Below are 56452 nucleotides of genomic sequence, written 5' to 3'. Positions count from 1 at the left end.
GAGGATGGCGAACGTCAGTTTGTGATCTGCTCGGGCGGCGGGCCGTCGATCATGGAGGCGGCGAACAAGGGAGCGCATGACGCGGGAGCCGAATCCGTCGCGCTCAATATCGTGCTGGAGCACGAGCAGCTGCCGAACCAGTACGTGACGCCGGCGCTTTCGTTCCAGTTCCACTATTTCGCGCTCCGGAAGATGCACTTCCTGATGCGCGCGAAGGCGGTGGCGGCGTTCCCGGGCGGCTTCGGTACGTTCGACGAGCTGTTCGAGACGCTGACGCTCATCCAGACGCGCAAGATCAAGCCGATGCCGGTGCTGCTTTTTGGCCGCGAGTTCTGGGAACGGATCATCAACTTCGAGGCGCTTGCCGAAGAAGGTACGATTTCGCGCGATGACCTTTCGCTGTTCCATTTCGTGGAAACGGCCGAAGAGGCTTGGGAAATCGTGGCCGGATTCTACGAAATTTCTGCTATGGGTGGCCCCTGCTAGGGCGACTGTAGGAAAACGCGCCCGAACCGGGGAGGCGGATGGGCGAAGCGCGGGACGGCGCGTCACGCATCGAAGCGCTGGATATCCTGCGCGGCATCGCCATTCTCGGCATCATGCTGCTCAACATCTGGGCCATGGGCAGCGTTCCCGGCATTGCTTCCGATCCGCGTATCTCGGGGTGGGTGCTCTCCGACCGCATCGTCTGGTGGGCGCAGCAGCTTTTCGTCGAAGGCACGATGCGTGGGCTGCTTTCACTGCTGTTCGGCGCGGGTTTCGTGATTCTCGCTTCCCGTCCGCAGGCGGGGCGCTCGGCGCTTTCGATCTACTATCGTCGCATGATCGCACTCATCGTGTTTGGTCTTATCCACGGCTATCTGCTGATGTGGCCGGGCGACATCTTGCTCATCTACGGCATCGCCGGGCTGTTCCTGTTTCCGTTCCGTGATCTTCCGGCGCGTGCGCTCATCGGCCTCGGTCTCGGCGGGATGGCGGTCATCACTGCAATCGGTACAGCGGCAGTCGTCGAAGGCATGAATACGCGCGAACACGCCGAAGCCGCCATCGCGTTCGGCGCGAGCGAAGACGACGAGCGCATCCTCGCCTGGCAGGACTATCTCGACGCCATCCAGCCCGACCTGGAAGCGGACGCGCATTCTCGGGCCGCGCGGCAGAGAGGCCTGGCCGACAATCTCGCTTACAAGGTGACGATCGCTATCAAATGGAACGATCTTCCCGGGCTCAGCTGGTGGTCACTCGACGCGCTGGCCATGATGCTGCTCGGCGCCGGGCTGTTCAAGACAGGTTTCCTCGGCGGGAGCCTGCCGCGGGACATCTATCTCAAGGCAGCGCTTGCGGGCTACGCGATCGGCGTTCCGATCAATCTCATTGAGACCGAGCAGTTGGTCGCTGCCGGTTTCATGGTCCCCATCCCGATTTCGGAGGTCACCTACCAGATCGGGCGCCTCGCGACCACGATCGCGCACGCGGGGCTGGTGCTGGCGACCCTGCAAACCGCACGCGGGCGGCACATGCTCAGAACATTCGCGGCGCCGGGGCGTATGGCGCTCACGACCTACATCGGCGAGACGCTGATCGCACAGTGGCTATTGTTTCCGGGCTTTGCGTTCGGGCTGCACGGCGGCATCTCTGTTGGTCAGAGCTGGCTGATCGCGCTTGGCATCGCGGTCGTTTTGACCGCGTTCAGTACATGGTGGCTGCAGCGATTCAGCATGGGCCCGCTCGAATGGCTGTGGCGCTGGCTCACATACGGCCAGCGCCCAGCATTCGTTCGGTCTTAGCGCGTCGCTTCCGCAGGCGCTTCCACCGGAGTGGCGGCAGCCTGTTCACCTGCAGCGGGCGCTGCGTCGGTGGCTGCGGCGTCAGCCGGAGCCTCGGCGGCAGGCGCTTCGGCAACCGCCGGTACGGCCGGCAGCGGCAGCGGGCTGTCGCTCTGCGAATTGAGGTAGACGAGCAGGTCGGCGCGATCCTGCGGCTTCGAGATGCCCGCGAAGCTCATCTTGTTGCCCGGAATGTACTTGCGGGGCGATTCGACCCAGTGGCTGAGCTCGTCCCAGCCCCAGTTGCCGCCATGGTTCTTCACGGCGTCCGAGTATGCGAAGCCCGCGAGGTGCGCGACCTTGGCGCCGAGAATGCCGTAGAGGTTCGGGCCCTGGCCGTTGGCGCCGCCCTTGTTGACGGTGTGGCAGGCGGCGCACTTCTTGAACTGCGCTTCGCCCTTCGCCGGGTTGGCGGTGGCGAGGAACGCGGCGATCGGCTGCACGGCTTCGGCCGCACCGGCGCCGGCTTCAGCCTCGACCTCGACGCCTTCGACGACGTAGCCCTTCGTTTCAGAGTGGCCGGGCGCGTAGACGAATCCCGTGAGGATCGACAGGCCAAGCACCGCAATCGCGGCCGCGAGCACCCAGCCGATAATCTTGTTCCATTCGTAACTGTCCACTGCGCCCTCCGAAGAGCGGGGCTTTTCGTCGAGCCCCCCGGTTCAAAATCGCGCGGAACATAGTTTCAGGAGTCGGGCTTGCCAAGCACCAGATCGCCGCAGGCTGCGCTTGACGTAGTAAGCCCCCGCGCCGCAAAGAGCGCGGCGATGCAGAACTATCCCGAATCCGCCGCGCGGCTCGTCGATGAGCTTGCGCAAGCCGCTGAAAAAACGCCGGAAACGGCGGTCGCGTTTCAGGGGGCGCCCGGCGCCTATTCGCATCAGGCCGCGCGCGAGATGGCGGCGGGGGCGCCGACGCTGCCGTGCCTGTCCTTCTCCGACGCGATCGATGCGGTGCGCGAGGGGCGTGCGGGGCGTGCAATCATCCCGATCGAGAACTCGCTGCATGGGCGCGTTGCGGACATTCACTTCCTGCTACCGGAGTCGGGGCTGTGGATCGTCGCCGAGCACTTCGTGCGCGTGCGCCACTCGTTGCTGGCAGTGCCCGGAGCGGTGCTTTCGGACGTGAAGGTCGCGATCAGCCACCCGCAGGCGCTCGGCCAGTGCCGGAAGCGGCTTCGCGAATGGGGCATCAGCCCGGTCGCGTCGTTCGATACGGCTGCCTCGGCTGCGAAGGTCGCGGACGATGGCGACAAGACCGTTGCAGCGGTTGCCTCGCAGCTTGCCGGTCAGCTCTACGGTCTTACGCCACTCGCCGAGGGAATCGAGGACGAGGCACACAACACCACGCGCTTCGTGTCGCTTGCGCGTGAACCGTCGATGCCGAAGGCGGGGCTTCCCGCCATGACCTCGCTGCTGTTCGAGGTGCGCTCGGTGCCCGCCGCACTCTACAAGGCGCTCGGTGGCTTCGCCACCAACGGTGTCAACCTCACCAAGCTCGAAAGCTACATGCGCGATGGCCAGTTTCAGGCGGCCGAGTTCTATGTGGACATCGAGGGGCGCCCGGACGACCCCAACGTCGAGCGCGCGCTCGACGAGCTGAAGTACCACACAAAGTGGGTGCGGATGCTCGGCACCTATGCGCAGGCGCGTTCACGCTAAATCTGCGGCGAGCGCCTTTCCGAGATCTTCGGGCAGCGGGTAGGCCTGCTGCGGCATGTACTGCGTCATCAGCACGACGCTGAGCTTCTGCGCAGGCAGCGCCGAGGCGAGCGTTCCTGCCGCACCGCCCCAGCCGTAGCTGCCGGGGATGAGGCCCGGCCCCGGCGCGATCACAACGCGTCCGCCCGCGCCGTATCCCTGATTGCCTTCATAGAAGACGCCCTTGGGGAGCAGGTTCGAAACCACCAGCTTCGCGGCTTCGGGCGAGATGATCTGCGTGCCGCTGTGCTGCCCGCCGTTCGCGACCATCCGCATGAAGCGCATGTAATCGTTCGCCGTGGACACGAGTCCGCCTCCGCCTGCCGGGTAGCTTGCGGGCACGGCATACTCGGTCTTCGGCGGGGCATCGACGGGTACGAGGTTGTTGCTGTGCAGCAGATAGTTGGTGGCCAGCCGGTTCATCGACGCAGCAGGCACGGAGAAGCCCGTGTCATGCATGGCGAGCGGCGTGAACAACCGTTCCTGAAGCACCGTTTCAAACGGCTTCCGCGCGACCTTCTCGATAACGGCGCCGAGCACATCGAGCGAAATGCTGTAGTTCCACGCCGTGCCGGGGTCGGCGACGAGCGGAAGTTCGGCGACGGCATTCGCGAAGGCCAGCAGGCTGCTCGGCGATTCGCCGTCGCCCGGCTCGCGCCCGACCGTGCGCATTCCCGGCATCAGTCCGAAGCGGCGATAGGCCTTGCCGATGGCGTTGGGCATGAAATGGTAGGTGAACCCGGCCGTGTGCGTCAGCAGGTGGCGCACCGTGATCGGTCCGCTTGCCGCGCGGCCTTCAAGGCTGGTTGCCGGATCGATCGCGACCTTCATCGCCTTGAACGCGGGGAGGATGTCGGCGATCGGCTGATCGAGGCCGAGTGTGCCTTCGCTGATCATCTGCGCGGCGAGCACGCCCGTCACCGGCTTCGTCATCGAATAAATGCGCCAGATGCTCTTCGCATCGACCGGCGTTTCGCGCTGCAAGCCGAGCGTTCCCGCGCCGGTATAGAAGGCGGGGGCGTCGCCGTTGCCCACGCCGATGATCATGCCCGCCACCTTGCGATCCGCCACATAGCGCTCGGCAAGCGCCTTCAGCGCCGTCCAGTTGCGGACAGGTGCGGCGGCAGGGGCAGCGCTTCGGGAGGTCGCGGCGCAGGCCGGAAGCAGGGCAAGACCGCCGAAAGCGGCGATTCCGCCAAGGAGGCTGCGACGGTCGAACCCGGATTGCAATGTCATCGGCGACGATTCCCCTGTTGGCTACGTGGCTTATAAATGCCACATGAGTGCCATGGAAAAACAGGACGTCAACGGCGGAGCGGCATGAAAGTCATCGCAGTCTTCAGCCTGAAGGGCGGCGTCGGCAAGACGTCCGTGGCTGTCAATCTCGCACACCTCCTTGCAACCCAGGCCAAGCGGCGCACGCTGCTGTGGGATCTCGACGCGCAGGGCGCGGCATCGGACCTGCTGCAGGTCGAACCGAGCAAGAAGGCCCGCAAGCTGTTCGCCGGAAGCGGCGGCGGCGATATCGAGGCCTATATCGTGCCGAGCAAGTGGCCCGGCCTCGATGTGCTCGCGGCGGACGAATCGCTCCGCAAGCTCGATGTCCAGCTCGTCGAATCGCAGCGCGCGAAGCTGCTGGCGAAGCGGCTCGCGGCTGTGGCAGGTGAGTACGACCGCGTCGTGCTCGATTGCCCGCCGGGTTTCGGCCTGCTCGCTGACCAGATTTTCCGGGCAGCGGACCTGATCGTCGAGCCGATGACGATGTCGCCGCTCTCGGCGCGCACGAACGAGCAGCTCGCCGAGCATCTGAGTCGGCACCACAAGGGCGAGCCGCCGGTGATTCCGGTGTTCACGATGGTCGACAAGCGCCGCGCGCTGCATCGCGAGACGCTGGAGGCCTGCCCGGACGTCCATGCGATCCCGTATTCGAGCAAGGTCGAGGAAATGGCGGTCTATTGCCTGCCGCTCGCTGAGATTGCGCCCGATGCCGTGGAAACCAAGGAGTTTTCGAAGCTGGTGACGGCGATCGAACGCAAGCTCACCCGCCCGGCGCGGCCGCGAAAGGCCTGACCGCCGCGCGATGCCGACCATTGAGATTGCCGAAGGGCCGCTGAAGGGCTGGCAGCGCTGGCGCCAGCGTGACGAGGGGCGTTTCTCCGACCTGATCGGGCATATCTATTTCCGCCGCCGCACCGACGGCGTGACCGAGTTCCGCTCCGAAACCGCGCGTGCGCACAGCAATATGCAGGACCGGCTGCACGGCGGCTACATCATGGCGTTCATCGATCAGGCGCTGTTCGCCATCGCAGCGCCCCACCTCGTCACGCACCGCGGCGTCACGCTCACCTGCAACACCGAGTTCCTGGGCGCAGGCCTTCCCGGCGAAGACATCTTCGGCCACGGCGAGGTCACGCGCGAGACAGGCAAGCTGCTGTTCCTGCGCGGCATGGTCGAGCAGAACGGCCCCGTCGCCTCCTTTTCCGGCGTGCTGAGGAAGGTCGCGCCGCGTTGAGCGTTGTCGAAGCGTACCGCGCACTGATCGCGGCGAATGAACTGAAGGCCGATCCCGATCAGGCCGCTGCCGCAGCGCGGCTCGGCAAGCTCGAAGCCGAGCTTCGCGAGGGTCCGCCGAAGAACGGCCTGTTTTCCCGCCTGTTCGGCAAGGCGGAGAGCCCCGCGCCGCGCGGCATTTACATGTGGGGCGCGGTCGGGCGCGGCAAATCGATGCTGATGGACCTCTTCTACGAGGCCGCACCCGCCATCCCCAAGCGCCGCGTGCATTTTCACGCCTTCATGCTGGAGGTCCACGCCGCGCTGCACAAATGGCGGGAACAGAACGTCGACGACCCGATTCTCCGGGTCGCCGACGATATCGCGAAGGACGTGCGTCTGCTCGCGTTCGACGAGCTTCAAGTCACGAATGTCGCCGACGCGATGATCCTCTCGCGCCTGTTCACAGCGATCATGGCGCACGGCGTTACCGTGGTCGCGACCTCGAACCGCCCGCCGCGCGACCTCTATAAGAACGGGCTCAGCCGCGAGCTTTTCGTGCCTTTCATCGATCTCATCGAGCGCGAGCTCGACGTCGTCAGCCTCAACGGCCCGACCGACTACCGGCTCGATCGGCTCGCCGGGATGCCGACCTACTACGTGCCGAACGGCCCCGAAGCGACCGCCGCACTCTCCGAAGCCTTCTTCCGCCTCACCGATTATCCGCCGGAGGACCGCGCTCACGTCCCCACCGAGACGATCGACGTGGGCGGCGGGCGCACGCTCCATGTGCCCAAGTCGCTGAAGGGCGTCGCGGTCTTCTCGTTCAAGCGGCTGTGCGGGGAGGCGCGGGGGGCGGCGGATTATCTTGCGGTCGCGCAGCGCTATCACACGGTCATCATCGTCGGTGTGCCGAAGATGGGGCCGGAGAAGCGCAACGAGGCGACGCGCTTCGTGGCGCTGATCGATGCGCTTTACGAATACCGGGTCAAGCTACTGATGGCGGCGGACGCGCTGCCCGCCGAACTTTATCCGGCCGGTGATTATGCCTTCGAGTTCGAGCGCACTGTCTCACGCCTGATGGAGATGCAGTCCGCCGACTATATGGCCGAAGGGCACGGCGTAAGGACCGCCTGAAGCCCGGCTTATTTGCTGCGTTGCACACAGGGACAAGAATTTTGCGCGGCGCGGATTTTTACGAACGGTTGCAGCGCCGCGAATCAAGGGCTATCGGGATCGCGTTTTCGCCGGTCGTCCGGTCGGCGTTCCACGCATCGCCTTCAGTGAGAGAGACCCATGGCACGCAATAAAATTGCTTTGATCGGCGCCGGGATGATCGGCGGCACGCTCGCACATCTCGTCGGAATGAAGGAACTGGGCGACGTCGTCCTGTTCGACATCGCGGAAGGGATGCCCAAGGGCAAGGCGCTCGATCTCGCGCAGTCCGCCCCGGTCGAGGGCTTCGACGCGCGCCTGAAGGGCACCAGCGACTATGCCGACATCGCAGGCGCGGACGTCTGCATCGTCACCGCCGGCGTGCCGCGCAAGCCCGGCATGAGCCGCGACGACCTGCTCGGCATCAACCTGAAGGTCATGAAGGCGGTGGGCGAAGGCATCAAGGCGCACGCGCCGAACGCTTTCGTGATCTGCATCACCAACCCGCTCGATGCGATGGTCTGGGCGCTACGCGAATTCTCGGGCCTTCCCGCGAACAAGGTCGTCGGTATGGCCGGCGTGCTCGATTCGGCGCGCTTCCGCCACTTCCTCGCCGAAGAGTTCAACGTCTCGGTCGAGGACGTCACCGCCTTCGTGCTCGGCGGCCACGGTGACACGATGGTGCCGGTCGTTGAATATTCGACCGTCGCGGGCATCCCGGTGCCGGACCTCATCAAGATGGGCTGGTCGACCCAGGAGAAGATCGACGCGATCGTGGCGCGCACCCGTTCGGGCGGCGGAGAGATCGTCGGGCTGCTCGGCAACGGCTCGGCCTACTATGCGCCCGCTTCCTCGGCGATCGCGATGGCCGACTCCTACCTCAAGGACAAGCGCCGGCTGCTGCCGTGCGCGGCGTTCCTCTCGGGTGAATACGGCATCAAGGACATGTACGTCGGCGTTCCGATCATCATCGGCGAGAACGGTGTCGAGAAGGTCGTCGAGATCGAACTGAAGGGTGAGGCCAAGGCCAACTTCGACGTTTCGGTGAACGCGGTGAAGGAACTGATGGACGCCTGCCGCAACCTCGATAGCTCGCTGAAATAAGGATCGCTGATGAACATCCACGAGTATCAAGCCAAGCAGCTGCTGGCGAAGTTCGGCGCGCCGATATCGGCCGGTTTCCCGGCGTTCACCGCTGATGAGGCCGAGGCGGCGGCGAAGCAGCTTCCCGGACCCGTCTATGTCGTGAAGTCGCAGATTCATGCCGGCGGGCGCGGCAAGGGCCGCTTCAATGGCCTCGGCGCGGACGCCAAGGGCGGCGTGCGCGTCGTCAAGTCGGTCGAAGAGGTGAAGTCGAACGCCGCCGAGATGCTGGGCCGCGTGCTCGTGACGCATCAGACAGGCGATGCCGGCAAGCAGGTGAACCGCCTCTACATCGAAGCGGGTGCGCCGATCGCCAAGGAATATTACCTCTCGCTGCTCGTGGACCGCGCCGTCGGCCGTGTCGCTTTCGTGGTTTCCACCGAAGGCGGCATGGATATCGAGGAGGTCGCCGAGCACACGCCCGAGAAGATCCACACCATCCGCATCGACCCGGCCTCGGGCTTCATGCCCCACCACGGCCGGGGCGTCGCAGCGGCGCTGAAGCTCGAAGGCGACCTTGCCAAGCAGGCCGCCAAGATCGCGCAGCAGCTCTATACGGCGTTCAAGACGACCGACGCCGCGCTGCTCGAAGTGAACCCGCTCGTCGAAACGACGGACGGCAAGCTCATCGTCCTCGACGCCAAGATGGGCTTCGACGGCAATGCGCTGTTCCGTCACCCGGACATCATGGAACTGCGCGACCTCACCGAAGAGGACGCGATGGAGATCGAGGCGTCGAAGTACGACCTCGCCTACGTGAAGCTCGACGGCAACATCGGCTGCATGGTGAACGGCGCGGGCCTCGCCATGGCGACGATGGACATCATCAAGCTGAACGGCGCCGAGCCCGCCAACTTCCTCGATGTCGGCGGCGGCGCCACCAAGGAGAAGGTGACGGCGGCGTTCAAGATCATCCTCAATGATCCGGCTGTCGAGGGCATCCTCGTCAACATCTTCGGCGGCATCATGCGCTGCGACATCATCGCGGAAGGCATTGTGGCGGCGGCGCGCGAGGTGAACCTCTCGGTTCCACTCGTCGTTCGTCTTGAGGGTACGAACGTCGAACTCGGCAAGCAGATCCTCGCCGACAGCGGCCTGCCGATCGTCAGCGCCGACAACCTCGGCGACGCGGCGAAGAAGATCGTGGCGCAAGTGAAGAAGGCGGCCTGACCCAATGAGCATTCTCATCAACAAGAACACCAAGGTTCTCTGTCAGGGCCTGACCGGCGCGACCGCCACGTTCCACACCGAAGCCGCCATCGCCTATGGCACCAAGATGGTCGGCGGCGTGGTTCCGGGCAAGGGCGGCCAGGAGCATCTCGGCCTGCCCGTGTTCGGCACGATGCGCGAGGCGATGGACGCCACAAAGGCCGACGCCAGCGTCGTCTACGTGCCGCCGGCGTTCGCGGCGGATTCGATCCTCGAGGCCATCGAGGCGGAAGTGCCGCTGATCATCTGCATCACCGAGGGCATTCCTGTGCTCGACATGGTGCCGGTGAAGCGCGCGCTCTCGGGCTCCAAATCGCGGCTCATTGGCCCGAACTGCCCCGGCGTGCTGACGCCGGACGAGTGCAAGATCGGCATCATGCCGGGCTCCATCTTCAAGAAGGGCTCTGTCGGCGTCGTATCGCGCTCCGGAACGCTCACCTATGAAGCTGTGCACCAGACGACGGCGGTTGGCCTCGGCCAGACGAGCGCGGTCGGCATCGGCGGCGATCCGGTGAACGGCACCAACTTCATCGACGTGCTCGACTTGTTCCTGAACGACCCCGACACCAAATCGATCATCATGATCGGTGAAATCGGCGGCTCGGCCGAGGAAGACGCGGCCGAGTTCCTGAAATCGCACCCGATCAAGAAGCCGATGGTGGGCTTCATCGCGGGCCGTACCGCCCCGAAGGGTCGCACCATGGGCCACGCCGGCGCCATCGTTTCGGGCGGCAAGGGCGGCGCCGAGGACAAGATCAAGGCGATGGAAGCGGCGGGCATTGTCGTTTCGCCGAGCCCATCCGAACTCGGTACAACGCTCGCGAAGGTGCTCGGCAACTAAACGTGGCAGAATTGTCAAGTTTTTAGGTGCTTTTTAGGAAGGTCCTGCGTAGGGAGGCGCGCAGGACCCTCCGCACGCCAGGAATGACAGGAACCATGGGTTTCGAAGGACAGCCTCCCTCCGCTCTCGAAGGCGTCAGCGCCTCGTTCGTTGAATCCCTCTATCGCCAGTATTCGGCCAACCCGGCATCGGTCGATCCGGAGTGGCAGCGCCACTTTGCGGGCCTGGAAAGCGTGGCTTCCGGGCCTTCGTGGCAGCGCAAGGGCTGGCCGGATACCGCGACCGACGATCTGACGGCGGCGCTCGATCCGCTACAGATGACGCCGGAAGCGAAAGCGCCCGGGAAAAAAGCCGGGGCGGCAGCAGCACCCTCGGCCGAAGCGATCCGGCAGGCGGCGGACGATGCGATCCGCGCCATGACGCTGATCCGCACGTACCGCGTGCGCGGGCACCTCGCGGCGCAACTCGATCCGCTCGGCCTCGCCGAGCGCCCGTTCCCCGAGGAACTGACCCCCGAGTATCACGGCTTCGTGGGCGATGCGCAGAACCGCACCGTCTATCTCGGCGGCGTTATGGGCTTTGAGGAAACAACGATCTCCGCACTCGTCGCGGTCCTGAAGCACAATTACTGCGAGCATGTCGGCGTCGAGTACATGCACATCAACGATCTGGAGGAGCGCCGCTTCATTCAGGAGCGGATCGAAGGCCGCAACGCCGAGATTCACTTCACGCCGCAGGGCAAGAAGGCGATCCTCAACAAGATCGTCGAAGCCGAGCAGTTCGAAAGCTTCCTTGGCCGCAAATACGTCGGCACCAAGCGCTTCGGCCTCGACGGCGGCGAGGCGATGGCGCCTGCGCTCGAAAGCGTCATCAAGTACGCGGGCGCCGGCGGCGTGCAGGAAATCGTCATCGGCATGGCGCACCGCGGCCGTCTGAACGTGCTCGCGAACGTGATGCAGAAGCCGTTTCAGGCGATCTTCCACGAATTCGCGGGCGGTTCCTCGAACCCCGATGATGTCGGTGGATCGGGCGACGTGAAGTACCATCTCGGCACCTCCACGGACCGCGATTTCGACGGCAACCCCGTCCATCTGTCGCTCACCCCGAACCCTTCGCACCTCGAAGCGGTCAATCCGGTCGTTCTCGGCAAGGTGCGCGCGGCCCAGCAGCTGCGCGGCGACATCGAGCGCGACGAGGTGCTGCCGCTGCTGCTGCACGGCGACGCAGCGTTCGCGGGGCAGGGCATCATCGCCGAATGTCTCGGCTTCTCGGGCCTTGACGGTTACAACACCGGCGGCACCGTTCATTTCATCATCAACAACCAGATCGGCTTTACCACGAGCCCGCAGTTCGCGCGCTCCTCGCCCTATCCGTCGGACGTGGCGCGGACGGTGCAGGCGCCGATCTTCCACGTGAACGGCGACGATCCCGAAGCCGTCACCTTCGCCACCAAGGTCGCCACCGAATTCCGCCAGAAGTTCAACCGCGACGTCGTGATCGACATGTGGTGTTACCGCCGCTTCGGTCACAACGAGGGCGACGAACCGAGTTTCACGCAGCCGCTGATGTACAAGGTCATCAAGACCAAGCCGAAAGTCAGTGAGGTCTACGCCGAGCGCCTGATCGCCGAGGGCGTGATCGACGCCGCGTGGGTGGAGACCGCGATCAACACTTATATCGACCGGCTCGAAAAGGATTTCGAGGCCGCGCCCGGCTACAAGCCCAACAAAGCGGATTGGTTTGAGGGACGCTGGGAAGGCCTCGGCCGCCCCGCCGATCCCGAAACCGCGCGCCGCGCGGCCGATACCGGCGTTTCGCAGGAGCGTATCGAAGCGGTCACGAAGGTGCTGACCACCGTTCCCCAAGGCTTCTCGATCCATCCAACGCTGAAGCGCGTCATCGCCGCGCGCGGCGAGGCCATCGCGGCCGGAGAGGGTATCGATTGGGCAACCGCCGAGGCGCTCGCCTTCGGCACGCTGCTTGAGGACGGCTTCGGTGTGCGGCTTTCGGGGCAGGACTCCGGCCGCGGCACGTTCAGCCAGCGCCATGCCGTCTGGGTCGATCAGAAGACCGGCGGAAAATATATTCCGCTGCATGACATGAACCCGCGTTTCAAGGTGCTCGACTCGCCGCTCAGCGAGTTCGGCGTGCTCGGCTTCGAATACGGCTACGCGCTCACCGATCCCAAGACGCTGGTGCTGTGGGAAGCGCAGTTCGGCGACTTCGCGAACGGCGCGCAGGTCATCATCGACCAGTTCATCGCGAGCGGCGAGATCAAGTGGCTGCGCGCCAACGGTCTCGTCATGCTGCTGCCGCACGGCTATGAAGGGCAGGGGCCGGAGCATAGCTCGGCCCGTCTGGAGCGCTACCTCCAGCTCTGCGCTGAAGACAATATGCAGGTCTGCAACATCACGACGCCGGCGAACTACTATCATGTGCTGCGCCGCCAGATGCTGCGCCCGTTCCGCAAGCCGCTCATCATCATGACGCCCAAGTCGCTGCTCCGGCACAAGTCGGCGGTGTCGCGGATCGAGGAGTTCACCGGCGATTCGCACTTCATGCGCATCAAGTCCGACACGAACCCGCCGGCAGACGACAAGATCGAGCGGCTCGTGCTCTGCTCGGGCAAGGTCTACTACGACCTCGCCGATGCGCGCGACGCGGCTGGCGACAAGGCCACCTCGATCGTCCGCATTGAGCAGATTTATCCGTTCCCGCTCGAAGCGCTTGTGGTTCGCCTGAAGCGGATGAAAAAGCTGAAGACGCTCGTGTGGGCGCAGGAAGAGCCGAAGAACGCGGGCAGCTGGAGCTTCGTGCGTTCCTATCTCGAATGCGCGCTCAAGGAAGCCGGTGTGAAGACCGAGCCGGTCTATGCGGGTCGCGCGGCCGCCGCCGCCACCGCGACCGGTCTTGCCAAGCGGCACGCCGCCGAACAGAAAAAGCTCGTGGCGCAGGCGCTCGGCCACGATATCGAAGGTTGAGGAGAGATCATGGCTATCGACGTCGTTATCCCTGCGCTTGGTGAATCGATCACCGAAGCCACTGTCGGCGAATGGCTGAAGAAGCCCGGCGACGCCGTGAAGGTGGATGAGCCGATCGTCAGCCTCGAGACGGACAAGGTCGCGGTCGAAGTGCCTGCGCCTTCCGCCGGCGTGCTCTCGGAACAGCTTGCCGCGGTGGGCGACACGGTGAACGTCGGCGCGGTGATCGCGCGCCTCGAAGCGGGCGCCGCCGCTGCCGCGCCGAAGAAGGATGCAAAGGCTGCCGAGCCCGCCAAGGCTGCTGCGCCCGCGAAGGCTGATGCCAAGCAATCACCTGCCGTGACTGTCGCGCTCGCCGAGACCGGCGTCGATGCCGCGAGCGTGCAGGGCACCGGCAAGGACGGGCGCCTCACCAAGGGCGACGTGCGCACCGCCGCTGCCACGCCTGTCGCCGCTCCGGCTGCGTCCGCGGCGCCTGCCGCCGGCGGGCGTCAGGAAGAGCGCGTGCGCATGACGCGCCTGCGCCAGACCATCGCGCGCCGTCTCAAGGAAGCGCAGAACACCGCCGCGATGCTCACCACGTTCAACGACGTCGACATGACGGCGGTGATGGAGGCGCGCGACCGCTACAAGGTCATGTTCGAAAAGAAGCACGGCGTCCGCCTCGGCTTCATGAGCTTTTTCACCAAGGCCTGCTGCCTTGCGCTGAAGGACGTGCCCTCGGTCAATGCCACGATCGAAGGCGACGAGATCGTCTATCGCAACTACGCCGACATCGGCGTCGCGGTGAGCTCGCCGGGCGGGCTCGTCGTGCCGATCCTGCGCAATGCCGACACGCTCTCCTTCGCGGAGACAGAAAAGGCGATCGGCGACTTCGGCCGCCGCGCGCGTGACGGCCAGCTGAAGATCGAGGAACTGCAGGGCGGCACGTTCACCATCTCGAACGGCGGCGTGTTCGGCTCGCTGCTCTCGACGCCGATCCTCAACCCGCCGCAGTCGGGCGTGCTCGGTATGCACCGCATCGAGGAGCGTCCCGTAGTGCGGGATGGCCAGATCGTCGTGCGCCCGATGATGTACCTCGCGCTCAGCTACGATCACCGCCTGATCGATGGCCGCGAAGCGGTGACCTTCCTTGTCCGTGTCAAGGAAGCGCTGGAAGATCCCACCCGGCTGGTGCTCGACCTCTAGGGTCTAAAAGGTCTCGTCCACGTCGATATCGAAGCCCGGCGGCGCGCCTGCCGGGCTCTGGTCCCAGCTGCCGCGCAGGCGCGCGAGCGGGCGCATCAGCCACGGCAAGTTGCGCCAAATGAAGCCGGGACGGTGCGTCCAGTAGCGCGAGCGCTCGAGCCACGGGCTGTGGAAGTTCATGGCGATCGAAACGCGTTCGCCTTCGCCTTCCTGGGGCTCGACACGGTGCGAAACCCACGAGGGCCACATCAGCATCTCGCCGTCGGAAGGCGCGTGGCGGAAGCTGCGCCGCGATGCGGACTCCAGGGTCTGCACGCCGCTCCACAGGTCTTCGAAGACGATCGCGCCGCCCTTGTCCGTCGTGGATGGCGATCCCGACACATAGTAGCAGGCCGACCAGTTCCAGTTGAGCATGACGTGATCGTGCGCGCGGTTATAGGCGCCGGGCGGATTGACATTGGCCCAGCCATCCATGCGCCATTGCTGCGGCGCCGGTTGCTGTTCGCCCTGCCGCCACTGCGCGGTCGCGTCCGTGGCGCGAGCCGCTGCCCAGCGTGTCAGCATCTGTGTCGCACGGTCCTGCCAGCCGGGCAGGTCGCGCTTCGAGTGCCAGCCACCAATATTGGTGCGCTTCATGCCCTTCGATGTGCGTCGGCGCTTCTCGATCGCGGCAAGAATCTCCGCCTGCCAGTATTCCGCCTCTTCCCAACGGAAAATCAGCAGCGGCGCCGCGAAAAGGTTGACCTGGCTCGCGACGTTCGAGGCCGAACTGCGATTGATGAACTCGATACGTGTCACGCCAGCTGAACACCCCCGTTACGAATCGACGAAATTCGTTTCGTATCCATTATCATTTCATGTTCACTTCTAAATCGCCACCCACTGCGTTAAGAGCGGCCTGAATCCGTGATTCCCATATAGAACAGGCAAGGTTGACGATGGCTGAAGAGTTCGACGTGATCGTGATCGGTGCAGGCCCCGGCGGTTATGTCGCCGCCATTCGGGCCGCGCAGCACGGGCTCAAGGTGGCCTGTGTCGAAAGCCGCGAAACGCTGGGTGGCACCTGCCTCAATGTCGGCTGCATTCCTTCGAAGGCGCTTCTCCATGCCTCCGAACTCTATGCGCACGCGGCGGACGGCAGCCTTGCGAAGTTCGGTGTCGAAACCGCGGGCGTGAAGCTGAATCTGAATGCCATGCTGGACGAGAAGCTCGCCGCAGTGAAGGGTCTGACGGACGGCATCGCCTTCCTGTTCAAGAAGAACAAGGTGACGTGGCTGAAGGGCCGCGCGCGCTTCACGGACAAGTCGACCGTCGATGTGGGCGGCACCGCCTATACGGCGAAGTCGATCGTGATCGCGACGGGCTCGTCTGTAACCCCGCTGCCGGGTGTCGAGATCGATCAGAAGGTCGTCGTCGATTCCACCGGCGCGCTGTCGCTGCCGAAGGTGCCGAAGCACCTTGTCGTCATCGGCGGCGGTGTGATCGGCCTCGAGCTTGGCTCGGTCTGGATGCGCCTTGGCGCGAAGGTCACGGTCGTCGAGTATCTCGACCAGATTCTTCCCGGCATGGATGGGGACGTGCGCAAGGACATGGCGCGCCTGCTGAAGAAGCAGGGCATGGAGTTCCGCACCAGCACCAAGGTGACGGGCGTGAAGGTCGCCAAGGGCACGGCTGCCGTAACGGTGGAGCCCGCCGCAGGCGGAGCCGCCGAAACGCTGGAAGCAGATGCTGTGCTCGTTTCGATCGGCCGCCGCCCCAACACCGAAGGGCTCGATCTCGACAAAGCGGGCGTGGTGCTGAATGCGCGCGGCCAGATCGAGGTCGGCCACAAGTTCGAAACGGCTGTGGACGGCATTTACGCGATCGGCGACGTGACGCCGGGGCCGATGCTCGCGCACAAGGCCGAGGATGAGGGCCTTGCGGTGGCGGATTTCCTCGCGGGCCGCGTTGGCTATGTGAACCACGATGTGATCCCGGCGGTCGTCTACACGATGCCGGAGGCGGCGAGCGTCGGGAAAACCGAGGACGAGTTGAAAGCGGCGGGCGTCGCAGTCAATGTCGGCAAGTTCCCGTTCGCGGGCAACAGCCGCGCCAAGACCAACCGCGACACTGACGGTTTCGTGAAGGTGATCGCCGACGCGGCCACCGACCGCGTGCTCGGTGTTCACATCGTCGGGAGCTTGGCCGGCACGATGATCGCGCAGGCCGCGCAGGCGATGGAGTTTGGCGCCTCAAGCGAGGATATCGCGCTCACCTGCCACGCGCACCCGACGCATTCCGAAGCGCTGAAGGAAGCGGCGATGGCCGTGGAAGGCAAAGCCATCCACGTCTGATCCGGGCGGATTGACGGCGACTCGCTTTAGCGTAACGAAAGCGTCGATTGTTTGCGATCTTCGCGCCGCGTTTTGGCGACGTTGCGCCAAGCGTCCTTACGACCCTCGGCGAGGCAGATCGAATGCTCGACGCTACCCTGCCGTTCATTACGGCAGCTTTGCTTGACGCGTTCATCAATCCGGGTGTGCACGTTCGGGTCGGCGAGATGCGCCGTTTTGTTTTCAGCGGCTTTGGCCGGGAAGCCGGTAAGCAGGAAAGCTGCAACCACTGGCACCAGCAGCACCGCGCCAACGGTTATGCGTAGAGACTGGCTCACGTCCTCTGTCCTCGTCCATTCTTCCCCAGCCCCTCGCGGCACCATCACCGCATGTGCGGCCTCATACGCCAGACCCGCTCCGTAATATTGTACGGATTCGACAAACATCTTCCTAACGTCGATGAAAATGTCACACTGTGGCGCGGAGCATACAGCGGTCAGCGGATGCGACCGGGTGCGGCCTATGGTGACCGATCAGCGAAGCAGCCACTTGAGCCACGCGGGCGGCGGCGTTTTTGCCACTGCCGAGGTCGGGCGCAGTCCCGTGCAGGCGATGCAGCGGGCCTGCATCGAGGGGCCAGAGGCGATTGCGCTGGTTTCCGCGAGCATCGACAGGCTTCTGAACTGCTGCACGCGCGCGAGGCGTGTGAGCGCATCGGGCGGTGCGGCTTCGCCCTCGTCGGCGGAAAACAGGCTGTTCAGCACTTGCAGCGGGATGGGCGGTGCGACCTCAACGTCCACGGTGCGGACCCTGCCTGACTTGAGCCCGGCGCGCTTCGCAGCAGCATCGACCGCGGCGTCGAGGCCGCCGAAATGGTCGACGAGCTTCAGTTGCCGCGCCGTGCCGCCGTCCCACACGCGGCCCCGGCCGATGGCGTTGACGCGTTCGATGGGGAGTTTCCGCGCCGCGCCGACGATCCGCATGAAGCGCGCGTACATGTCCTCCACAGAGGCCTGCAGCAGCGCGCCGACTTCGGGCGTGATGCCGTCGAGCACGTCGGGCGCGCCGGAGAAGGGCGTGCTCTTCACGCCGTCGGCATTGATCCCGAATTCTTCCAGGGTGCGCTGGAAGGTCGGAATGATCGCGAACACGCCGATCGAGCCGGTGATCGTGGAGGGCTGCGCATAGATCTCGTCGGCGGCCGTCGCGATCCAATAGCCGCCACTCGCTGCGACCGGGCCGAACGAAGCGACAACGGGCAGGCCCTGCGACTTCGCGGTCATCAGCGCCTCGCGAATCTGCTCCGACGCCGTGACCGAACCGCCGGGGGAGTCGATCCGTACGACAAGCGCCTTGATGCTGTCGTCGGTAAGCGCCTCGTCGATAAGGCCTGCGATGGTCTGTCCGCCAGCCGTGCCTGACGGCGCCTCACCATCAACGATCTCCCCTGAGACATAGACGATACCGACAGCGTCGCCGCCCATCGGGCCGGCACCGCTGTGGGCATAGTGATAATCAGCAAGGGCGATGCCGTTGAAGCCTCCCGGCGCGCCATCGTCTCCGCTTCCCACGACCTTCGCGAGCATCTCGCCGAACGCGACGCGCGTGCCGATGTGATCGACCATGCCGCCCTTGAGCGCGGCCTGCGCGAAGCCGCCACCCGACGCTGAGAGCAGGCGGGGGAGGGACTGCATGTAGGTGCGGACATCGGCGCTTTTGCGGCGCGTCGAGACGTCCGCCATCCAGGTTTCCCAGAGGCTGTCGACGAGCGCCTGATCGGCGGCCTTCGCCTCGGGCGAGCCTTCGGTGCGCGTGAAGGGCTCGACCGCCGACTTGAAGGTGCCCACGCGGAACACGTTGACGTCGACTTTCAGCTTGTCGAGCGCATCCTTGAAATAGAGGCCCGACCCGCCGGGGCCGGTGAGCAGCACCGCGCCGAGGGGAGCGAGCCATACCTCGTCGGCGTGGGCGGCGAGGTAGTAGCCGTCGTCAAGGTAAGCGGAGGAGAAGGCGTAGACCTTCTTGCCGCTGGTTTTGAACGCGGTGAGCGCGGAGCCGATAGACTGCAGGTTCGCAAGGCCGCCGCCCCAGAAGCCGTCTAGATCGAGCACGAGGGTCTTGACGCGCTTGTCCTTCGCGGCTGCGTTGATCGCATGGATCACGTCAGCAGCCTCGGTCTCGCCGGGGAGGCGTTGCCCGCCCGTCAACATCGAGAGCGGATCGGGGTCCGTCGCCTGGTCGACGACATAGCCGTCGATGTTGAGCACCAGCGCGCCGCCTTCCGGCACGCTGATCGGAGCTGAGCCTTGCCTGACCGCGAGGATCGCGAAAAGCAGCAGCAACAGGAAAAGGAGCGCCAGCGCGTCCTTAACGCCGACCAGAAATCGCCAGAAACCGCGCAGGATCGCCATGGTGCTTCCTTAAATGGGCTGAGCCGGTGTAGCGGCAAGGGACTTGAAGGCCAAGGATAGGCCCCAGGGCGTTACAAAAAAATTCACATGGCCACCGTTGACACCCCGGGGGGTGGGGCACATATCCCACCGCGTTGGCACTCACTGTGTGTGAGTGCTAATATCCGAATTCGAAACTTGAACGAGAGGGTGACACGAATGGGCTTCCGTCCTCTGCACGATCGCGTGCTGGTCCGCCGCATCGAGGCTGACGAAAAGACCGCCGGGGGTATTATCATCCCGGATACCGCCAAGGAAAAGCCGCAGGAAGGCGAAGTTGTCGCCGCCGGCGCTGGCGCCAAGAACGAAGAGGGCAAGGTTTCCCCGCTCGACGTGAAGGCTGGCGACCGCATTCTGTTCGGCAAGTGGTCGGGCACTGAGGTCAAGGTCAACGGCGAAGACCTGCTCATCATGAAGGAAAGCGACATTCTCGGCATCGTTGGCTGAGAACGCGCTTTTTTCATTTCAGATCCCAGGAAAGGGTAGTCAAACATGGCAGCCAAAGACGTAAAATTCGGCCGCGACGCGCGTGAGCGTATTCTTCGCGGCGTGGATATCCTCGCCGATGCGGTGAAGGTCACGCTGGGGCCGAAGGGCCGCAACGTCGTGATCGACAAGAGCTTCGGCGCGCCGCGCATCACCAAGGACGGTGTGACGGTCGCGAAGGAAATCGAGCTCAAGGACAAGTTCGAGAACATGGGCGCGCAGATGCTGCGCGAAGTGGCCTCGAAGACCAACGACATCGCCGGCGACGGCACGACCACCGCCACGGTGCTCGCCCAGTCGATCGTCCGCGAGGGCATGAAGTCGGTCGCGGCCGGCATGAACCCGATGGACCTGAAGCGCGGCATCGATCTTGCCGTCACCAAGGTCATCGAGAACCTCGCAGCCCGTTCGAAGGCAGTTGCCGGTTCGGACGAGATCGCCCAGGTCGGCACCATCTCGGCCAACGGTGACGTGGAAGTCGGCAAGATGATCGCCGAGGCGATGGACAAGGTCGGCAAGGAAGGCGTCATCACCGTCGAGGAAGCCAAGGGCCTCACCAGCGAGCTGGAGACGGTCGAGGGCATGCAGTTCGACCGTGGCTATCTGTCTCCGTACTTCATCACGAACCCGGAGAAGATGCAGGTCGAGCTCGATAACCCGCACATCCTGATCCACGAGAAGAAGCTCTCGAACCTGCAGGCGATGCTGCCGATTCTCGAAGCCGTGGTGCAGAGCGGTCGTCCGCTCCTCATCATCGCCGAGGATATCGAGGGCGAGGCTCTGGCCACGCTCGTCGTCAACAAGCTGCGCGGCGGCCTCAAGGTTGCGGCCGTGAAGGCGCCGGGCTTCGGTGATCGCCGCAAGGCGATGCTGGAGGACATCGCGATCCTGACCAACGGTCAGATGATCAGCGAAGACCTCGGCATCAAGCTCGAGAACGTCACGCTCGGTATGCTTGGCCAGGCCAAGAAGGTCACGATCGACAAGGATAACACCACGATCGTCGACGGCGCCGGTGACAGCGAGCAGATCAAGGGCCGTGTCGAGCAGATCCGCGCCCAGATCGACACGACGACCAGCGATTACGACCGCGAGAAGCTCCAGGAGCGTCTCGCCAAGCTCGCCGGCGGCGTTGCCGTGATCAAGGTCGGCGGTGCCACCGAGGTCGAAGTCAAGGAGAAGAAGGACCGCGTCGACGACGCGCTGCACGCCACGCGCGCGGCCGTTGAAGAAGGTATCGTCCCCGGCGGCGGCACGGCGCTCCTCTACGCCACCAAGGCGCTTGAGGGCCTCACGGGTGCCAACGAGGACCAGACCCGCGGTATCGACATCATCCGCCGTGCTCTGCAGGCGCCTGTGCGTCAGATCGCCCAGAACGCCGGCCACGATGGTGCTGTCATCGCCGGCAAGCTGATGGACGCCAAGGACGAGAAGCTGGGCTTCAACGCCCAGACCGACGCCTACGAGGACCTGGTGAAGGCCGGCGTCGTCGACCCGACCAAGGTCGTCCGCACCGCGCTGCAGGACGCCGCGTCGGTCGCGGGTCTGCTCATCACCACCGAGGCGACGATCGCCGAGCTGCCGGACGACAAGCCTGCGCCGGGCGGTATGCCGGGTGGCATGGGCGGCATGGGTGGCATGGACTTCTAAGTCCAGCCAGCGGCAGTCAAAGAAAAGGCCGTCGGGTGATCCCGGCGGCCTTTTTCTTGCCCATTATCAATCGAGACCGATCGTGGGCAAAAAGAAACGGGCCGCATCCGAAGATGCGGCCCGTTCTTTTTTCGAACTGTCAGTAAAGCTTACTGAGCAGCTTCTTCCGCCGTAGCAGCGGCGTCCGCAGCAGCGTCGGCAGCGCCAGCGGCTGCGTCGGCAGCACCGGCAGCGGCGTCAGCAGCGGCGTCAGCCGTCGCATCAACAGTCGCGTCCATCGCGGCGTCCGTCTCGGCGACGGCGGCATCGGCAGCAGCAGCAGCATCTTCAGCCGCGGCATCCGCGGTTGCGTCGGCGGCTTCTTCGGTCTTCTCGCTGCAAGCAGCGAGGCCGAGGCCGGCGACGAGCGCGAGAGCTGCGAAACCCTTGGTAACATTGCGCATCGACTTGTTCCCCTAGAACAGTTTGTATTGACCCTGCGCCCAATAATGGGAGCGGCGCGGATTGTCACGGAAAACCTTGTCTGTGGGAAGAGGTTTGATGCTTCCGCGTAAAATAATTTTGTGAAGAACTCTCGCAATCCGCCGCCTGCTTCGCAGCTGCCGACTTAATGTCTTGTAAAACAATAGATATTCTTCGCGGTTGAAATCCGCACCGCGCATGGCCTGTTCGCGCTGGCACACGGCTAGCCCCTGCGAAATGCCGCAGGTATCGGATTTGGCAGGATAAATTCCGTCTGCGGAGACCATCTGATGCGATTCGCAGTCGGTGCCCGCAACCCCTTTTACGGAGCGACGGCTTCGGCCTTGGGCTCGTCCGTGTCCGATGTGGACGCAGGCGCGTCTTCCGTCGCGGGCAGTGGTGTGTCCACGGGTTCGGCTGCCGCGGAGGGTAGCGGCTCGTCGTCGAATGTTGGCGTGAAATCGTCTTCGGGTGGATCGCCGTCGTAAATGTCGCTGAGGCGCTGCTGGAGATAGGCTGCGCGGACGGTCGCGTATTCGTCGAGCGCCGTGGCAAGCAGCGGATCGGCCGTATCGATGAGACGCGAACGAAGATCGATGGCCTCGCCGGCGGTGACGCCGATCCGCTCGGTGCCGTTGAGGCCCGCGACATGTTTCTGGAACTTGGGCCACGGATCCGTCACCGAATCGACACCGAAGCCGACTGTGTCGCGAAGCGTCGAGGGTCCGAGCAGCGGCAGCATGATATAAGGCCCGGAGCCGACGCCCCACGCTGCGAGCGTCTGGCCGAAATCTTCTTCCTGCTTGTGCAGGCCCATTTCGGTCGCATGGTCGAAGAGGCCGGCAACGCCGAATGTCGAGTTGATCATGAAGCGGTCGACAGCACGGAAGGCGGCCTTGAACTTGCCCTGCAGTACCGCGTTGATGAACGACAGCGGCTCGTCGATATTGTCGAGGGCGTTCGAGACGCCGCGCCGCGCGATGCCGGGGACGACAGCGCGGTAGCCTTGAGTTACAGGTTTGAGGACCGCTGTGTCGACGCCCTTATTGAACGCGTAGATTGCCCGGTTGGTCTTTTCGAAGCGGTCGAGCTCGGCCTCTGAAACGCCGCCCGGTGTTGTGACGCAGCCGGCGAGGAGTGGGGCGGCGAGAAGGGCGACGAGTGAGACGGTGCGTGCGGTCATGGGGCTTCCCGGATAACGCTGGGCGACAAGGCGCGGAACCTAGAGTTCCACGATGGGCTGTGACAACGTATTTCGTTCATTGACCGCATATAAAGATATCTTTATATCCCCTTTTATGCAGCCCGCACTCGACCTTTTCCGCGCTCTCGCCGATCCGTCAAGGCTTCGGATCATGGCGCTCGTGCGATCGATGGAGCTGTCGATCGGCGAACTCGCCGAAGTGCTGGGGCAATCGCAGCCGCGCGTTTCGCGGCATGTGCGTATCCTGGCCGAGGCGGGACTTCTTGTGCGGCACAAGGAAGGGGCTTGGGTTTTCCTGCGGATCGAAGGCGCGGGGCTCGCGGGCGAGGTCGGCGGGCTTCTGGATCGTATGCTGGACGGCAGCCCCGCCGTCGCGGCGGACACGCGGCGGCTCGACGAGATTCGCGCACGCCGGGTCGCCGAGATGCGCAGCTATTTCGATGCCCATGCCGAAGGTTGGGACGGTATCCGTTCGATGCACGTTTCCGACGGCGAGGTGGAAGCTGCGATCCTGCGCGCGCTCGCGGCGCGGCCGGTCGGCTATCTGCTGGATATCGGTACGGGAACGGGGCGGATGCTCGAACTGCTCGCGCCAGGTTCGCGCGGTGCGACCGGGGTGGACCGCAGCGCGGACATGCTTCGCGTCGCGCGCGGCAAGCTGGAGGCGGCGCAGCTCGGACATTGCGAGGTGCGGCAGGCCGATATGTATGCCCTCCCGCAGGCGGACGGCAGCGTCGATACCGTCCTGCTGCACCAGGTTCTGCACTATGCGGACAATCCTTCGGGCGCGATCGCCGAAGCCGCACGCGTACTCGCGCCGGGCGGGCGGCTTCTCGTGGTCGATTTCGCGCCGCACACGCTTGAGGAACTCCGCGCAAACCACGCGCACACGCGTCTCGGGTTCGCCGATGACGCCGTGCTTGGCTGGATGCGCGAAAGCGGCCTTGAAGGCCGTGTTATGGATCATCTGAAAGGGGGCACGTTGACCGTCAGCATCTGGCTTGGGGAAAAGACCCCGCTCGCGAAAAGGAAAGCGGCATGATCCTGACACTCGATCAGATGACGGAAGCGCAGAACGCTGTCCGTCAGCCCCTGTTCGCGGATTTGCGCGGCGACATCGGCGTATCATTCGAATTCTTCCCGCCCAAGACGGAGAAGATGGAGGAAACGCTGTGGGAGTCGATCAAGACGCTTGAGCCGCTGCATCCGCGTTTCGTCTCCGTCACCTACGGCGCGGGCGGGTCGACGCGTGAGCGTACGCACGCCACGGTTTCTCGCCTCGTGCGCGAAACGACGCTGACGCCCGCGGCGCACCTCACCTGCGTCGATGCCTCGCGTGGCGAGATTGATGACGTCGCGCGTGCCTATTGGGATGCGGGTGTGCGGCATATCGTGGCGCTGCGCGGTGATCCGCCGCGCGCGGGCGAGCGCTTCGTGCCGCGCGCAGATGGATATGAGAACGCCGCCGCGCTCGTCGCGGGGCTTCGTCGCGTCGCGGACTTCGAGATCAGCGTCGCAGCCTACCCGGAAATGCACCCCGAAGCCGCGAGCATCACGCAGGATCTCGACAATCTGAAACGCAAGCTCGATGCGGGCGCACACCGCGCGATCACGCAATTCTTCTTCGAGCCGGAAACCTATTTCCGCTTCCGCGACAATGCGGCTGCGGCTGGCCTCGATGCAGAGATCGTGCCCGGCATCCTGCCGGTCAGCAATTTCGCGCAGACAAAGCGCATGGCCGAGATGTGCGGCACGGCGATTCCGGGCTGGATGGGGCGGCTGTTCGAAGGGCTTGAGGAGCGGCCCGCCGCGCGCGGTCTCGTCGCCGCGACCGTCGCCGCCGAATTTTGCCGGCGTCTTTATGCGGGCGGGGTTCGCGAATTCCATTTCTACACATTGAACCGCGCCGACCTCAGCTACGCGATCTGCCACATGCTCGGGAAGCGCGCGAACGGAGAGCAGGCATGACGAACGCAGCGGAGCGTCTGCGCGCGGAGGCCGCGAAGCGCATCCTCATCAACGACGGTGCGTTCGGTACGGCGATCCAGACCTATGGGCTGGATGAAGCAGCCTATCGCGGCAATTATGATCTCGGCCACGATCAGAAGGGCAACAACGACCTTCTGGTCCTTACCCGTCCCGACATCGTGCGCGCGATCACGCGGGGCTATGCCGATGCTGGCGCGGATATCCTTGCCACCAACACCTTCAACGCCAACCGGATTAGCCAGGCGGATTACGGCGCGGAGCATCTGGTCGCGGAGATGAACCACGCCGCTGCCCGCATCGCCCGGGAGGAGGGGGATGCCGCGACGGCGCGCGACGGGAAGCCCCGCTTTGTCGCGGGCGCGATCGGGCCAACGAACAAGACTCTGTCGCTGTCGCCCGATGTCAACGATCCCGGCTTCCGCGCCGTGACGTTCGACGAGGTGAAGGATGTTTACAAGGAACAGGCCGAAGCGCTGCTCGATGCGGGATCGGATTTCATCCTCATTGAAACGATCTTCGACACGCTGAACGCCAAGGCCGCGATCATGGGGCTTATCGAACTTGGCGAGACGCGCGGCGCGCGCATCCCGATGATGATCTCCATGACGATCACGGACATGTCGGGCCGTAATCTTTCGGGCCATTCGGTCGAGGCGTTCTGGTATGCGGTGCGCCACGCAGAGCCCGTGACGATCGGGCTCAACTGCTCGTTCGGCGCGAAGGAACTGCGTCCGCACGTGCAGGCATTGTCGCGCATCGCCGATACGCTGGTGATGGTCTATCCGAACGCCGGGCTTCCGAACGAACTCGGCCAGTATGACGAGGCGCCCGATACCACCGGCGGCATGATCCACGAATGGGCGGAGACGGGCCTCATCAACATCGTCGGCGGCTGCTGCGGCACGACCGCCGCGCACATCGCCGCGATGGCGAAAGCCGTGGAGGGCCTGCCGCCCCGCGCCATTCCGCACCCCGAACCGGCGATGCATCTTGCCGGTCTCGACGCCTTCACACTCGCCTGAACTGAACATCATGACACAGAACACCGCGCGTTTCGTCAATATCGGCGAGCGCACCAACGTTACCGGATCGGCGAAGTTCAAGAAGCTGATCATGGCGGGCGATTACACCACCGCCATCGAAGTCGCGCGCGATCAGGTGGAAAACGGCGCGCAGATCATCGACGTCAACATGGACGAAGGCCTGCTCGACGCCGAACACGCCATGGAGACGTATCTGAAGCTGATCGCGGCGGAGCCCGATATCAGCCGCGTGCCGGTGATGATCGACAGTTCGAAATGGAGCGTGATCGAAGCGGGTCTGAAGTGTGTGACCGGCAAGCCGATCGTGAATTCGATCAGCATGAAGGAAGGCGAGGAAGCCTTTCTGGAGGCCGCGCGGAAGGTGCGCGCCTATGGTGCCGCAGCCGTCGTGATGGCGTTCGACGAGAAGGGGCAGGCGGATACCGCGGCGCGCAAGATCGAGATTTGCGAGCGCGCCTACAAGCTGCTCACCGCGAACGGCTTCCCGCCCGAAGACATCATCTTCGATCCCAATATCTTCGCGGTGGCGACGGGGATCGAGGAGCACAACAACTATGGCGTCGATTTCATCGAGGCGACGCGCGAGATTCGGAAACGCTGTCCGTACGTGCATATTTCGGGCGGGCTTTCCAACCTCTCCTTCAGTTTCCGGGGCAACGAGCCGGTGCGCCGGGCGATGCACAGCGTGTTCCTGTATCACGCCATTCCGGCGGGCATGGACATGGCGATCGTCAACGCGGGTCAGCTCGACGTTTACGACACGATCGATCCCGAACTGCGCGACGCGTGCGAGGACGTGGTGCTCAATCGTCGCCCTGATTCGACCGAGCGGCTGCTGGAGATCGCGGAGCGCTTTCGCGGCGATGGCCAGGTTGCCGAAAAGGCGACCGAGGAATGGCGGATGCTGCCCGTGCACAAGCGCCTGGAACATGCGCTGGTGAAGGGCCTCGACGCGTATGTCGTCGAGGACACCGAAGAGGCGCGGCAGCAGTTCGCGCGGCCGATCGAGGTGATCGAAGGCCCGCTGATGGCGGGCATGTCGGTCGTCGGCGACCTGTTCGGTTCGGGCAAGATGTTCCTGCCGCAGGTGGTGAAATCGGCGCGCGTAATGAAGAAGGCGGTCGCGCACCTCATCCCGTTCATTGAGGCGCAGAAGGACGAAGGCTCGCGGGCCAAGGGCCGTATCGTGATGGCGACCGTGAAGGGCGACGTTCACGATATCGGCAAGAACATCGTGGGCGTCGTGCTTCAGTGCAACAACTTCGAGGTCATCGACCTTGGCGTGATGGTGCCCTTTCAGACGATCCTGAAGACCGCGCGCGAACAGAACGCCGACATGATCGGGCTTTCCGGCCTCATCACACCATCGCTCGACGAAATGGTGACGGTCGCGGCCGAGATGGAGCGCGAGGGGTTCACCATGCCGCTCCTCATCGGCGGCGCGACGACGAGCCGCGTGCACACCGCGCTCAAGATCGAGCCCGTTTATTCGGGGCCGACGCTCCACGTTCTCGACGCGAGCCGCGCGGTTGGCGTGGCGAGCGCGCTCACCTCCGACAACATGAAGGGCAAGCTGGTCGAGGACACGCGCGCCGAGTACGCGATGATCCGCGAAGAGCGCGCGAGCCGGGGCGAGAGCAAGCTCGCGAGCCTTGCCGACGCGCGCGCCAACGGTTTTCCGGCGGATTTCGCGGCGCATCCGCCGGTGAAGCCCGCGACGTCGGGCGTCCGCGTGATCGACGACGTGACCGTGGACACGCTGATTCCGTACATAGACTGGACGCCGTTCTTCCGCGCGTGGGAACTCGCGGGCAACTACCCCGCCATCCTCAACGACGCGGTGGTGGGCGAAAGCGCGCGGTCGCTGTTTGCGGATGCGCAGAAGATGCTGGAGCAGATCGCCGGCGAACGCTGGCTGAGCGCGCGCGGCGTCGTCGGCTTCTGGCCGGTACGGCGCGAGGGCGACGATATCGTCGTGTACGCGGACGAAAGCCGCACGAACGCGATCGGCCGCTTCGCCATGCTGCGCCAGCAGATCGAGAAGCGCGCGGGCCGTCCCAACATGTGCCTTGCCGATTTCATCTCGCCCGAGGCCGACTGGATCGGCGGCTTCGCGGTAACGGGCGGGGAGGGAATCGACCTTCATTCCGAACGCTTCCGCCGCGCGCACGACGATTATTCGGACATCATGCTGAAAGCGCTCGCAGACCGGCTGGCCGAAGCTTTCGCCGAGTATCTGCACGAGCGGGTGCGTCGCGAGCTTTGGGGCTATGCGCCCGATGAGCGGCTGACGAACGAGGAACTGATCAAGGAGCGCTACGAAGGCATCCGCCCCGCGCCCGGCTATCCGGCGTGCCCGGATCACACGCTGAAGCCGGAACTGTTCCGCCTGCTCGGCGCCACGGCGGCGACCGGAATCGTGCTGACGGAAGGTCTGGCGATGCTCCCCACGGCGAGTGTTTCAGGTTTTTATTTCGCGCATCCCCAATCTTCGTATTTCGGCGTCGCGCGCATCGGCCGCGATCAGCTTGAGGACTATGCCGCGCGCCGCAGCATATCGGTTGAGGAAGCGGAACGCTGGCTGCGGCCCAATCTTTGAAACGGAAAACGCCGGCGGATCATTTGATCCGCCGGCGCATCCGGGATTGAGGACGGGAATCCGCCGAACCAGGTTCGGGCTTTATTGAGCGTCGGGCTTGCCGTCGCCATCAGCGTCGACCGCATCGGGTTTGCCGTCGCCGTTCGTATCCCACGCATCGGCCTTGCCGTCACCGTTCGTGTCCCATGCATCGGGCTTGCCGTCACTGTTGGTGTCGATCGTGGGCGGCGCATCCGCGCTTTGGGCGAACGCTGCCGCAGGCATACCGGCAACCATCACGGCGCCGAGCGCCACCCCAAGGAGCTTTTCGATTTTCATTCCAAATCACCTTTTGTCTGTCCGGTTCGCCCCCCGGCAGAGCAAAGGTTGGCCGGGTTCCCGGTTCAGACAACCGCCGCGGCGATGAACCGCCCCTTCGCGCGGACGGTTATGCGGTTCCCTTCGGCCTGCCGCATTTTCGGCACATTTCGTTCAGGCGAAGGTTTCGGACGCCTCCACGGACTTCCAGCCGCGCGTCGTGAGTCGCTCGATCGGGCGGAAGCGGGTCTTGTAGTTCATCCGCTCGCAGCCCTCGATCCAGTAGCCGAGATAGACGAAATCGAGCCCGGCGGCGGCGGCTTGCCGGATGTGGTCCATGATGATGAAGGTGCCGAGGCCCGAGCGCGTGGGGTGGGCGGGATCGAAGAAGCTGTAGACCATCGAGAGCCCGTCCGCCTGTCGATCCGTGAGACAGCAGCCGATGAGACGCCCCTGCCGGCCATCGATCCTCGGCTCGCGATACTCGATGACGAGGGTGTTGACGGGCGTCTGCTCGACCATCTCCGCATAGTCGTAGGCATCCATGCGCGTCATGCCGCCTTCGGGATGGCGCTGGCCGAGGTAGGCGCGCAGCAGATCGAACTGCTCGGGCGTCGTCCACGGTTCGCAGATGCTGACCTCGATATCGTCGTTGCGGCGCATGATGCGGCGCTGCGTCTGGCTCGGCGCAAAGCGCGGCGCGAGGACGCGCACGGAAACGCAGGCGTTGCAGCCCTCGCAGCTCGGTCGGTAGACGACGTTCTGGCTGCGCCGAAAGCCGATGCGCGACAGCGCTTCGTTCAGCTCGACGGCGTCCTCGCCGCGCAGTTCGGTGAAGACCTTGCGCTCCAGCTTGCCCGGCAGATAGGGGCAGGGGCTGGGGGCCGTCACGAAAAATCGCGGGAATCGGAACGTTTGGTCTGTCACGGCTGCGAATTATGGTGCGATGTTGCCGGTTTGGGAAGGCATTGCCTGCACGGCCCGTCGCGCGGCGCGCGGGGCGAGGGCGGGCGGTTCGTCGAGCAGGATGATCGTGATGCGCCGGTTCTCCGGCCGGGCGGGGGCATCGGGCAGCAGCGGCTGGCTCGCGGCGCGGCCCGTCACGGCGGCGAAGCGGTCCGCAGTGATGCCGCCGGCCGCGAGGATATCGCGCACGGCGACCGCGCGGCGTGCGGAAAGCTGCCAGTCGTCGCCTTCTCCGGTGCTGTCCGTGTGCCCCTCGACGGCAATGCGGTTCGGAAGGCTGCCGATCCGCGCGGCGACGGCGCGGAACGCGCGGGGGGCGAGCGGCACGGCGCTGCCTTCAGCGAACATCGGGCGCAGGGCGGTATCGGTGAGCTGGATGTGGATACCCTCCGCGGTGGGTTCGAGGAGGACATTGTCGGCAAGCGGCGCGAGATCGGGATCCGCGGCAAAGGCCGTGCGGATATCGCGGAGCAGGGCATCGGCCCGGGCGCGGGTCTTGTCGCTCGGCGCGAGCGAAATCGGCTCCGGGCCGCCGCTTGCAAACGCGACATCACCCTCGGCCGCCGCCCCGGCTGGCGGCGCTGCGACCGAGGGCGTGAAATAATCGGCGATGCCCTGGAGCGAGACCTTTTCCGAACTCGATATGAGCCAGAGCAGCATGAAGAAGGCCATCATTGCGGTGGCGAAGTCGGCGTAGGCGACCTTCCACTGCACGTTCACGGGCCGGACGCCGCGCGGCGCCTGGCGTGCACGCCGCCGGATGACGGGGCGCGTGTTCGCTGCGGTACGGAAAGGACGGCTGGCCATGGTGGGCCGAGTTTAGCGGGTGGAGGTTAAGCGGGCGCTAAGCGTGTCTGCGAAGAGTTTTCCGCCGTCCGGGGCGTATGACAGGAACAGCGAGGGCTCGATCAGCTCAAGCTCCATCAGCCGCAATGCGCCATCGGCGCCGCGTACCATGTCGATGCGGGCGTAGAGCGCTTCGCCGGGCGCGGCGCGGAGGGCCTTTTCGGCGACCGCGCGGGCCTCTTCGGGAGCCTCGACGGTGATTTCGCGCCCGCCGAACTGCTCCTGCACGCGAAAGTCGCCGGCGGACGGCACCTTGAGGATCGCATGGCTGAACGCGCCGCCGAAGTAGAACAGCGAGTATTCACCCTCCGTCGCGATCGCCGCCATCATCGGCTGGATCAGCATGGGCCTGCCCGCGACGTCCGCAGGTATGGGATCGCCGGGCGCCAAACGGTAGGTTCCATCGGCGCCACCTGACACCGGGGGCTTCACGATGACGGTGTCGCCGAAGCGGGTGCGGGCATCGCTGATGTCCGATTCCGAAAGCGCCGGTGCGAAGACTGTGGGAATCACCGGCACGCCCTTCGCTTCCAGATCGAAGAGATAGCGCTTGTCGGTGTTCCAGCGCATCAGCGGCACCGGGTTCGCTATCGGGATGCCTGCTGCCTCCCACGCGTCGAGCGCTGCGGACCATTCGCTGCCGCGCGACTGGTAGCCCCAGGCAAGGAGCGGCAGGACAAGCCCGTAGTCCGCAAGGAGCGGAGCCGTCCAAGGCTGAAAATGAACCGCGTCGCCAAGCCGTGCGCGCAGCTCTTCGGCAGCGCGCGACACGAACTCTTCGAACCGGCCGTCCGACGTGAGAACGCAGATCGATGCCATGGCGCGCCTCAGGCGATCTCGACCGAAGACACCTCGTAGCCGCTTTCCTTAAGCGTCTCGATCAAGCGATCGAGATGGTCGCGGTCGCGGGTCTCGCACTCGATGTCCGCATAGATGCCCTTCGCCGACAGGTTCGTGAACACGCGCTGGTGATACACTTCGACGATGTTGACCTGCATGTCGTCGAAGATGCGCGCCACGCCGAAAAGCTGCCCGGGCCGGTCGTTGAGCCGGATGCGCAGCCGTGCGAGACGCCCCGCGCGGGCGAGATCGCGCAGCAGCACGTTCGCAAGCAAGCGCGTATCGATGTTGCCGCCGGTGAGCGGCAGGCCGACAACGCGGCCCTTGAAGCGCTCCGGATAAGCGAGGAGGGCGGCGAGGCCCGCCGCACCCGCGCCTTCCACGACGGTCTTTTCGATATTGAGCAGCATCGCCGTCGCCTGTTCGAGCTTGGACTCGTCAACGAGCAGGATGTCTTTCACCAGCTGGCGAACGATGCCCTGCGTGATGGTTCCCGGTTCCTTGACCGAGATGCCTTCGGCGATGCTGTCGCCGCCGCAGGGCAGGGTTTCGCCCTTCATCTTCGCGGCCATCGAGGGGTAGAGCGCTGCCTGCACCCCGATAACCTCCACATCAGGGCGCATCGCGCGCGCCGCGATCGACATGCCCGAAATCAATCCACCGCCGCCGATCGGGACGACCAGCGTGTCGATCTTCGGCGCGTCGGTGAGCATTTCGACCGCAACGGTGCCTTGTCCCGCGATCACGAGCGGATTGTCGAAGGGATGCACGAAGGTGAGGCCGCGCTCGGTCTCAAGCTCGCGGGCGCGGGCATAGGCTTCGTCGAAGTTGTCGCCGTGGAGCACGATCGTCGCGCCGTGGCTTTCGGTCTGCTGCACCTTCACCACGGGCGTGTAGCGCGGCATCACGATCGTCGTGGGGATGCCGAGGCGGGTGCCGTGGTACGCAATGCCCTGCGCGTGATTGCCCGCTGACGCGGCGATCACGCCCTTCTTGCGCTGCGCATCGGTGAGCGAAAGGAGCGTATTGAGCGCGCCACGTTCCTTGTAGGCGGCAGTGAACTGAAGATTTTCGAACTTCAGCCACACTTCGGCGCCTAGGATATCGGAAAGCGTGCGCGATTTCAGGCAGGGCGTGTGGATGATGTGCGGCATGATCGCCATGTGCGCTGCCTCGATATCGGCAAACGTCACCGGCAAAGCCGTCACACCCTGAGAATCGCCCATCTGGTCATCCTGACATACGAAATTTGCACGGGCGCCATAGCCGATCTGGAAGCCGAGGCAAACAGCGGCTACCAAGCCGCGCGAACGGATTGAACAGGAGTCTGCCGATGGCGCGGGTCGCATTTCTCGGAATGGGTGTGATGGGCGGGCCGATGGCGCGGCATCTGAAGACGGCGGGCCACGACGTGACGGTCTACAATCGTACACGCGCGAAGGCGGAAAGCTGGGTTGCCGCAAATGGCGGGGCGCTCGCGGCAACGCCTGCCGAAGCTGCACAGGGCGCCGAGGTCGTGCTGACGTGTGTGGGTAACGACGACGATCTGCGCGCCGTGACGCTGGGGCCGGACGGCGCGTTCGCGGCGATGGCACCGGGCAGCCTCTACATCGATCACACAACGGTCTCCGCAGCCATCGCGCGCGAGCTTGCCGAGGCGGGCGCGGCGCGGGACATCGGCGTGCTTGATGCCCCGGTTTCGGGCGGTCAGGCAGGCGCGGAGAACGGCCGCCTGACGATCATGGTCGGCGGCGACGCGGAGAGCTTCGCACGCGGCGAGCCGGTGATGCAGGCCTATGCGCAGCGCATCGGGCTGATGGGGCCGGCGGGGGCGGGGCAGCTCACCAAGATGGTCAATCAGATATGCATCGCGGGCGTTTTACAGGGCCTCTCCGAGGCGATGAATTTCGCGATGGAAGCGGGGCTCGATGCCAATGCCGTCGTCGACGTGATCTCGAAGGGTGCGGCGCAGAGCTGGCAGATGGACGTCCGCGCGCCGACCATGATCAAGGGCGAATACGACTTTGGCTTCGCGGTGGATTGGATGCGCAAGGATTTGTCGCTCGTGCTCGGCGAAGCGCGCAACCTCGGCCTTTCGCTTCCGCTCACCGCGCTGGTTGACCAGTTCTACGCCGATGTCCAGAACATGGGCGGCGGACGGCAGGACACGTCATCATTGCTCCGGCGGTTCAGGGGATGAAGACCATGCGGATCGCGCTTGCGCTTGCAGCTCTCCTCTCGGCAGGCGCGGCGGACGCGCGCACCGTGATCGTCAATGCGAACGGCTACACGCTCGACGATATCGGTAGATTGCAGAAATTCGCCGGGGTCATCGTCGGCGACGACGGCCGCGTCGAGCGCCTGTTGAAACCCGGCGAGACGGCGGACGGTGAGGTGATCGACGCGGAGGGCAGGACGCTGCTGCCCGGCCTCATCGATGCGCACGGCCATGTCATGGGCCTCGGCTTCATGGCACTTCAGACCGACCTTTCGGACACAACGAGCATCGATCAGGCGCTCGCGAAGATCGCATCCGCTGCCGCAGCGGCGCCGGAGCGGAATTGGATCGTCGGCGGGGGCTGGAATCAGGTGAGCTGGGGGCTCGATCGTTTCCCCACCGCCGAAGACCTCGACATTGCCGTGGCGGACCGTCCAGTTTGGCTGACCCGTGTCGACGGCCACGCGGGCTGGGCGAATTCGGCGGCGTTGAAGGCAAGCGGCATCACTGCGAAGACGCTCGACCCCGCAGGCGGCCGCATCGAACGCGATGCGGACGGCGAGCCGACCGGCGTTCTCGTCGATACGGCGATGGCGCTCGTCGAGAAGAAGCTGCCGCCGCCGACCGCAGCGGAAAACGCCGCCGCGCTTGAAACGGCACTCCAGATCATGGCGTCCGTCGGGCTTACTGGGGTTCACGACGCGGGCATCGATCCGGCGACTTGGACGCTTTACGAGCAGTTCGCGAAAGACGGCAAGCTGACCGCGCGCATCTCTGCCATGGCAGGCGGCGCCGATGCGCTGCGCGCGATCGCGCCGAAAGGGGCGACCGGCTGGCTTTATGAAGATCGCCTCGCGCTGAACACGGTCAAGCTGGTCGCGGACGGTGCGCTCGGCTCGCGCGGCGCGGCGCTGCTCGAACCCTACAGCGACGATCCCGAGAACAGCGGGCTGACGATGATTGAAGGCGCCAAGCTACGCAACGTGATCGCATCCGCCTCGATGCGCGGCTTTCAGGTGAACGTCCACGCCATCGGCGACAAGGCGAACCGCGAAGTGTTGAACGCGTTCGCGGACGTTCAGAAGATGGGCCAGCCGCTGGTGCGCCCCAGCATCGAGCACGCGCAGATCATCGCGCCGGATGACCTCGCCCGTTTCGGCAAGCTCGGCGTCATCGCCTCGATCCAGCCGACGCACGCCACGTCCGACAAGGCTATGGCGGAAGACCGCGTCGGGCCGGAGCGGATCAAGGGCGGCTACGCCTGGAAATCGCTCGTGAACAGCGGCGCGCGTATCGCGGGCGGATCGGACTTCCCGGTGGAACCCGCGAATCCCTTCTACGGCCTCCACGCCGCCGTCACGCGGCAGGATCGGGGCGGAGAGCCGCCGAAAGGCTGGTATGCGAACGAGGCGCTCACCCGCCAGCAGGCGTTCGCAGCCTTCACGACCGGGGCTGCCTACGCCGGGCAGCACGAGCGCGCCGTCGGCACGCTGACTCCGGGCAAGTGGGCCGATTTCATCCTCGTCGACGGCGACATTTTCAAGATGCCCGCGGGCGACATCTGGAAGGTGAATGTGCTGGAAACGTGGCTTGCCGGCAAACGCGTCTACGTCCGGGATTGACCCAGTCTACTGTTGCTTCAGCACCGGGATGATGCTCGCGAAATCGTCGGTCCACGGTTCGAGGCCCGGCCTTTCGCGCAGCAGCGCCCAGCCCGCCGGCCCAGCGCCGCCGCCGTACATCAAATCCTGCATCCGCGTTTCTGTAGGGGTCAGCGCCACCCAGATCGAGCGCGAGTAATCGATGCCGGGAAGATCGGGATCGTAGGGCGTGTGGTCGCGCACGCGCGCGGTCCAGCCCATGTCGTTCGCAATGGCGGCGATCACCGGCTGCAGATCGATGTGGCGATTGGAGATGTGCACCATCAGCACGCCGTCCGGCTTCAGCGCGCCCGCATAAACCTTGAATGCCTCCTCGGTCATCAGGTGCATGGGGATCGCGTCGGATGTGAAGGCGTCGATGGCGATGAGGTCGTAGGTGTGCCTGGGCTCCTTCGCGAGCGACAGGCGCGCATCGCCCATCACCACGCGCAGGTCGGGCGTGCAGCGCGAGATATAGGTGAACAGCCGCGGGTCCCTCGCGATCCGCACGACCAGCGGATCGATCTCGAACGCGGTCCAGCCCTGTCCCGGCTGCGCGAAGCAGGAGAGCGAGCCCGCGCCCAGCCCCACATAGCCAACCTTAGCGAAGCGCCCCGCGATTTTCGGCAGTGCCGCGAACGCTTCGGCGACGCCGCTGCCCTTGGCGTAGTAGGACTGCGGCTCGCTCTGCAGGTCCGGGATCAGGCTCTGCACGCCGTGCAGCGTCGTGCCGTGCTCGAGCTGGCGGATGAGACGGGCGCCATCGGCCTTTATGGTGTAGATGCCGAAGAAGCTGCGCTCGCGCGCCAGTTCGATGCGGCTGATCGCGATCGCCTGCCAGCCGCCGAGGCCGAGCATCAGCGCGCCGAAACAGGCCGCGAAGGTGAGCCGCCGCCCGATCGACAGCACGGCGGCAAGCGCGATGATGCCGAGCGCGGGCGCGGCGGTCTCTGCGCGGTCGCCGAGGATCAGTTCGGTGTGCACCCACCAGGATGCGACAAGTGAGACGAGCGGCAACGCGATGTCGAGGATCAGCCCCCTGCGACCTTTCCAGAGCGCCCCGATGCGCTTCGTCAGCGGCTTCGCCGGGATCAGTGCCGCGGCGCAGACGAGCAGGATCGGGTGCTCGTACACCCAATCGAACACCAGCGGCGCGACGATCGCGGAGAAGAAGCCGCCGATGACGCCGCCCAAAGAGATCCATAGGTAGTAGTCGGTGAGCTGCGACGGCGGCGGGCGCCGCTCCGCGAGATGGCCGTGCAGCGCCAGTGCGACAACGAACAGCAGCACGAGATTGGTGAGCGCCATCAGCAGCGCGAACACGCCCTGCGCGAGGAACGTGTAGCCGCCGAGCAGCAGCAGGAGGATCGGCGCCGCCATCTTCGCCTGCTTCACGAAGATCGCCCCGCCCATCGAGAAAGCGACAATGAAGGTGACGAGGTAGAGCGCGAGCGGCACCACCCAGAGCAGCGGCACGGCGACGATATCCGTCGTCAGGTGCGTCGTCGTGGAGAGCAGCAGGCCCGATGGCACGGCGGCAAGCACCGTCCAGACCGCGCGCTCGCGCCATGTCGCGGGTGGTGCAGCCTCTGCGGCGGGCACCGGGTCACGCGCCGGGCGGCGGGCGCAGAAGGCGACGAGTAGCGCGAGCACCACGAAGCCGCCCGACCAGAGCCACGCCTGCTCCTTCAGCCGCAGATAGGGCTCGACCGCGAACGGGTAAGCGAGGAGCGCGAGCAGGCTTCCGGCATTGCTCGCCGCGTAGAGGAAATAGGGGTCCGCCGCCGCCGGATCATCGACGCGCGCGTACCACGACTGCATCAGGGGGGCCTGCGCCGCCACGACGAAGAACACCGGGCCGATCGAGGCGCCGAGCAGCGCCAGCAGCCACAGCATCGGCGGCAGCGTCTCGCGCCCACCGACCTCGGCGAGGCTGATCGGCAGCGTGAGCGCCGCGACGGCAAAGACCGCGAGGTGGACGATGGTCTGCCGCCGCTGCGCCATGCGGCTGATCGCATGGGCGTACACATACCCTGCGAGCAGCATCGCCTGGTAGAACAGCATGGCGACGTTCCAAACCGCGGGCGCGCCGCCCAGCGTCGGCAGCGCCATGCGGCCGAGCATCGGCTGGATGAGGAAGAGGAGGAAAGAGCCGAGGAAGATCGTCGCGATGAACAGCGGCCGCGCCGCCAATCCCCGCGACAGTGCGCCCTCGGCGGCTGTCATCCGAGCAGCCTTGCCGCGTCGCGTGCGTAGTAGGTGAGGATGCCCGAGCAGCCCGCGCGGCGGAACGCGGTCAGCGCTTCGATGATCATCCGGTCCCGCTCGATGAGTCCAGCCTGCGCCGCCGTCTCCAGCATCGCGTACTCGCCGGAGACCTGATAGGCGAACACGGGGATGTTGAACGCGTCCTTCACGCGGGCGATCACGTCGAGATAGGGCATCCCCGGCTTCACCATCACGCTGTCCGCCCCCTCGGCGATGTCGAGCGCGACCTCGCGTAGCGCCTCGTCGGCGTTCGCGGGGTTCATCTGGTAGGTCTTCTTGTCGCCTTTCAGGAAGCCGCCGGAGCCGACCGCGTCGCGGAACGGGCCGTAAAAGGCGGAGGCGTATTTGGCGGCGTAGCTCATGATCTGCACATCGTGGAAGCTGCCCGCCTCCAGCACCTTGCGGATCGCGCCGACGCGGCCGTCCATCATGTCCGACGGGGCGATGATGTCGGCTCCGGCACGCGCCTGCACCAGCGCCTGCCCTTGGAGCATCTCGATCGTCTCGTCGTTGAGGATGCGGCCGTCGTCCGAAAGCAGCCCGTCGTGGCCGTGCGTCGTGTAGGGGTCGAGCGCGACGTCCGTCAGCACGCCGATGCCGGGCGCGGCAGCTTTAATGGCCTTGATCGCGCGGCAGGTGAGGTTGTCGGGATTGAGCGCCTCTCGCCCGTCCGCCGTGCGGCGTTCGGGGGGCGTGTGGGGGAAGAGCGCGATGCAGGGGATGCCAAGGCTTTCGGCTTCCTTCGCGGCCTCGGCGACGAGATCGACCGACAGGCGTTCGACGCCCGGCATCGTCGACACCGGCGTGCGCTCGCCCGTACCCTCGGTGACGAACAGCGGCCAGATGAAATCGGCCGGGGAGAGCGTCACTTCCGCGAACAGCGCGCGCGACCAGGCGTGCGCACGGGGGCGTCTCAGGCGGGTGGCGGGATAGGCGGCAGCGGGTTTGAGAACGGGAGACATGGGCGGCATCTATGGTCGAAAACGCACGCCTTGAGAAGCACGGGCTTTACCGGGGTGCGGCGCGGGCGCTAAGCGCGGATCATGACGGGACTCACGATAGAAGCCGTGCTCACCGGCACCGCGCGCCCGCTGCGCGGCGAGGAGATGAGCGCAATCGCCAAGGCGCCCCGGCACGGCGCGGTTGTCGTGAAGCCGCTCGGCCTTGATGGCGATGAGCAGGCGGATACCGTCCACCACGGCGGCATCGACATGGCGGTCCACCATTATCCGCGCGATCATTATGCGTGGTGGTCGGAGCTGATGCCCGATCAGCCGCTGCTCGGCGCTGCGGGCGCCTTTGGGGAGAACATCTCGACGACCGGCCTCGACGAGCACACCGCCTGCATCGGGGATCGCTACCGGCTCGGCACGGCGCTCGTCGAAATCTCGCAGGGCCGCAAACCCTGCTGGAAACCGGCGCATCGGCTGGGGCGCCCGGCGCTCGTCGCCGAAATCGTCAAGACGGGTCGTTCAGGCTGGTACTACCGTGTGCTCGAACCCGGCGTCGTCGCGGTCGGCGACGTGCTGGCGCTCGAACGCAGGCCGTATCCCGAATGGACCGTAGCGCGTGTTTTTGGCCTGATCGTCGGCGGCGCGGGCAAGGCTGACCCAGCGTCGCTGAAGGCGCTTTCGGAACTGAAGCCGCTGTCCGCCGAATGGCGCGACCGGGCGCGGATGATGTCGTGACCTGCCCGCCCATTCTCGTTTTCGATTCGGGCATGGGCGGCCTCTCGGTGCTCGCGCCGATCCGCGCCGCGCTGCCGCAGGCGCCGGTGGTCTATGTGGCGGACAACGCCGGGTTTCCCTATGGCAGCAAGAGCGAGGCGGAGATCGCCGCGCGCGTGCCCGCGCTGCTCGGGCGGCTGACGGAACGCTACCGGCCCCGCCTCATCGTCATCGCCTGCAACACCGCCTCCACGATCGCGCTGTCACACGTCCGCGCCGCGCTCGACGTGCCGGTGGTGGGCACCGTGCCCGCCATCAAGCCCGCCGCCGAAGCGACGAAAGCGAAGGTAATCGGCGTGCTCGGCACGCCCGCCACCGTGCGGCAGGCCTATGTCGATAATCTCGCTGCCGAGTTCGCTTCGGACTGCGTCGTGCTCCGCCACGGCACGCCGGAGCTTGCGGCGATGGCAGAGGCAAAACTGCGCGGGGAGGGGGTTCCGGCGGAGGCCTATGCGGCGGTGATGGCGGGGCTGATCGACCAGCCGCGCGGCGAGGACATGGATATCGTCGTACTCGCCTGCACGCACTTCCCGCTCGTCGAGGAGGAGCTTGCCGCCGCCGCCCGCCGACCGATGCGTTTCGTCCACGGCGGGCAGGGGATCGCGCGCCGCGTCGCGCACCTGCTTCGCGATGCGGACTGGACAGGGTGCGAACCGGCTGGCCTTGCCGTTTTCACGGCAAGAGACGAAAAGGCCGCTGCGCTTGGGCCTGCGTTGGCCGAACGCGGACTCGACGTTGATTATCTGTAAACAAAGGGATGGCGGCGAATTTTATGACGACGCATGAGGAATTGCTCGCGCGCCTCAACGCCGATCTCCCCCCGAGCGGCATTTTGCTCGGCGCCGAGATTCTGGAGCTGGACCCATCCGGGCGGGTCCGCATGTCGTTTGTCGCGACGCCCGCGTTCTGCAACCCCAACGGTACTGTGCAGGGCGGCATCGTCGCCGCGATGCTGGACGACGCGGCGGAGATGGCCTGCGTCGCCGATGCGGGCAAGCGCATCTTCGTCGCGACGATCGAGATGAAGGTGAGCTTCCTGCTGCCCGCGAAGGCCGGGAAACTTTATGCGGAGGGGCGTGTCATCAAGCGTGGCCGCATGATCGCGTTTCTTGAGGCCGACCTTTTCGATGGCGAAGGCGCGCTGCTTGCGCGTATGACCTCCACCGCCGCGCCACGCGCATTCTGAACGACTTGAGGGGAGCTGAATGACCGACGACATTCTGTTCGAAAGGCGCGGCCGCGCCGGACTGATCACACTGAACCGACCGCAGGCGCTGAATGCGCTCAATCGCGAGATGTGCCTCGCGCTGCACCGTCAACTCGATGCGTGGGCGGGCGACGACGATGTTTCGGTGGTGATCGTTCGCGGCGCGGGAGAGAAGGCATTCTGCGCGGGCGGCGACGTCGTGGGCCTCTACCATTCCGGCAAGGAAGGCACGTCGGAGTGGGAAGGCTTCTTCGCGGACGAATACCGCATGAACCTTGCCATCGGCACGTTTCCGAAGCCCTACGTGGCACTTGTCGACGGTTTCAGCATGGGCGGCGGTGTCGGCGTCTCGGTCCACGCACCCTACCGCGTCGTCACCGATAAGACGCTTTTCGCCATGCCTGAAACCGGCATCGGCCTTATCCCCGACGTCGGCGGCACGCACGCGCTCGCGCAGATGCCGGGCGAAGTCGGCACCTATCTCGGCCTCACCGGCGCGCGCCTCAAGGCCGCGGACTGCATGTATGCGGGATACGGCACGCACCACTGCACGAGCGCGCAGATCGAGGCGCTGACCGACGCGCTTGCCGAGGGCAGCGATGTGCCCGAGACGCTGAACGCGTTCCATTCGGATGCCGGGCCCGCACCGCTTGAGGCGGTTCGCGACGAGATCGACCGGCACTTCGCGTTCGATACGGTGGAAGCGATCATGGAATCGCTCTCGCTCGGCAGCGACTGGGCGGTGGCGCAGCGCGACACGCTGATGAAGATGTCGCCGACGAGCATGAAGATCAGCCTCCGCGCGCTCCGCGAGGCGCGTGGCGACGACCTCGCCGGCTGCCTGCGCCGCGAATACCGGCTGGTTTCCGCGATCAAGTCGGGCCATGATTTCTTCGAAGGCATCCGCGCCCAGCTGATCGACAAGGACAAGTCGCCGCGCTGGCGTCCCGCCGCGCTCCGCGACGTGACCGACGAAATGGTGGACGGCTATTTCGTGCCTCCGGCTTGGGGAGATCTCAGCTTTTGAGCAGTAGCGCGCTTGTCGTCGGCCTTGGCCTCAATGGCCTCGGCGTCGTGCGGTCGCTTGCGGCGGCGGGCATCCGCGTGCACGCCTTCGACGACACGATGGGGCCCTACACCGCAACGCGCCACGGCACGAAGGCGAAGGCGCCGCTTGCAGGCGAAGGGCTCATCGAAGCGCTCGCGGCGTACCGCGCGCGGCTTGATCACGATCCCGTACTGTTCCTGACACGCGAGGACGGTGTGGCCACGGTGGCCGCGAACCGGGACCGGATTCCCGGTTACCGGATCGCGATGCCGGACCACGATGTTGTGGAAGCGATGGTCAACAAGGATCGGTTCATGCCGATCGCGGCGCGCGCCGGACTTGCCGTGCCGCGTACGGTGACGCTGCGCAGCGCCGATGACCTCGCGCTCCTTGAACAGCTGACGCCGCCGTTGATCGTGAAGCCGAGCGAGCATGTCGCCGCCTATCAGGTACGCTTCAAGAAGGCTTACGTGTTCGAAAGCGCCGCCGACGCCGCGCCGCTGATCCCGGACATGCTCGCCGCCGCGGGCGAACTCGTAGCGCAGGAATATGTGCCGGGGGACGACGGCAGCGTCTTCTTCTGCCTCGCCTATTTCGGCGCGGAGAGCGACATGCTTGCTGCCTATACGGGTTACAAGACGGCAAGCTGGCCGCCGCGCGTGGGCGGCACGGCGGGTTGCGCGCCCGCGCCCGAAGCGCACGCGCGCCTCGCCGCCGACACGCAGGCGTTTTTCGCCGCGGCGCGCTTTCAGGGCATGGGTAGCCTCGAATTCAAGCGCCACGCGGTAACGGGCGCGTTCATCATGATCGAGCCGACCGCCTGCCGCACCGACTACCAATCAGAGCTGGCGACGCTGAACGGCGTGAACCTGCCCGCGGTGCAGTTTGCCGACCAGATGCGCCTGCCGCTGCCCGACGCCCAGCCCCGGCACCGGTTCGGCTGGCGCGATCCCGGCGCGGTCGCATCGGGCGCGGTCGTGCCCAAATCGGGGACCGGCTGGCGAGCGATCGATGCGCTGTGGCGCGGCGACGACCCCGGACCGTGGCTTGCCTCCGGCCGCAACCGCATTGCGCGCAAGCTCGGTCTTGCCGCACAGCGATGAAACCTTAACCGACTCGCGCTAGGCAGGGCTCATGCTCAATACCTTGAAATCGCTCTATAACGACTTCCAGCTCGCCCCCGCCGAGCGTGAGGCCAAGAAACGCGACGCGGCCGGGCTGCCGTTCGCCGATCCCGGAATCGATGCCGCCGTCGCGGCTTGCACCGCATGGCTCGGCCGCGCGCAGGATTGCTCGGCGACCCCCGACGGCGGCGTCGCCCGCGACTATCACGTCGCGAAAGGCTGGGCGACGAGCTATCCCGAAACCACCGGCTACATCATCCCGACGCTGCTGGTGCTGGGCGAGGAAGCCCGCGCGCGGCGGATGCTCGACTGGCTCTGCGCGATCCAGCTCGAAGACGGCGGCTTCCAGGGCGGCAAGATCGATGCCGTGCCGGTGAAGTCCGTCACCTTCAACACCGGCCAGATCCTGATCGGTCTCGCCATCGGTGCCCGCACGCTCGGCGACGCCAAGTATCTGGATGCGATGCACGGCGCCGCCCGCTTCCTCCGGGATTCGCTCGACCCCGACGGTTGCTGGCGTTCGCACCCGTCGCCGTTCACGCACGCGGGCGAGAAGGCTTACGAAACGCACGTGTCGTGGGGCCTTTTCGAAGCCGAGCGCACCGCGCCGGGCGAAGGCTATGGCGCGGCCGGGCTCCGGCAGGTCGATTGGGCGCTCGGCAAGATGCAGGCGAACGGCTGGGTCAATGATTGCTGCCTGCAGCACAAGGACCGCCCACTCACGCACACGCTCGGCTACTACCTGCGCGGCGTGGTCGAGGCGCACCGGCTTTCGGGCGAGCAGCGCTACCTCGACGCGGCACTGAAAATGGCGCGCGCGCTCGTCGGCGCGCTTCGCAGCGACGGCGCACTTCCGGGCCGTCTCAGGTCGGATTGGTCGGCGGCGGTGGAATGGTCGTGCCTCACCGGCAACGTTCAGGTCGCCGAAAGCCTGTTCTATCTCGCCCCGCTCGGCGGCGGCGATGCGTTCGTGAAGGCAGGCAAGGGGCTCAACGCCTTCGTGCGCCGCACGATCGCTACAGAGGGCAATCCCGATCTCGTCGGCGGCGTGCGCGGTTCGTTCCCGATCGACGGCGAATACGGCCAGTGGGCGTACCTCAACTGGGCCGCGAAATTCGCCATCGACAGCTTTCTTGTCGAGAAATTGATCTAAGTCATTCCAGCCCCTCGTTAAAGTTGCGAAAAACTCGCAACAACTCCCTGCGACATAAAGTGGGGTGACGGCAATGCCACCTCCGATGTAAAGCGGAGAAAATGGCGGGCAGGACGGGTTAGAGAGCGTGGATTACAACCGCATTTTCCGGGACGCGATCGATCGGCTGCACGCCGAAGGCCGCTACCGCGTGTTCATCGACATCCTGCGCAACCGGGGCAACTACCCGAACGCGCGCTGCTTCGCCGGCCACAATGGCGCGCGCCCGATCACCGTCTGGTGCTCGAACGACTATCTCGGCATGGGCCAGCACCCGGATGTGATCGCCGCGATGGAAGAGACGCTGCACGATGTCGGCGCGGGCTCGGGCGGCACGCGCAACATCGGCGGCAACACGCATTATCACCTCGAGCTTGAAAACGAACTCGCCGAGCTTCACGACAAGGAAGCCGCGCTGCTCTTCACCTCCGGCTACATCTCGAATGAGGCGACGCTCTCCACGCTCGGCAAGCTGCTGCCGGGCTGCATCGTGTTTTCGGACGAGCTGAACCACGCCTCGATGATCGCGGGCATCCGCGGCGCGGGCTGCGAGAAGCGCGTGTTCCGTCACAACGACCTCGAACACCTCGAAGAGCTGCTTGCCGAGGCGCCAAGGGATGCCGCGAAGCTGATCGCGTTCGAAAGCGTTTACTCGATGGACGGCGACATCGCGCCGATCGCCGAAATCTGCGACCTCGCCGACAAGTATAACGCGCTGACGTATCTGGACGAGGTCCACGCGGTCGGCATGTACGGCGACCACGGCGGCGGCATTTCGGAGCGCGACGGTGTCGCGCACCGCCTCACCATCATCGAAGGCACGCTCGCCAAGGCGTTCGGCATCATGGGCGGCTATATCGCCGCATCGAAGACGCTGACGGACGTGATCCGCAGCTACGCGCCGGGCTTCATCTTCACGACCAGCCTTGCGCCGGTCCTCGTCGCCGGCGCGCTCGCCAGCGTGCGCCACCTGAAGTCGTCAAGCGTCGAGCGGGAGGGCCAGCAGGCCGCCGCCGAGATGCTGAAGACGAAGATGCGGGGCGCGGGTCTACCCGTGATGCCGTCCACCACGCACATCGTGCCGCTGCTCGTCGGCGACCCCGCGAAGTGCAAGAAGATCAGCGACATCCTGCTCATCGAGTACGGCGTCTACGTGCAGCCGATCAACTACCCCACCGTGCCGCGCGGCACGGAGCGGCTGCGCTTCACCCCCGGCCCCAACCACAGCGAAGCGATGATGGACGATCTCGTCCGCGCGCTCGTGGAAATCTGGGACCGCCTGGAAATGCGTATCGCCGCTTAACGCGATTTTTCGAGATACGGACGCGGGTCTACGGCAACGAACCCCGGCGTCGTTCCGGCGAAATGTTCCAGCCAGTATTTGTGGCCTGAACCCACGATCACCAGCACGCGCTCGCCCGGCTTCGCGATAAGGCCGATCTTGGCGAACATCTTGGCGTTTCGCATGTACCACATCGCGTTCAGCACGGCGCCGGGCTGGTCCTCGCCGTCGCCGAAGCGGAGGATGCCGTAATAGCCCTTGGCGTGTTCCGCCGTGTTGCGGGCGGGGTCGTTGATGGTGAGCAGGAGTTCGGGGATCGACTGGGTTTCCTGCGCTTTCGTCTGCGCGTCTGCCTGTTGCCGGAAATAGTCGAACACCGCATCGAGCTCGGCCTTCTGTCCTTGCGCCGCGGCGAAGGCTTCGACGGGGCCGAATGGGAAGTAGTCGGGCTCGCCGGGGCCGGGTTGCTCGTCGAAGCCGTAGACGTCGGTATGGCCGAGCTTCCGCGCCAACCGGAAACCGATCTGGATGACCTCGTTGGTCTTCGTCTTCAGGTCTTCGGGTTTGAACGCCCGGTATTGGGGCACCGTGAACGGCTGGGGATACTGCCATTCCACCAGCACCTTGTGGGGCTTCCACGCCGCAAGCGCGGTGGTCAGCCGTTCCAGCTCGGTCTGCCGGGCAGGGGTGGTTACGTCGTCCGCCTTCACGTTCGCCTTGTCCATACCGGCGTTCGAGAAATGGTAGGTGCCGAGCACCATGATCGATGTGTCCGCGGCGGCAGCCGGGAAGGCGATGGCGGCCCCGATGAGGGCAAGCGTGGTAATGCGCATGGAACCTCCCTGTTTGTGTATTATGTATGCAATACACTTCGTCGATAGGCAAGCCGCTCCGCGCGCGCTAAGCTCCCGTCATGGCGACGAAAAGCATCAACCTCGCGCTTCAGGGCGGCGGCAGCCACGGCGCGTTCACCTGGGGCGTTCTCGACCGGCTGCTCGAGGACAAGCGCATCGAACTCTCCGCGATTTCCGGCACGAGCGCGGGGGCGATGAATGCTGCCGCGCTCGCGCAGGGCTGGATGTCCGGCGGCCGCGAGGGCGCGCGCGAATGCCTCGACCGCTTCTGGAAGCGCGTGTCCGACGCGGCGATGTTCGTGCCCGTGCGCGATACGCCGTGGGACACGTGGTGGAACGCGTGGACGAGTAACGTCATGCGGTCGATGAGCCCGTATCAGTTCAATCCCGCCGGCATCAATCCGCTGCGCGATATCGTGGCGGACTCGTTCGATTTCGAGATGATCGGCAGCTGTAAGGCGCTGACGCTCTACATCGCGGCGACCAATGTGTTCACCGGCAAGGTCCGCGTGTTTTCGGGCAAAGAGGTCAACGCAGACGTACTCGCCGCCTCCGCGTGCCTGCCGCAGCTGTTCCAGGCCGTGGAGATCGAGGGCGAGCCCTATTGGGACGGCGGCTACATGGGCAACCCCGCGCTGTTCCCGCTGTTCTACCACCCGGGGCCGGAAGACATATTGCTCGTGCAGGTCAGCCCGATCGAGCGGCGCCAGACGCCCACCAGCGTCGAGGACATCGACAACCGCATAGACGAGATCGCCTTCAACGGCTCGCTGCTCCGCGAGCTTCGCGCCGTCGAGTTCGTCGACCGCCTGATCGAGACAGGGCAGATCGTCGCGGGCAAGCGCTACCGCAAGATCCTGATGCACCGTGTCGACGGCGGGGAGGAGCTTGCCGCCTATTCGCCTGGAACCAAGGTGAATGCCGACTGGCCGTTCCTCACCGCGCTGCGCGATCTCGGGCGCGTCAAGGCCGAACATTGGCTGAAGGCGAACTACGCGGCGATCGGCAAGAAGGCCACGCTCGATCTGCGGGGCATCTATACGTAACGCGAACGCCACAATTCTTGGTAGCGCCGAAGGGCTCGCTCCCCTAGAGAGTGCGCTCACGCGAATCGCACCCGCAGCTTGCATGAGGCCCGCCGCTCCATGTCCGTTATCGCCATTGGCAGCGACCACGCCGGTTACGTCCTGAAGTCCGCGGTTGCGGACTGGCTGAAGGAAGCCGGGCACGAGGTTCTCGACCTCGGCACGAACGGCGGCGAGTCCGTGGATTACCCGGATTTTGGCCGCGCGGTTGGCGAGGCAGTGGCTTCCGGAAAGGCCGAGAAAGGCGTTGTCGTCTGCGGCTCGGGCATCGGAATTTCGATCGCGGCGAACCGGGTGAAGGGCGCGCGCGCCGCGCTCTGCATGAACGGGCTGATGGCCCGGCTGTCGCGCCAGCACAACGATGCGAACATCCTCGCGCTCGGCGAACGCCTGATCGGTATCGAGACGGCGCGAGACTGCCTCAATGAATTTCTGAACACGCCCTTCGAGGGCGGACGTCACCAGCGGCGCGTCGACAAATTGTCGGCGTAGCCCACGAAGGAGATACGAGCATGAGCACCGCCGCCGCCACGCCGCTTGCCCAGGATGGGTTCTTCACGGACGGTGTCGCGACTGCCGACAAGGCGGTTTTCGACGCGATCACCAAGGAACTGACCCGCGAGCGCGACCAGATCGAGCTGATCGCTTCGGAAAACATCGTCAGCCGCGCGGTTCTGGAAGCGCAAGGGTCCGTGTTCACGAACAAGTACGCCGAAGGTTACCCCGGCAAGCGCTACTATCAGGGCTGCGCGCCTTCGGACGAGGTCGAGCAGCTTGCCATCGACCGCGCGCGCAAACTCTTCGACTGCGCCTATGCCAACGTGCAGCCGCACTCCGGCGCGCAGGCGAACGGCGCGGTGATGATGGCGCTGGTGCAGCCGGGCGAGACGATCCTCGGCATGAGCCTCGCCGCCGGTGGCCACCTGACGCACGGCGCGCCGCCCGCGCAGTCCGGCAAGTGGTTCAACGCCGTGCAGTACGGCGTGCGCGAGAGCGACCACCTCGTCGACTTCGACGAGGTCGAGCGGCTGGCGCTAGAGCACAAGCCGAAGCTGATCATCGCGGGTGGCTCGGCCTATCCGCGCACGCTCGATTTCCCGCGCTTCCGCGAAATCGCCGACAAGGTGGGCGCTTATCTGCTCGTCGACATGGCGCATTTCGCCGGCCTCGTGGCGGCCGGCCTGCACCCGAGCCCGCTGCCGCACGCGCATGTCGTCACCACCACCACGCACAAGACGCTGCGCGGCCCGCGCGGCGGCATGATCCTGTCGAACGACGAAGCGCTCGGAAAGAAGTTCAACTCCGCGGTGTTCCCGGGCCTTCAGGGCGGCCCGCTGATGCACGTGATCGCCGCGAAGGCGGTGGCGTTCGGCGAGGCGCTCGACCCGAGCTTCAAGGTTTACGCGCAGGCGGTGATCGCCAACGCGAAGACGCTGGCGGGGCGCCTCAAGGAGCGCGGCTGCGACATCGTGGCGGGCGGAACCGACACGCATCTGGCGCTCGTCGATCTGCGCCCGAAAGGCATCACCGGTAAGGATGCGGACGAAGCGCTGGAGCGCAGCCACATCACCTGCAACAAGAACGGTGTGCCGTTCGATCCGTTGCCGCCGACGAAGACGAGCGGCATCCGCGTCGGCTCGCCCGCGGGCACTACGCGCGGCTTCGGGCAGGCCGAGTTCACGCTGATCGCCGACATGATCGCCGATGTGCTCGATGGTCTTGCCGCGAACGGGGAAGCGGGCAATGGTGCTGTCGAGGCGGACGTGCGGGCGCGCGTGAAGGCGCTTTGCGACCGCTTCCCGATCTATCCGGGGCTCTGACGCACAAGGTCGGGGAAGGGGGGACGAGCGATGCGCTGCCCGTTTTGCGGAGGCGAGGATAGCCAGGTCAAGGACTCGCGTCCGACCGAAGATGGCAGCGCGATCCGTCGCCGCCGCCAGTGTCCGGCGTGCGGCGCGCGCTTCACGACGTTCGAGCGTGTGCAGCTTCGCGAACTCGTCATCCTCAAGAAATCCGGCGACAAGGAAGTCTTCGAGCGCGACAAGCTCGCCCGTTCCATCGAGATCGCCTGCCGCAAGCGACCGATTGCGCCCGAACGCATCGAGCGGCTGGTGTCCGGCATCGTCCGCCAGATGGAGGCGATCGGCGAGGCGGAGATCGAGGCCGAGGTGATCGGGCAGGCGGTGATGGAGGGGCTGAAGAGCCTCGACGCCGTCGCCTACGTGCGTTTCGCCAGCGTCTACCGCGATTTCCGGGAGGCGAAGGACTTCGAGGAGTTCATCGGCGCCATCGAGACCGTCGCGAGGACAGGGGCGAAGTGACCGGCGCGGCGGCCGGCCCGCCGCCGCCCGCCATCGTGCTGGTGCGGCCGCAGCTTGGCGAGAACATCGGCAAGGCCGCCCGCGCGATGCTCAACTTCGGGCTCGCCGAGATGCGTCTCGTGTCCCCGCGCGACGGCTGGCCGAACCCCGATGCGGGTCCGGCGGCGAGCGGCGCCGACATCGTGCTCGAAAACGCCCGCGTCTACGAAACCGTCGCCGACGCCGTGGCGGACTGTGCATTCGTCTACGCCACCACCGTGCGCAAGCGCGGTCTCACCAAGGAAATCGTCGGTCCCGAAAAGGCCGCGCAGGACACGCGCGGCCGCGCAGGGCGCACCGCGATCCTGTTCGGCCCCGAACGCTCGGGCCTCGAAACCGACGATGTCGCGCTCGCGCAGGCGATCCTCACCGTGCCCGTGAACCCGCAGTTCGCTTCGCTCAATCTCGCGCAGGCGGTCATCCTCTTCGCCTACGAATGGTCGAAAGCCGGTGTGGGCGAGGCGGCTACATTCGACAACTACGAAGGCCCCGCCCCCCAAGCCGACCTCGAAGGCCTCATCGCCCAACTTACCACCGCGCTCGATGCCGTCGACTACTTCCGCGTCGAAGTGCGCGCGGCAACGGCCCACCGCACCCTCAGGAACATGCTCACCCGCCCGAGCTACTCGGCAAAGGAAGTCCGCACGCTAAGGGGCGTCATCACAGCACTGACGAAAGAGCCGCGTTAGGGGACGTTGGCTTTCAGGAACGCGCCGATCCGTGTCAGCATGTCGATGCGGGCCTTGCTGTCGATAAGGCTGTGTTCCAACCCATCGTACTCAACGTAATCCACGGTCTTGCCTGCCTTGCGAAGCTCGCGTGCCATAGTCCGGGATTGTTTGACATCGACGTTAAGGTCCATCGTGCCGTGAAACATCAGCACGGGTACGCGGAAAGCGGCCGCGTGCTGGGCGGGGGACCCGGCAGCGCGCTCCGGTCCTGCGCCCACGAAATCCTTGACGAGGCGCGCATCCATGTAGAACCGCGCTTCACTCACGAACTGTTCAAAATCCGTAACCGGGGCGATCGCGACGGCGGCTTTGTAGAGCGCAGGATCGAGAACATTCGCTTGCAGCGCTGCGTAACCGCCGTAGCTCCAGCCGACGATGCCGATGCGGTCCGCGTCAGCAAGCCCGCTTGCGACAGCCCAGCGCGCGCCATCGTTGATATCGCCGATCGCCTGCCGCCAGCCCTGGAACCCATTCTCTCCGAGCCAATCCTCTCCATAGCCCCCTGACCCGCGGTAGTTGGGCTGAAGAACGGCGTACCCGTTCGCGGCGAGAAACTGGGCGATCCAATCGAAACCCCAAGTATCCCGTGACGATGGGCCGCCATGCGGCATCACGATGAGCGGGAGGCGTTTGCCGTCCCCACCGGGCGGCAGGGTGAGATAGCCGGGAATCGACGTCCCGTCTGCGGCTGGATAGTTGACGGGCTTGGTTTTGGCGAGCGTTCGACCCGCAAGTTCATGCCTTACCGGTGTAATCAGCATCAGTTCACGGTTTTTGCGATCGAATACATAATAGGTGCCGGGATCGTCGTCCGCCTGTGCGAAGAGCAGGATGCGATTCTCGTCCCATGATGTGTCGAGCAGGGTAATGGCCTTCCCCGGAAGGGCCTTCGCGATGCTGGTGCCCAGCTTTTTCAGACCCTCGTCGAAATATTCGAGGTGCTGGTACTCGTCATAATAGTACACGCCGACCGGGCGCTGTTTCGCGCCAAACCGGACAAGGTCGGTAATATCCACCTTGTCATGCGCGAAAACGGTTTCTTTCTGTGCGCTACCATCAAGGCGCTGTTTGACAAGCGCGTCTCGGCCGTTCACGGGTTCCAGCGTATAAATGCTGTCACCGCTTTCATCAAAACCGACCATCGAAGCATCATCGGCAAGCGAGACTTGCTTCCATCCGCGGTCATCCTGACCACGATACGCGTGGATTCTCTTGCCGCTGTAGTTGTTGTTACCGTCAACATCCCTGATCGTGCGAAACCGAACTTCCCCTTTTGTATCGGTGACATAGCGGCTCGCGTTTTTGTTGGGCCGCTCCTCCATTGTCCATTTGCCATTGTAGATGTTGTACCGCTTCACACCGAGCCCGGGTTCCGGGCTGAGCAGGCGCGAGCCGGTGTTGGTTTGTTCGAGAAATGGCACCTGCATCAGCACGTTTTCGGCGTCCGCAGGGAGCGTATCGATGAGGGCACCTGAAAACTGATTGAGTTCCAGCGTGCGGTCGTTGCTGCGTGTCCCAAGCATGCGCAGGTTGGTGCCATCCCGTCCGATCGCGAATGTGCGGGTGAAGCCGAGCTTGATGCCCTCAAGGCTGGTTTCGCCCACGACAACGCAGATCAGGCGATCATTCTTCACCCAGCCGCAATCCGAGATGCGCGCCTGTTCGAATGATGAATTCGCAATGAGATTTTCCTTCCCCGTCGCGATTTCAGCCACGACGAAATTCGTGTCGCGGGGACCGGCAGGCGTTTTGTAGACGACGAAATCGCCGAGCGGAGACAGGCCTACGCTTTCGATGTTTGCGCGGGCGCCAAATAGAGTGGCGAGATCTGTTGTTTCCGCGGAAACTTGGAAAGATAGGGAAGATGAAAGAAGTATTGCAGAAAATGTCCGGCCCAAAATACGCATGAAAGCCCCCCGTTGCTTCGGCGAAACTATCTTTGTGTTAAAAGGTGATTGCAAGTCCTTCGTTGTTGTCTTTGCCATCTTCCGGCCTAGCAAATGCGTTGACAGTGCGCGGGGGCAGCGCTAGACGCGCGCCTTCGCAATTGGCCCTGCACGTCCGGTGAAGCAGTGGCCGCGTCCCGCGTTTGGCGGGGCGGTGCGGTTCCGGGCACTTTTGAACGCGAATTGAAAGGATGGCGCATGTCGAAGCGCAGCAGTGCAAAGTACAAGCTCGATCGCCGCATGGGCGAGAATATCTGGGGTCGTCCGAAGAGCCCGGTGAACAAGCGCGAATACGGCCCCGGCCAGCACGGTCAGCGCCGCAAGAGCAAGCTTTCCGACTTCGGTATCCAGCTCCGCGCCAAGCAGAAGCTGAAGGGCTACTACGGCGACGTCACCGAAAAGCAGTTCCGCAAGGTCTATGAGGAAGCCGTCCGCATGAAGGGCGATACCTCGCAGAACCTGATCGGCCTGCTCGAGCAGCGCCTCGACATGGTCGTATACCGCGCCAAGTGGGCGCCGACGATCTTCTCCGCGCGCCAGATCGTAAACCACGGCCACATCGACGTGAACGGCGAGAAGTGCAACATCGCCAGCCGCCGCATCAAGCCGGGCGACGTGCTTTCGCTGCGCAAGAAGGCGCAGGAGATGGCGCTGGTTCTTGAGGCGCAGGGCCTCAGCGAGCGCGAAGTTCCCGAGTATGTCTCGGTCGACGGCGACGGCAAGGCGACCTATGTGCGCGTGCCGACGCTCGACGAGGTTCCCTATCCGGTTCGTATGGAACCGAACCTCGTCGTCGAGTTCTACTCGCGCTAAGCCTCACGGCTTTTCGAGAAATAGGGGCGCTGCCGGAAGGCGGCGCCCTTTTTCTATCTGCGCCCTGCAAGCGTCAGGTAGAGCGCGACAGGGACAACCGACAGCAGCCCGTAGATGAGCAGCGTCGAAAGCTGGACGATCCAGAGCGCGGGCGAAGTGATCGTCATCGACTGGACGATCGCTGCGACCTGGTGCGGCGTCTGCGCGGCGTGAAAGACGACGAAGCGGACAGCCATGATGACCGGCGTCAGGGCGAGCGCGATGAGGATGCACAGCGCAGAGAGGTGCCAGCGATTGCCACGTGTGAGCTCCGCCGAGCGCTGAAATGCGAGCATCGGCCATTGCCGTTCGTGGAGCGCCGCAGGGATGGCGAGCACCCACAGGGCGAAGACGGCGATGCAGGCGACCACGAAGAGCAGCGAACTCATCTGCCCCAGCTGCAGGAAGCGCGAGACAAGCAGCAGGATGATGCGCAGCGTCATGAGGCCGATGCCGATGATGAGCGCGACGACCAGCCCCGGCTGGAGCCGGCTGAGCCCCGCACGCATGAACGCACGCGGATCGCTCGTGCGGGCGAGAACGCCGCCGGTGACGGCGCAGAGAAAGATCATCACGAGGAGCCAGCGCATCGTTTCGGCGATGGTCCCGAGCGCCGGATCGGGCGCGGCGGTGGTGGCGAGGCTGAACGTGCGGAGCGCGATAGCGGGCAGCGTGAGGAAAATGAGGCCGAGAAAGATGATCGGCGCGAATTGCCGCCAGAAGATCGTGAGCGCGAGCCGGAGGACGGCGACGAGGTCGAGCGGGGCGGGAGGTTTCATGGTGTTATGGTACGCGTTCGCCCCCGACCCACAATATGGAATTCACTGCCGCTGACGACGAGCGCGACGTCCGCAAGGTCGCTCGCCGCAACGAGTTCGAGTGGACCGGCAGGCAGCGCGATGTTCCCCGCGGGCCAGCTCGGCGCGCCCTTCCTGAGCGAAACCAGCCGGTCGCCGGATGCGCCGCGCAGGTGAATGTAAAGCGTGTCCCGGCCGGCCTTTGCAGCGATGATGCGGAAACCCGCGGGTGGCGTGTAGGCAAGCTCGGGCAGCGTCTGGCTGGCAGGGCCGAGCAGCGGCGCCATCGGATAGGCGACGAGACTGCCCGGCGCATGGCGGCCCTCGGGCGTCATCCAACCGCTGTCGCCGAGGACTGCGACGGCGCGGCCTTGAAAGAAGTCGAGCAGGCGCGCGTCCGTCGGCAACTGCGAGCGGCGGAAGTTCTGTGCCCAGCCGAAGTGATACAGTTCATGCGCGCCGCTTGCGGTCGTCACCTCGGCGGCGTGAAAGAGGCCACCCCCCGACAGCGAGAAGAACGGACGGATGCCGCGCGCATCGAGCGGGGCTGCAAGGATCGTTGTTGCGGCATAGACGGGCTGGCCGCGCGTCCAGAGCTTGAGGAGGCGCGGCACGCCCGCGCTCGTCAGCGAGCCCGGCCCGGTGTTGGCGGCAATGAGGATGCGGCTGTCATCGTACCAGATCGCCTGCGTCGGCCCCGGCGGCATCGCGAAACCATTTGGCGCGAAACCGCCTGCCTGCGCGTCGTATTCGCGCAGCGTGACACCCGGCTTGCCGGTTTCAGCAAGGAACAGCAGGCAGCGCGCGAAGGTGGGCGGCAGGCAATCGGCATCGACGAGATGCCACGACTTCTTCTCGGCTTTGCCGAGCGCGGCGATGTCCGCCGTCACCGACCAATCCGGCTTGCCGCGCAGCAGCGGGGTGAGAGGGCTGCTGCGCAGGACGCGGGCATCGCCGGATTCGCTGTAGAGCGCGAGGTTGTCGTCCTGAAAGCGCGCGACCGTGGCTGCCGAGGCGGGGAAGGCCGCCGCGACAATCAGAAACGCCAAGCAGATTTTGATGCGCGACCCCAACGACATGGCCGCTGGTAACCATGACTTCGCGGGCGGCGCAACCGTGCGCCCGCCCGGATGCCGGAAATCAGCGTTCAGCCGTCGGTGTTCAATTCCCCGTGCGGGCCACCGCAGGAAGCTCGCTGCGGCCGCGCTTCACGATCAGCTTACCCAGCGCATTCGCATAGGCCTTCGCCGAGGCGACCATGGTATCGACATGCGCGCCGGTGCCGCGCACGGTGCGCCCGTCTTCGGCGAGGACGACACTGACCGTGGCCTGCGCGTCCGTCCCCTCGGTTACGGCATGGACCTCGTAGAGCGTCAGCTGCGCGTCGTCGTGTGGCACGATCTTGCGCATCGCCTTGAACACGGCGTCGACAGGGCCGTTGCCGCGTGTGGTGACGGTCTGCTCCTCGCCGTCAACCTCCAGCGTCAGAATGGCGCGCTGCGGGCCGTGAGAGCCGCAGTAGATTTCCAGCTCCTTGAACTGGATCGCCTGATTGTCGCGCATCGTCTCGTCATCGACGAGGGCGATGATGTCTTCGTCATAGACGTGCTTCTTGGCGTCGGCGAGATCCTTGAAGCGCTTGAACGTGTCCTGGAATTCGTTGTCGCCGAGCTTGTAGCCCAGCTCTTCCAGCTTCTGGCGGAAGGCGTGTCGGCCCGAGTGCTTGCCCATGACGAGGCTGGATTCGGAGAGGCCGACCGATTCCGGCGTCATGATCTCGTATGTGCTCGCGTCCTTCAGCATTCCATCCTGATGGATGCCGCTTTCATGCGCGAAGGCGTTGGCGCCGACGATGGCCTTGTTGGGCTGCACCTGAAAGCCGGTGACGGCCGAGACCAGCCGCGAGGCCCGCGTGATCTCGCGTGTTTCGACGCCAGTATCAAAGGGCATCACGTCGTGGCGCACGCGCAGCGCCATGGCGATCTCTTCGAGCGCGGCGTTGCCCGCGCGCTCGCCGATGCCGTTGATCGTCGATTCCACCTGCCGCGCACCGCCCGCCACGGCCGCCAGCGTGTTGGCGACGGCGAGGCCGAGGTCGTTGTGGCAATGGGTGGAGAAGATCGCCTGATCCGCGTTGGAAACGCGCGAAATCACGTCGCGGAACATCGCGCCGTAGGTTTCGGGCGTCGCGTAACCGACCGTGTCGGGCAGGTTGATCGTTGTGGCGCCGGCGCGGATCGCGGTTTCGACCGCACGGCACAGGAAGTCGAGATCGCTGCGCGTCGCGTCTTCCGCCGACCACTCGACATCGGGGCAGAGGTTGCGCGCATGGCTCACCGACGCGCGAATCTTCTCCAGAACCGCCTCAGGCTCCATCTCCAGCTTCACGCGCATGTGGAGCGGCGAGGTGGCGATGAACGTGTGAATGCGGGGGTTCTTCGCGTCCT

53 protein-coding genes (2 of these 53 cut by a window edge) are annotated in these 56452 nt (G+C 65.2%); 33 read left to right on the top strand and 20 right to left on the bottom strand.

Features of this window, described 5'->3' with window-relative positions; genetic code table 11:
* Both AAC014_RS04430 and AAC014_RS04425 read left to right on the top strand, forming a co-directional pair.
* Nucleotides 1–486: the 3' portion of an LOG family protein gene (locus AAC014_RS04430; RefSeq protein WP_339704586.1), read on the top strand. Its footprint begins 393 nt before the window's first position; 486 of the gene's 879 nt are visible here — the last part of the coding sequence; the start codon falls outside the window, past its left edge; it ends in the stop codon at nt 484–486.
* Between the two features lie 38 nt (nt 487–524).
* Nucleotides 525–1784, top strand: a complete 1260-nt coding sequence (locus AAC014_RS04425) for a DUF418 domain-containing protein (protein ID WP_339704583.1) — start codon at nt 525–527, stop codon at nt 1782–1784.
* On the opposite strand, the gene AAC014_RS04420 is transcribed toward AAC014_RS04425, so the two are convergent.
* Nucleotides 1781–2443: a cytochrome c family protein gene (locus AAC014_RS04420; RefSeq protein ID WP_339704580.1), complete on the bottom strand. Its 663-nt coding sequence runs from the start codon at nt 2441–2443 to the stop codon at nt 1781–1783. The genes AAC014_RS04425 and AAC014_RS04420 overlap by 4 nt on opposite strands.
* A gap of 147 nt (nt 2444–2590) precedes the next feature.
* On the opposite strand from AAC014_RS04420, the gene AAC014_RS04415 reads away from it, so the two are divergent.
* Entirely contained in the window at nt 2591–3484 is an 894-nt protein-coding gene (locus AAC014_RS04415) for a prephenate dehydratase (RefSeq protein WP_339704577.1), read from the top strand.
* On the opposite strand, the gene AAC014_RS04410 is transcribed toward AAC014_RS04415, so the two are convergent.
* The gene (locus AAC014_RS04410) at nt 3476–4759 is read right to left on the bottom strand and encodes a serine hydrolase domain-containing protein (protein WP_339704574.1); all 1284 of its coding nucleotides are present in this window, start codon (nt 4757–4759) and stop codon (nt 3476–3478) included. The genes AAC014_RS04415 and AAC014_RS04410 overlap by 9 nt on opposite strands.
* Nucleotides 4760–4843: 84 nt before the next feature.
* Here AAC014_RS04410 and AAC014_RS04405 point away from each other — a divergent pair, with 84 nt between their 5' ends.
* From AAC014_RS04405 to odhB, 8 genes are all read left to right on the top strand, one after another.
* Complete coding sequence (locus AAC014_RS04405) at nt 4844–5593, top strand: ParA family protein (protein WP_339704571.1); 750 nt, start codon at nt 4844–4846, stop codon at nt 5591–5593.
* Nucleotides 5594–5603: 10 nt separating this feature from the next.
* Nucleotides 5604–6035 carry a PaaI family thioesterase gene (locus tag AAC014_RS04400; protein WP_339704568.1) on the top strand — a complete coding sequence of 144 codons (432 nt, stop codon included), beginning with the start codon at nt 5604–5606 and terminating at the stop codon, nt 6033–6035.
* Nucleotides 6032–7150 (top strand): cell division protein ZapE, encoded by a 1119-nt coding sequence (gene zapE / locus AAC014_RS04395; RefSeq protein WP_339704565.1) that lies wholly within the window; start codon nt 6032–6034, stop codon nt 7148–7150. Before AAC014_RS04400 ends, zapE begins: the two co-directional genes overlap by 4 nt.
* 159 nt (nt 7151–7309) lie before the next feature.
* Nucleotides 7310–8272 (top strand): malate dehydrogenase, encoded by a 963-nt coding sequence (gene mdh, locus AAC014_RS04390; protein ID WP_339704562.1) that lies wholly within the window; start codon nt 7310–7312, stop codon nt 8270–8272.
* Nucleotides 8273–8281: 9 nt separating this feature from the next.
* Nucleotides 8282–9481 carry an ADP-forming succinate--CoA ligase subunit beta gene (sucC, locus tag AAC014_RS04385; RefSeq protein WP_339704559.1) on the top strand — a complete coding sequence of 400 codons (1200 nt, stop codon included), beginning with the start codon at nt 8282–8284 and terminating at the stop codon, nt 9479–9481.
* Nucleotides 9482–9485: 4 nt separating this feature from the next.
* Complete coding sequence (sucD, locus tag AAC014_RS04380) at nt 9486–10361, top strand: succinate--CoA ligase subunit alpha (RefSeq protein WP_339704556.1); 876 nt, start codon at nt 9486–9488, stop codon at nt 10359–10361.
* Nucleotides 10362–10456: 95 nt separating this feature from the next.
* Nucleotides 10457–13342, top strand: a complete 2886-nt coding sequence (locus AAC014_RS04375) for a 2-oxoglutarate dehydrogenase E1 component (RefSeq protein WP_339704553.1) — start codon at nt 10457–10459, stop codon at nt 13340–13342.
* A gap of 9 nt (nt 13343–13351) precedes the next feature.
* Nucleotides 13352–14530, top strand: coding sequence for a 2-oxoglutarate dehydrogenase complex dihydrolipoyllysine-residue succinyltransferase (gene odhB, locus AAC014_RS04370; RefSeq protein ID WP_339704550.1), 1179 nt, complete (start codon nt 13352–13354; stop codon nt 14528–14530).
* A gap of 3 nt (nt 14531–14533) precedes the next feature.
* On the opposite strand, the gene AAC014_RS04365 is transcribed toward odhB, so the two are convergent.
* Nucleotides 14534–15328, bottom strand: a complete 795-nt coding sequence (locus AAC014_RS04365; protein WP_339704547.1) for a putative 2OG-Fe(II) oxygenase — start codon at nt 15326–15328, stop codon at nt 14534–14536.
* 140 nt (nt 15329–15468) lie between these two features.
* Here AAC014_RS04365 and lpdA point away from each other — a divergent pair, with 140 nt between their 5' ends.
* Nucleotides 15469–16863, top strand: coding sequence for a dihydrolipoyl dehydrogenase (gene lpdA, locus AAC014_RS04360; protein WP_339704544.1), 1395 nt, complete (start codon nt 15469–15471; stop codon nt 16861–16863).
* Between the two features lie 26 nt (nt 16864–16889).
* Here the strand turns inward: lpdA and AAC014_RS04355 are convergent, their stop codons facing one another.
* Both AAC014_RS04355 and sppA read right to left on the bottom strand, forming a co-directional pair.
* The gene (locus tag AAC014_RS04355; protein ID WP_339704541.1) at nt 16890–17288 is read right to left on the bottom strand and encodes a hypothetical protein; all 399 of its coding nucleotides are present in this window, start codon (nt 17286–17288) and stop codon (nt 16890–16892) included.
* Between the two features lie 87 nt (nt 17289–17375).
* Nucleotides 17376–19253, bottom strand: coding sequence for a signal peptide peptidase SppA (gene sppA, locus AAC014_RS04350; protein ID WP_339704538.1), 1878 nt, complete (start codon nt 19251–19253; stop codon nt 17376–17378).
* 198 nt (nt 19254–19451) lie between these two features.
* On the opposite strand from sppA, the gene groES reads away from it, so the two are divergent.
* Nucleotides 19452–19739, top strand: a complete 288-nt coding sequence (gene groES / locus AAC014_RS04345) for a co-chaperone GroES (protein ID WP_339704535.1) — start codon at nt 19452–19454, stop codon at nt 19737–19739.
* A gap of 45 nt (nt 19740–19784) precedes the next feature.
* Nucleotides 19785–21428, top strand: coding sequence for a chaperonin GroEL (gene groL / locus AAC014_RS04340; RefSeq protein ID WP_339704532.1), 1644 nt, complete (start codon nt 19785–19787; stop codon nt 21426–21428).
* Between the two features lie 149 nt (nt 21429–21577).
* On the opposite strand, the gene AAC014_RS04335 is transcribed toward groL, so the two are convergent.
* From AAC014_RS04335 to AAC014_RS04325, 3 genes are read right to left on the bottom strand one after another with little or no spacing between them, the layout of a single operon-like run.
* Nucleotides 21578–21871 (bottom strand): hypothetical protein, encoded by a 294-nt coding sequence (locus tag AAC014_RS04335; protein WP_339704529.1) that lies wholly within the window; start codon nt 21869–21871, stop codon nt 21578–21580.
* A gap of 12 nt (nt 21872–21883) precedes the next feature.
* Nucleotides 21884–22177 (bottom strand): hypothetical protein, encoded by a 294-nt coding sequence (locus tag AAC014_RS04330; protein WP_339704526.1) that lies wholly within the window; start codon nt 22175–22177, stop codon nt 21884–21886.
* 35 nt (nt 22178–22212) lie between these two features.
* Nucleotides 22213–23073: a VacJ family lipoprotein gene (locus AAC014_RS04325; RefSeq protein WP_339704523.1), complete on the bottom strand. Its 861-nt coding sequence runs from the start codon at nt 23071–23073 to the stop codon at nt 22213–22215.
* A gap of 115 nt (nt 23074–23188) precedes the next feature.
* On the opposite strand from AAC014_RS04325, the gene AAC014_RS04320 reads away from it, so the two are divergent.
* From AAC014_RS04320 to metH, 4 genes are read left to right on the top strand one after another with little or no spacing between them, the layout of a single operon-like run.
* Entirely contained in the window at nt 23189–24136 is a 948-nt protein-coding gene (locus AAC014_RS04320; protein WP_339704520.1) for a metalloregulator ArsR/SmtB family transcription factor, read from the top strand.
* Nucleotides 24133–25062 carry a methylenetetrahydrofolate reductase gene (gene metF / locus AAC014_RS04315; protein ID WP_339704517.1) on the top strand — a complete coding sequence of 310 codons (930 nt, stop codon included), beginning with the start codon at nt 24133–24135 and terminating at the stop codon, nt 25060–25062. The genes AAC014_RS04320 and metF overlap by 4 nt, the downstream gene beginning before the upstream one ends.
* Nucleotides 25059–26105 (top strand): homocysteine S-methyltransferase family protein, encoded by a 1047-nt coding sequence (locus AAC014_RS04310; protein WP_339704514.1) that lies wholly within the window; start codon nt 25059–25061, stop codon nt 26103–26105. The genes metF and AAC014_RS04310 overlap by 4 nt, the downstream gene beginning before the upstream one ends.
* Before the next feature lie 10 nt (nt 26106–26115).
* Entirely contained in the window at nt 26116–28725 is a 2610-nt protein-coding gene (metH, locus tag AAC014_RS04305; protein WP_339704511.1) for a methionine synthase, read from the top strand.
* Between the two features lie 81 nt (nt 28726–28806).
* Here metH and AAC014_RS04300 read toward each other — a convergent pair whose 3' ends face one another.
* The 5 genes from AAC014_RS04300 to AAC014_RS04280 form a co-directional block, all read right to left on the bottom strand.
* Nucleotides 28807–29043: a hypothetical protein gene (locus AAC014_RS04300; protein WP_339704508.1), complete on the bottom strand. Its 237-nt coding sequence runs from the start codon at nt 29041–29043 to the stop codon at nt 28807–28809.
* A gap of 153 nt (nt 29044–29196) precedes the next feature.
* Nucleotides 29197–29949, bottom strand: a complete 753-nt coding sequence (locus AAC014_RS04295) for an arginyltransferase (RefSeq protein ID WP_339704505.1) — start codon at nt 29947–29949, stop codon at nt 29197–29199.
* Between the two features lie 9 nt (nt 29950–29958).
* Nucleotides 29959–30795, bottom strand: a complete 837-nt coding sequence (locus AAC014_RS04290; RefSeq protein ID WP_339704502.1) for a flagellar motor protein MotB — start codon at nt 30793–30795, stop codon at nt 29959–29961.
* 12 nt (nt 30796–30807) lie between these two features.
* Nucleotides 30808–31653: a hypothetical protein gene (locus AAC014_RS04285; protein WP_339704499.1), complete on the bottom strand. Its 846-nt coding sequence runs from the start codon at nt 31651–31653 to the stop codon at nt 30808–30810.
* 8 nt (nt 31654–31661) lie between these two features.
* A complete protein-coding gene (locus AAC014_RS04280; protein ID WP_339704496.1) occupies nt 31662–32900 on the bottom strand; it encodes a threonine ammonia-lyase in 1239 nt (412 codons plus the stop codon).
* Between the two features lie 107 nt (nt 32901–33007).
* Between AAC014_RS04280 and AAC014_RS04275 the strand changes: the two genes are divergently transcribed.
* Both AAC014_RS04275 and AAC014_RS04270 read left to right on the top strand, forming a co-directional pair.
* Nucleotides 33008–33874, top strand: coding sequence for an NAD(P)-dependent oxidoreductase (locus AAC014_RS04275; protein ID WP_339704493.1), 867 nt, complete (start codon nt 33008–33010; stop codon nt 33872–33874).
* Nucleotides 33875–33879: 5 nt separating this feature from the next.
* Entirely contained in the window at nt 33880–35514 is a 1635-nt protein-coding gene (locus AAC014_RS04270; protein ID WP_339704490.1) for an amidohydrolase, read from the top strand.
* 6 nt (nt 35515–35520) lie between these two features.
* Here the strand turns inward: AAC014_RS04270 and AAC014_RS04265 are convergent, their stop codons facing one another.
* Both AAC014_RS04265 and hemB read right to left on the bottom strand, forming a co-directional pair.
* Nucleotides 35521–37758 (bottom strand): fused MFS/spermidine synthase, encoded by a 2238-nt coding sequence (locus tag AAC014_RS04265; RefSeq protein ID WP_339704487.1) that lies wholly within the window; start codon nt 37756–37758, stop codon nt 35521–35523.
* Nucleotides 37755–38771 carry a porphobilinogen synthase gene (gene hemB / locus AAC014_RS04260; protein WP_339704484.1) on the bottom strand — a complete coding sequence of 339 codons (1017 nt, stop codon included), beginning with the start codon at nt 38769–38771 and terminating at the stop codon, nt 37755–37757. Before hemB ends, AAC014_RS04265 begins: the two co-directional genes overlap by 4 nt.
* A gap of 72 nt (nt 38772–38843) precedes the next feature.
* Between hemB and AAC014_RS04255 the strand changes: the two genes are divergently transcribed.
* The 7 genes from AAC014_RS04255 to hemA all read left to right on the top strand — a co-directional run bounded on the left by AAC014_RS04255 (nt 38844) and on the right by hemA (nt 45401).
* A complete protein-coding gene (locus tag AAC014_RS04255) occupies nt 38844–39488 on the top strand; it encodes an MOSC domain-containing protein (RefSeq protein ID WP_339704481.1) in 645 nt (214 codons plus the stop codon).
* Complete coding sequence (gene murI / locus AAC014_RS04250; protein ID WP_339704478.1) at nt 39458–40276, top strand: glutamate racemase; 819 nt, start codon at nt 39458–39460, stop codon at nt 40274–40276. Before AAC014_RS04255 ends, murI begins: the two co-directional genes overlap by 31 nt.
* 23 nt (nt 40277–40299) lie before the next feature.
* Nucleotides 40300–40713 carry a PaaI family thioesterase gene (locus AAC014_RS04245; RefSeq protein WP_121048050.1) on the top strand — a complete coding sequence of 138 codons (414 nt, stop codon included), beginning with the start codon at nt 40300–40302 and terminating at the stop codon, nt 40711–40713.
* Nucleotides 40714–40732: 19 nt separating this feature from the next.
* Nucleotides 40733–41761 (top strand): enoyl-CoA hydratase/isomerase family protein, encoded by a 1029-nt coding sequence (locus AAC014_RS04240; protein WP_339704471.1) that lies wholly within the window; start codon nt 40733–40735, stop codon nt 41759–41761.
* Complete coding sequence (locus tag AAC014_RS04235) at nt 41758–42885, top strand: hypothetical protein (RefSeq protein ID WP_339704468.1); 1128 nt, start codon at nt 41758–41760, stop codon at nt 42883–42885. The genes AAC014_RS04240 and AAC014_RS04235 overlap by 4 nt, the downstream gene beginning before the upstream one ends.
* A gap of 31 nt (nt 42886–42916) precedes the next feature.
* The gene (locus AAC014_RS04230; RefSeq protein WP_339704465.1) at nt 42917–44059 is read left to right on the top strand and encodes a hypothetical protein; all 1143 of its coding nucleotides are present in this window, start codon (nt 42917–42919) and stop codon (nt 44057–44059) included.
* Between the two features lie 127 nt (nt 44060–44186).
* Entirely contained in the window at nt 44187–45401 is a 1215-nt protein-coding gene (gene hemA, locus AAC014_RS04225; protein ID WP_339704462.1) for a 5-aminolevulinate synthase, read from the top strand.
* On the opposite strand, the gene AAC014_RS04220 is transcribed toward hemA, so the two are convergent.
* Nucleotides 45398–46213, bottom strand: a complete 816-nt coding sequence (locus AAC014_RS04220; protein WP_339704459.1) for a DUF5694 domain-containing protein — start codon at nt 46211–46213, stop codon at nt 45398–45400. The genes hemA and AAC014_RS04220 overlap by 4 nt on opposite strands.
* An 80-nt stretch (nt 46214–46293) precedes the next feature.
* Between AAC014_RS04220 and AAC014_RS04215 the strand changes: the two genes are divergently transcribed.
* The 5 genes from AAC014_RS04215 to AAC014_RS04195 all read left to right on the top strand — a co-directional run bounded on the left by AAC014_RS04215 (nt 46294) and on the right by AAC014_RS04195 (nt 50368).
* A complete protein-coding gene (locus AAC014_RS04215; RefSeq protein ID WP_339704456.1) occupies nt 46294–47280 on the top strand; it encodes a patatin-like phospholipase family protein in 987 nt (328 codons plus the stop codon).
* Nucleotides 47281–47379: 99 nt separating this feature from the next.
* Entirely contained in the window at nt 47380–47811 is a 432-nt protein-coding gene (rpiB, locus tag AAC014_RS04210; RefSeq protein ID WP_293780970.1) for a ribose 5-phosphate isomerase B, read from the top strand.
* Nucleotides 47812–47831: 20 nt separating this feature from the next.
* Nucleotides 47832–49139, top strand: a complete 1308-nt coding sequence (gene glyA, locus AAC014_RS04205) for a serine hydroxymethyltransferase (protein WP_339704450.1) — start codon at nt 47832–47834, stop codon at nt 49137–49139.
* A 30-nt stretch (nt 49140–49169) separates the two neighbouring features.
* Complete coding sequence (nrdR, locus tag AAC014_RS04200; protein WP_339704447.1) at nt 49170–49640, top strand: transcriptional regulator NrdR; 471 nt, start codon at nt 49170–49172, stop codon at nt 49638–49640.
* Nucleotides 49637–50368: an RNA methyltransferase gene (locus AAC014_RS04195; RefSeq protein ID WP_339704444.1), complete on the top strand. Its 732-nt coding sequence runs from the start codon at nt 49637–49639 to the stop codon at nt 50366–50368. Before nrdR ends, AAC014_RS04195 begins: the two co-directional genes overlap by 4 nt.
* Here the strand turns inward: AAC014_RS04195 and AAC014_RS04190 are convergent.
* A complete protein-coding gene (locus AAC014_RS04190) occupies nt 50365–52317 on the bottom strand; it encodes a S9 family peptidase (protein WP_339704441.1) in 1953 nt (650 codons plus the stop codon). The genes AAC014_RS04195 and AAC014_RS04190 overlap by 4 nt on opposite strands.
* 237 nt (nt 52318–52554) lie before the next feature.
* On the opposite strand from AAC014_RS04190, the gene rpsD reads away from it, so the two are divergent.
* Complete coding sequence (gene rpsD / locus AAC014_RS04185; RefSeq protein ID WP_339704438.1) at nt 52555–53169, top strand: 30S ribosomal protein S4; 615 nt, start codon at nt 52555–52557, stop codon at nt 53167–53169.
* 53 nt (nt 53170–53222) lie between these two features.
* Here rpsD and AAC014_RS04180 read toward each other — a convergent pair whose 3' ends face one another.
* From AAC014_RS04180 to AAC014_RS04170, 3 genes are all read right to left on the bottom strand, one after another.
* Nucleotides 53223–53987, bottom strand: a complete 765-nt coding sequence (locus tag AAC014_RS04180) for a hypothetical protein (protein WP_339704435.1) — start codon at nt 53985–53987, stop codon at nt 53223–53225.
* A complete protein-coding gene (locus tag AAC014_RS04175) occupies nt 53984–55054 on the bottom strand; it encodes a hypothetical protein (protein ID WP_339704432.1) in 1071 nt (356 codons plus the stop codon). Before AAC014_RS04175 ends, AAC014_RS04180 begins: the two co-directional genes overlap by 4 nt.
* Nucleotides 55055–55166: 112 nt before the next feature.
* Nucleotides 55167–56452, bottom strand: partial view of a 2-isopropylmalate synthase gene (locus AAC014_RS04170; RefSeq protein ID WP_339704429.1) — the 3' portion only. 271 nt of this gene lie beyond the right edge of the window; the window shows 1286 of its 1557 coding nt (coding positions 272–1557); the start codon falls outside the window, past its right edge; the stop codon is at nt 55167–55169.

This window comes from uncultured Sphingosinicella sp., assembly GCF_963974575.1.
Classification (GTDB): Bacteria; Pseudomonadota; Alphaproteobacteria; order Sphingomonadales; family Sphingomonadaceae; genus Sphingosinicella.
This window is presented reverse-complemented; position numbering and strand designations above follow the sequence as displayed.

Bases quoted from the DNA above. Each gene is read 5' to 3' on its own strand.
- murI (WP_339704478.1), top strand. From the start codon at position 39,458: ATGGCGCGACCGGGCGCGGATGATGTCGTGACCTGCCCGCCCATTCTC.
- AAC014_RS04220 (WP_339704459.1), bottom strand. From the start codon at position 46,213: ATGCGCATTACCACGCTTGCCCTCATCGGGGCCGCCATCGCCTTCCCG.
- AAC014_RS04355 (WP_339704541.1), bottom strand. From the start codon at position 17,288: ATGTTTGTCGAATCCGTACAATATTACGGAGCGGGTCTGGCGTATGAG.
- AAC014_RS04270 (WP_339704490.1), top strand. From the start codon at position 33,880: ATGCGGATCGCGCTTGCGCTTGCAGCTCTCCTCTCGGCAGGCGCGGCG.
- AAC014_RS04290 (WP_339704502.1), bottom strand. From the start codon at position 30,795: ATGGCCAGCCGTCCTTTCCGTACCGCAGCGAACACGCGCCCCGTCATC.
- AAC014_RS04415 (WP_339704577.1), top strand. From the start codon at position 2,591: ATGCAGAACTATCCCGAATCCGCCGCGCGGCTCGTCGATGAGCTTGCG.
- AAC014_RS04335 (WP_339704529.1), bottom strand. From the start codon at position 21,871: ATGCGCAATGTTACCAAGGGTTTCGCAGCTCTCGCGCTCGTCGCCGGC.
- nrdR (WP_339704447.1), top strand. From the start codon at position 49,170: ATGCGCTGCCCGTTTTGCGGAGGCGAGGATAGCCAGGTCAAGGACTCG.
- AAC014_RS04180 (WP_339704435.1), bottom strand. From the start codon at position 53,987: ATGAAACCTCCCGCCCCGCTCGACCTCGTCGCCGTCCTCCGGCTCGCG.
- AAC014_RS04190 (WP_339704441.1), bottom strand. From the start codon at position 52,317: ATGCGTATTTTGGGCCGGACATTTTCTGCAATACTTCTTTCATCTTCC.
- sppA (WP_339704538.1), bottom strand. From the start codon at position 19,253: ATGGCGATCCTGCGCGGTTTCTGGCGATTTCTGGTCGGCGTTAAGGAC.
- AAC014_RS04230 (WP_339704465.1), top strand. From the start codon at position 42,917: ATGCTCAATACCTTGAAATCGCTCTATAACGACTTCCAGCTCGCCCCC.
- AAC014_RS04265 (WP_339704487.1), bottom strand. From the start codon at position 37,758: ATGACAGCCGCCGAGGGCGCACTGTCGCGGGGATTGGCGGCGCGGCCG.
- sucD (WP_339704556.1), top strand. From the start codon at position 9,486: ATGAGCATTCTCATCAACAAGAACACCAAGGTTCTCTGTCAGGGCCTG.
- AAC014_RS04245 (WP_121048050.1), top strand. From the start codon at position 40,300: ATGACGACGCATGAGGAATTGCTCGCGCGCCTCAACGCCGATCTCCCC.
- AAC014_RS04255 (WP_339704481.1), top strand. From the start codon at position 38,844: ATGACGGGACTCACGATAGAAGCCGTGCTCACCGGCACCGCGCGCCCG.
- glyA (WP_339704450.1), top strand. From the start codon at position 47,832: ATGAGCACCGCCGCCGCCACGCCGCTTGCCCAGGATGGGTTCTTCACG.
- AAC014_RS04425 (WP_339704583.1), top strand. From the start codon at position 525: ATGGGCGAAGCGCGGGACGGCGCGTCACGCATCGAAGCGCTGGATATC.
- AAC014_RS04330 (WP_339704526.1), bottom strand. From the start codon at position 22,177: ATGGTCTCCGCAGACGGAATTTATCCTGCCAAATCCGATACCTGCGGC.
- rpsD (WP_339704438.1), top strand. From the start codon at position 52,555: ATGTCGAAGCGCAGCAGTGCAAAGTACAAGCTCGATCGCCGCATGGGC.
- metF (WP_339704517.1), top strand. From the start codon at position 24,133: ATGATCCTGACACTCGATCAGATGACGGAAGCGCAGAACGCTGTCCGT.
- AAC014_RS04375 (WP_339704553.1), top strand. From the start codon at position 10,457: ATGGGTTTCGAAGGACAGCCTCCCTCCGCTCTCGAAGGCGTCAGCGCC.
- AAC014_RS04325 (WP_339704523.1), bottom strand. From the start codon at position 23,073: ATGACCGCACGCACCGTCTCACTCGTCGCCCTTCTCGCCGCCCCACTC.
- rpiB (WP_293780970.1), top strand. From the start codon at position 47,380: ATGTCCGTTATCGCCATTGGCAGCGACCACGCCGGTTACGTCCTGAAG.
- sucC (WP_339704559.1), top strand. From the start codon at position 8,282: ATGAACATCCACGAGTATCAAGCCAAGCAGCTGCTGGCGAAGTTCGGC.
- groES (WP_339704535.1), top strand. From the start codon at position 19,452: ATGGGCTTCCGTCCTCTGCACGATCGCGTGCTGGTCCGCCGCATCGAG.
- lpdA (WP_339704544.1), top strand. From the start codon at position 15,469: ATGGCTGAAGAGTTCGACGTGATCGTGATCGGTGCAGGCCCCGGCGGT.
- AAC014_RS04405 (WP_339704571.1), top strand. From the start codon at position 4,844: ATGAAAGTCATCGCAGTCTTCAGCCTGAAGGGCGGCGTCGGCAAGACG.
- AAC014_RS04410 (WP_339704574.1), bottom strand. From the start codon at position 4,759: ATGACATTGCAATCCGGGTTCGACCGTCGCAGCCTCCTTGGCGGAATC.
- hemB (WP_339704484.1), bottom strand. From the start codon at position 38,771: ATGCCGCCCATGTCTCCCGTTCTCAAACCCGCTGCCGCCTATCCCGCC.
- AAC014_RS04310 (WP_339704514.1), top strand. From the start codon at position 25,059: ATGACGAACGCAGCGGAGCGTCTGCGCGCGGAGGCCGCGAAGCGCATC.
- AAC014_RS04240 (WP_339704471.1), top strand. From the start codon at position 40,733: ATGACCGACGACATTCTGTTCGAAAGGCGCGGCCGCGCCGGACTGATC.
- AAC014_RS04215 (WP_339704456.1), top strand. From the start codon at position 46,294: ATGGCGACGAAAAGCATCAACCTCGCGCTTCAGGGCGGCGGCAGCCAC.
- AAC014_RS04400 (WP_339704568.1), top strand. From the start codon at position 5,604: ATGCCGACCATTGAGATTGCCGAAGGGCCGCTGAAGGGCTGGCAGCGC.
- groL (WP_339704532.1), top strand. From the start codon at position 19,785: ATGGCAGCCAAAGACGTAAAATTCGGCCGCGACGCGCGTGAGCGTATT.
- AAC014_RS04285 (WP_339704499.1), bottom strand. From the start codon at position 31,653: ATGGCATCGATCTGCGTTCTCACGTCGGACGGCCGGTTCGAAGAGTTC.
- metH (WP_339704511.1), top strand. From the start codon at position 26,116: ATGACACAGAACACCGCGCGTTTCGTCAATATCGGCGAGCGCACCAAC.
- AAC014_RS04300 (WP_339704508.1), bottom strand. From the start codon at position 29,043: ATGAAAATCGAAAAGCTCCTTGGGGTGGCGCTCGGCGCCGTGATGGTT.
- AAC014_RS04275 (WP_339704493.1), top strand. From the start codon at position 33,008: ATGGCGCGGGTCGCATTTCTCGGAATGGGTGTGATGGGCGGGCCGATG.
- mdh (WP_339704562.1), top strand. From the start codon at position 7,310: ATGGCACGCAATAAAATTGCTTTGATCGGCGCCGGGATGATCGGCGGC.
- odhB (WP_339704550.1), top strand. From the start codon at position 13,352: ATGGCTATCGACGTCGTTATCCCTGCGCTTGGTGAATCGATCACCGAA.
- AAC014_RS04280 (WP_339704496.1), bottom strand. From the start codon at position 32,900: ATGGGCGATTCTCAGGGTGTGACGGCTTTGCCGGTGACGTTTGCCGAT.
- AAC014_RS04320 (WP_339704520.1), top strand. From the start codon at position 23,189: ATGCAGCCCGCACTCGACCTTTTCCGCGCTCTCGCCGATCCGTCAAGG.